This window comes from Streptomyces sp. NPDC110618, assembly GCF_055657065.1.
Genome location: NZ_JBVKBN010000013.1, coordinates 1 through 57033 on the forward strand (window position 1 = coordinate 1; position 57033 = coordinate 57033).

Sequence of the window (57033 nt, forward strand, 5' to 3'; positions counted from 1 at the left end):
GATCTTTCCGATCCGATTTCCTCGGTGCTTTCCAGGTTCCCGCTTTCGCGTTTCCCTTTCCGGCGGACCCGACTTTATCAGAAGTTCTGAGCCGGTCTGACCGGCTACTCATTTCCGATTCATCGGGAGAGGCTTCTGAGTAGTAATCGATTCGCTCGACTTCAAGAAGCAAGTAGATACGCACCGTCACCGACCGGATCAACTCCAGTCCAGGCAACTGTTCGAATCTACCTCCCCGGTCGATCCGTGTCAACGGCTCTTTCGGGGCGAAGAGGAGACTAGCAGCTCATCAGGTGTGTCCGCACATCAGGCGGCCGTCGGCACAGTGGCGCCGCGCTCGGCTTCCTCGATGTCGCCGGTCTCCCCGGCCTGCGCGGCACGTCGGCCAACGACGAAGACGTAGGCCAGGAAGGCCAGCTCGGCGATGACTCCAATGGTGATGCGGGCCCAGGTGGGCAGGCCCGACGGGGTGACGAAGCCTTCGATCGCACCGGAGATGAAGAGGACCACGGCCAGCCCTATGGCCATGCCTATGGCGGCTCGGCCTTCCTCGGCGAGGGCCGTGCGTCGGGTGCGCGGGCCAGGGTCGATGACAGTCCAGCCGAGGCGCAGGCCGGTGCCGGCGGCGACAAAGACCGCGGTCAGTTCGAGCAGGCCGTGGGGCAGGACGAGGCCCAGGAACGTGTCGAGGCGGCCTGCGGAGGACATCAGGCCGAAGCCAACGCCCAGGTTGAGCATGTTCTGGAAGAGGATCCAGAGGACCGGGAGCCCGAGGAAGACGCCGAGGACGAGGCAGAGGGCGGCGGCCTGGGCGTTGTTCGTCCACACCTGGGCCGCGAACGATGCCGCGGGATGGCTGGAGTAGTACGTCTCGTACTGACCGCCGGGGCGAGTGAGCTCGCGCAGTTCGTTCGGGGCCGCGATGGATGCCTGGACCTCGGGAGTGCTGCCGATCCACCAGCCGAGGACGACGGCGACAAGGGTCGACAGGAGTGCCGTGGGCACCCACCAACGGCGTGACTTGTAGACGGCGGCCGGGAAGCCGTGGGTGAAGAAGCGGGTCGCGTCGCGCCAGGTGGCCCGGCGGGTTCCTGTTACCGCGCTACGCGCGCGTGCCACCAGTTGGCTGAGCCGTCCGGTCAGCAGCGGGTCCGGGGCGCTGGACTGGATCAGGGAGAGGTGGGTGGCGGCGCGTTGGTAGAGGGCGACGAGTTCGTCCGCTTCCGCGCCGGTGAGGCGGCGCTGGCGCTGGAGCAGGGTGTCGAGACGGTCCCACTCGGCTCGGTGCGCGGTGACGAAGACGTCGAGGTCCATCGGTGTGCCTGCTCCTCGGCTGTTCGTCGGCGGCTCGTCGCGCTGTCAGCTTGTCGTACGGGGGTGCGATGTGTCCTCAGCTTGGCAGACTGGCCGTTCCAGGGGCAGATCAGGGAAGGGCGGGGCAGGCGTGAGTGAGCTGGTGACGGGTGAGGCGGTGGCGCTTGAGTTGCGCCCCGCGAGGCTGCCCAGCAGGGCTCTGGCCGTGCTGCTGGATCTGGTCGTGGCCGTCGCGGTCTACATCGCCGTGTCGATCGGCCTCTTCGCGGCCACCGCTTCCCTGGACGAGGCCGCTCAGATCGCGATGTCGATCGCTTCCTTCATCCTTGTGCTGGTCGGTGCGCCTATCGCGGTCGAGACACTCAGCCACGGCCGTTCTCTCGGAAAGATGGCCTGCGGGCTGCGGGTGGTGCGGGACGACGGCGGGCCGATCCGGTTCCGGCACGCTTTGGTGCGGGGGGCGATCGGGGTCATCGAGATCCTGCTGACCTTCGGGGTGGTCGCCTGTATCGCGTCGCTCGTCTCGGCGCGGGGGCGGCGGCTCGGGGATGTGTTCGCGGGGACGCTCGTCGTGCGGGAGCGGGTGCCGAACGCCCGGGGTGGATTCGTACCGCCTCCTCCGCCGTGGCTGGCCGGGCGGTTCTCGGGGCTGGATCTGTCGGCGGTTCCCGATGGTCTGTGGCTTGCCGTCCGGCAGTACCTGACGCGGATGCAGCAGTTGGATCCTCAGGTCAGCTGGAGCATGGCCGAGCGGCTCGCCGCCGATGTCGCGGCGCGTACGGGTGCCCCGGCACCGGAAGGTGTGCCCCCGGCCGCCTATCTGGCTGCGGTACTGCAGGAGCGACAGGCCCGGGAAGCCCGACGGGCCTTCTCGAACAACGGGGGCGCGGCCAACGGGGGCGCAAACGGGTCCGCTGCGGCTTTCTCCCCGGCCGGGCCGTATACCCACCCCGGTGGTCAGCCTCAACCCGTCCCGACGCCGGGTCCGTACGGGCCGCCTGCCCAGCAGCCCCCGGCGCCGACCGGCACTCCGCCCGCTCCCCCGGTCGCGCCGGGCCAGGAGCCCTCGGCCGATCGCCCCGGCACCGGCTTCGTGCCGCCCGCCTGATACCTGGCCGGGAGCCGAGCCGAGCCACGCCGCTCACGTGAATACGGACGGCGGTGATTCGAGGTCCTCCAGCTCGATCCCGGGCGCCGCCAGAACCACGTCCCCGGCGATGTGCACGGAGTGCTGCTCGCCCGTGTCCAGGGCTGTGACCTGGTACTCGTCCACGGTCAGGGGGCCGTTGTCAGTGGCGTGTGCTTCTCTTTTCAGCAGGGCCCAGGACTGGTCGACGGTGCGCGGGGCGAGCACTGGGTCCGTGAAGAAGACGAGGCGTACTCGGGTGGCGGAGCCGGAAGGGGTGAGGCGCAGGAGACGGGTGGTGGCGATCAGGAACGCGGGGGACGTGCCGGTGAAGGCGTGGGCGCGCACATTGCCTTCTGTGGCGTGGGCTCCGGTGGGGTCCGTACGGACCCAGGTGACGCCGTCGAGGGCGGCGCCGCGCACCTGCCAGCCGCCGGCGTGGAGTTCCAGGCGGATGGGGCGGCCCAGTTCGTCGAGGGCGAGGTCGACGGAGCCGCTGTGATCGCCTGCGGGGGTGGTCAGCTGGGAGACGTAGCGCCAGCCGGAGGGGCCGGGCGCGCAGTGGAAGTGTTCTTCTGCGAGGGGGGTGTGATCGTGCGGATCGTGGAGCGAATAACGGCCGCGGGGCATGGGGGTCCTGGGTCGTGAAGGGCTGGTCCGGCCAGTAGGGCCAGATGGGCAGGCCCCCGGCACGGGGGTGCGGGGGCCTGCCCGGAGGACCTGCGTGCGGGGTGAGCGCGTCAGTGCACGGGTGCGCTCACCCCGGTGTCCGGCGTCCGGAATCCCGGGCCCGGAGCTGGGTCCGGGCCGGGTCCGGTGTACGGATCAGTAGCGGTAGTGGTCCGGCTTGAACGGGCCGTCGACGTCGACGCCGATGTAGGCGGCCTGCTCGGGGCGGAGCTTGGTGAGCTTCACGCCGAGGGCGTCCAGGTGGAGGCGGGCGACCTTCTCGTCGAGGTGCTTGGGCAGCGTGTAGACCCCGATCGGGTACTCCGACTGCTTGGTGAACAGCTCGATCTGGGCCAGGGTCTGGTCCGCGAAGGAGTTGGACATCACGAAGGACGGGTGGCCGGTGGCGTTGCCCAGGTTCAGCAGGCGGCCCTCGGACAGGATGATGATCACCTTGCCGTCGGGGAAGGTCCAGGTGTGGACCTGCGGCTTGACCTCTTCCTTCACGATGCCCGGCACCTTGGCGAGGCCGGCCATGTCGATCTCGTTGTCGAAGTGGCCGATGTTGCCGACGATCGCCTGGTGCTTCATCTTGGCCATGTCCGAGGCCATGATGATGTCCTTGTTGCCGGTCGTGGTGATGAAGATGTCGGCCTTGTCGATGACCTCGTCGAGGGTCGTGACCTGGTAGCCGTCCATCGCCGCCTGGAGCGCGCAGATCGGGTCGATCTCGGTGACGATCACCCGGGCGCCCTGACCGCGCAGGGACTCCGCGCAGCCCTTGCCCACGTCGCCGTACCCGCAGACGACCGCGGTCTTGCCGCCGATGAGGACGTCGGTGGCGCGGTTGATGCCGTCGATCAGGGAGTGGCGGCAGCCGTACTTGTTGTCGAACTTCGACTTGGTGACGGCGTCGTTGACGTTGATCGCCGGGAACAGGAGGGTGCCGTCGCGCTGCATCTCGTACAGGCGGTGGACGCCGGTGGTGGTCTCCTCGGTGACGCCGCGGATCTCCGAGGCGAGCTGGGTCCACTTCTGCGAGCCGTCGCTGATGGTGCGGTGCAGGAGTTCGAGGATGACGCGGTGCTCGTCGCTCTCGGCGGTGTCGACGGAGGGGACCTCGCCGGCCTTCTCGTACTCGACGCCCTTGTGAACGAGGAGGGTGGCGTCACCGCCGTCGTCGAGGATCATGTTCGGGCCGCCGGTGGGGCTGTCCGGCCAGGTCAGCGCCTGCTCGGTGCACCACCAGTACTCCTCCAGGGTCTCGCCCTTCCAAGCGAAGACCGGGACGCCCTGCGGGTTCTCGGGCGTGCCGTTCGGGCCGACGGCGATGGCGGCGGCCGCGTGGTCCTGGGTGGAGAAGATGTTGCAGGAGGCCCAGCGGACCCGGGCGCCGAGGGCGACCAGGGTCTCGATGAGGACGGCGGTCTGCACGGTCATGTGCAGGGAGCCGGTGATGCGGGCGCCAGCGAGCGGCTGGGCCTCGGCGTACTCCTTGCGGATCGCCATGAGGCCGGGCATCTCGTGCTCGGCGAGGGTGATCTCCTTGCGGCCGAAGGCGGCCAGGGAGAGGTCGGCGACCTTGAAGTCCTGTCGGTTGTCGACAGTCGTCATTGCGAGCTGCTCCTCGGTGTTGGGTCGAGGTGGGTAGGGCTGGTCTGCGCGGCGGCGGACACAGCGGTGCCCGAAGAGGACACAGGCATGCCCGCGTGCGCGCAGCGCAGTCCGTCGGAGGCCCTCTCTCCCTCGGCCGGTCCGTGTCGGGACCGCCCGACCGCCATCAGCAGCGACGTCTGGCTCAGTCCCAAGCTACACCGGACGACCCGGCCGCCCCAGTCCGCCTCCGGACACTCGGGGCCGAAACGGGTGCTTGCCGAGGGCCGGTGGTACGGCGAAGGGGTCCGCCGGATGTGCTGGGCGGACCCCTTGGTCGTACGCGACGTCAGTGGCCGGCGCCCTCGGGGGTCGGGCCGCCGGGGGTGGCCTCGCGGTCGGCGCCACGGGCCGCCTCGGCCTCGCTGTAGACGTCGGGCTCCAGGTAGATGACGCGGGCGATCGGGACGGCCGCGCGGACACGGGCCTCGGCTGCGTCGATGGCGGTGGCGATCTCGGCGGCCGTGTCGTCGTGCTGGACGGCGATCTTGGCGGCGATGAGCAGCTCCTCGGGGCCGAGGTGCAGCGTGCGCATGTGGATGATGCCGGTGACTGCCTCGCCGTCGACCAGCGCGGCCTCGATCTTCTGGACGTCTTCGACGCCCGCGGCCTCGCCGAGCAGCAGCGACTTGGTCTCGATGGCCAGGACGACGGCGATCAGGATCAGCAGCACACCGATGCAGAGGGTGCCGATGCCGTCCCAGACTCCGTCGCCGGTGGCGAGGGCGAGGCCGACGCCGCCGAGGGCGAGGACCAGACCGACCAGCGCGCCGAGGTCCTCCAGGAGGACGACGGGCAGCTCGGGGGCCTTGGCGTGGCGGACGAACTCCTTCCAGGACTTCTGGCCGCGCAGGTCGTTGGATTCCTTGATGGCCGTCCGGAAGGAGAACGCCTCGGCGACGATCGCGAAGACGAGGACGCCCACCGGCCAGTACCAGTGCTCGATCTCGTGCGGGTGCTTGATCTTCTCGTAGCCCTCGTAGAGGGCGAACATGCCGCCGACCGAGAACAGGATGATCGAGACGAGGAAGGCGTAGATGTAGCGCTCGCGGCCGTAGCCGAAGGGGTGCTGCGGGGTCGCCTCGCGCTGGGCCTTCTTGCCGCCGATGAGCAGCAGTGCCTGGTTGCCGGAGTCGGCGAGCGAGTGCACCGATTCGGCGAGCATGGAGGACGAGCCGCTGAACAGGAACGCCACGAATTTCGATACCGCGATCGCGAGGTTGGCGCCGAGTGCCGCCACGATCGCCTTGGTCCCGCCTGACGCGCTCATGTGCCCGCGTTGTCCCTTCGTACGCAGTCCCGGGCACGGCCCCTTGTGGCTTTGCCCGTCCTTTGCCGGTGGGCCATTGTTGCAGCCTTGCCCGGGTGTGACGCGTCAGGTGTCCACAACGCCGGTCATACGATCACAGTGGCGCGGAAGACGGTGCCCACGCCGCCGACTTCGGCCTTCTCGCCTGCGGGAACGAAGACCGACTGACCGGGCGTCAGCTCCTGGTCGCCCGCCCGGACGGTGCCCGCCGTGCACAGCAGGATCTGCGGGGTCTCGCGGGTGAGGTCGTGCGGGGCGGTGCCCTCGGGGAGGACATATCGGGAGAGCCGGAACTCGTCGATCGGCGTCTCGTAGAGCTCCTCGCCGTCCGGGGAGGCCTCCGGGCGCAGCACTCCGGGGTCGGCGGCCTCGAAGCGGACGATGCGAAGGAGTTCGGGGACGTCGACGTGCTTGGGGGTGAGCCCGCAGCGCAGCACGTTGTCGGAGTTGGCCATGATCTCGACGCCGAGGCCGTTGAGGTAGGCGTGCGGGATGCCGGCGCCGAGGTACAGGGCCTCGCCGGGCTGGAGCCGGACGTGGTTGAGGAGCATGGCGGCGATGACGCCGGGGTCGCCCGGGTAGTGGTGGGCGATGTCGGCGTACGGCTTGTAGACGCCGCCGAGGTGGGTGCAGGCGGCCGCGGCCTCGGTGACCGTACGGCTCATCTCGTCCGGGTCGGCGGTGAGGATCGCGGTGAGGACCTCGCGGAGGGCGGCCTCCTCCGGGTGGGCGTGCAGCAGGTCGACGTACGGCTTGAGGGAGTCGACGCCGAGGCCGTCGAGGAAGTCGGCGGCCTGGACCGGGTCGCGGAAGCCGCACAGGCCGTCGAACTCGGTGAGCGCGCAGATCAGCTCGGGCTTGTGGTTGGCGTCCTTGTAGTTGCGGTGGGGCGCGTCGACGGGGATGCCCCGGCGTTCCTCGTCGGCGTAGCCCTCCTTCGCCTGTGCCAGGTCGGGGTGGACCTGGAGGGAGAGGGGGGCGCCGGCCGCGAGGAGCTTGAGCAGGAAGGGCAGCCGGGGGCCGAACTTGGCCACGCACGCGTGCCCGAGTTCGCGCTCCGGGTCCGCGTCGATGACGGCGGCGAGGGTGCCGCGGCCGGTGCGCGAGGGAGCGCCGGGGTGGGCGCCCATCCACATCTCCGCCTGCGGTTCGCCGGTCGGCTCCACGCCGAGCAGCTGCGGGATCGCGGTCGGGGAACCCCAGGCGTAGGGGCGGACGGTGTTGTCGAGGCGGTCCATGCGCTTCTCTCTGCGTCTTTTGTGTCTTCGCGACTTCGCGTCCGTGTGCCTGGTCCGTGTGCCTGGGCTCCGCGCGTCCGGTTCTGCCGGTGACGCGGGTGGTCAGGCTCCCGTGGCGAGGGCCAGGTACACGGCGGCGAAGTCCGTGGTGGCGATCAGTTCCGCGAGGTTGACCAGTTCGTCCCCGGGTTCCGGTTCCAGTTCGCTGATCGGCGTGTCGTGGCTCAGGGCCAGTTCACGGGCGGCGGGGGCGGCGGTGAGGCCGCCGCTGGGGCGGTCCCGGAGCAGCACCACGCGTGCGTGCAGCGCGGGCGGCTCCTCCACGCGGTCGCGGAAGAAGTCGTCCGGGTCGGCGCTGGCGGCGAGCGGGCCCGAGAGCAGGGTCTGGTGCGAGGCGAGCGCCTCGGGCAGCTCCGAGACGACCGCCGGGCGGCCGGCGAGTTCGGCGAGAGCGGCGGCGAAACGGCGGCCCGCGGGGCCCGCCGAGGTGCCCTCCGTCCAGATCACCGGGAGCGCGTCGGCGAGTTCGGCGGCCAGTGTCTTGGCGGGGTTGCTGTAGGTCGCGATGGCGGGGCCGCAGCGTTCGGCGATGTGGTCGAGGCGGTCGGCGACCTTCTCCAGGGCATCGGCCGGGGCCTCCAGCAGGCCGACGCGGTCCAGGAGGGCGAGCAGGGGTGTGAGCAGCGCCCACAGGACGCCGGGGGCGGAGGCGGCGAGGGGGGTGTCCTGCTCGTAGGGGGCCGTGGCCATCGGTACGAACAGGCCGTGCGCGGCTTCCAGGGCCTCGGCGAGCGGGGTGCCGGCGGGGGCGACCGCTACGACGGTGCAGCCGCGGCGGTACGCCTGCTCGGCGAGGAGGGACAGGCCCGGTTCGGTGCCGTCCGGGGTGGCGATCAGGAGCAGGTCCACGGAACCGGCCCAGCCGGGCAGCTCCCAGCGCAGGGCGCCCGCGGCGGGGGCGACGCCCGTGGGGGCCAGCCGGGTGACGGGGCTGCCCGCGCCGGCGAGGGTGCCGAGGAGGTCGGCTACGCAGATGGCGGCGGCGCCGGGGCCCGCGATGAGTACGGCGCGGGGGCGGCCGTCGGGCTTGAGTTCCGGGATGCCGGCCTCGGTGGCGTGGCGGGCGGCGGTGCGGACGCGGGCGCCGGCCTCGGCGGCGCCGCGCAGCAGGCCGCGGCGGTCGGCCTCGGAGAGTGCCTCCGGGGTGTCTAGCAGCGATTCGTCGAGCACGGTCGGCAGTCTCCGATCGCCGGGGTGTGGGTGGCCGGGGTGTCAGGCGGGGCGGCGGGCCTCGTCGACGAGGAGGACGGGGATGCCGTCGCGGACGGGGTAGGCCAGGCCGCAGTCCTGGCCGGTGCAGATCAGCTCCGCGTCCTGCTCCTTGAGGGGGGCGTGGCAGGCCGGGCAGGCGAGGATCTCCAGGAGACCGGCTTCGAGCGGCATGGGGGTCCCTTCGGGGCGGGGGTGTGGCGCGGGGGTCTTGATTCGCGCTATGTGCCTGGTCAGGTTACCGCCGGGGTGGGGTGGTTGGGGGGTGGAGGGGGTGTGGGGGTGCGCTTCGGGTGGTGGGGGATTTTTTTCTCGCCCCCGCCGCCCCTACCCGTCCCGTCCCCAGGGGCTTCGCCCCTTCGACCCCGACGGGGTGTGCTTCGAGTGCGGGTGGGTGGGGGCTGGGCGCGCAGTTCCCCGCGCCCCTCTTGCGGGGGCTTCGCCCCGCAATGCAGTGGAGGCGTCAGGCTCTGATGATCGCCAGTACCTCGTCCCGTACCTTCGCCATCGTCTTCTCGTCCCTCGCCTCCGCGTTCAGGCGGAGGAGGGGCTCCGTGTTGGACGGGCGGACGTTGAACCACCAGTCGGTGGAGGTGACCGTGAGGCCGTCCAGGTCGTCCAGGGTGACGTCCTCGCGGGAGCCGTACGCGGCGCGGATCGCGGTCAGGCGGGACTGTTGGTCCGCCACCGTGGAGTTGATCTCGCCGGAGCCGACGTAGCGGTCGTACTGGGCCACCAGGGCGGACAGGGGGCCGTCCTGGCCGCCCAGGGCAGCGAGGACGTGGAGCGCGGCCAGCATGCCCGTGTCGGCGTTCCAGAAGTCGGCGAAGTAGTAGTGCGCGGAGTGCTCGCCGCCGAAGATCGCGCCGGACTTCGCCATCTCGGCCTTGATGAAGGAGTGCCCGACGCGGGTGCGGACCGGGGTGCCGCCGTTCTCGCGGACCACCTCGGGGACCGACCAGGAGGTGATCAGGTTGTGGATGATCGTGCCCTTGCCGCCGTGCCGGGCCAGTTCACGCGAGGCGACCAGGGCCGTGACCGCGGACGGGGAGACCGGCTCGCCCTGGGCGTCGACCACGAAGCAGCGGTCGGCGTCGCCGTCGAAGGCGAGGCCGAGGTCGGCGTTCTCCTCGCGGACCCGCTTCTGGAGGTCGACGAGGTTGGCCGGGTCGAGCGGGTTGGCCTCGTGGTTGGGGAAGGTCCCGTCCAGTTCGAAGTACATCGGGACGAGGGTCAGGGGCAGGCCCTCGAACACCGTGGGAACCGTGTGGCCGCCCATGCCGTTGCCCGCGTCGACCACGACCTTCAGGGGGCGGATGGAGGTCAGGTCGACGAGCGAGCGCAGGTGGGCCGTGTAGTCCTCCAACGTGTCCCGCTGGGTGATCGTTCCCGTCGTGGCCGCCGGTTCCGGCGCGCCGGAGTCCAGCCAGCCCTCCACCAGCGCGCGGATCTCGGCCAGACCCGTGTCCTGGCCGACCGGGGCGGCCCCGGCGCGGCACATCTTGATGCCGTTGTACTGGGCCGGGTTGTGAGAGGCCGTGAACATGGCGCCCGGCAGGTCCAGCGCGCCGGAGGCGTAGTAGAGCTGATCGGTGGAGCACAGGCCGATCTCGGTCACGTCGGCGCCCTGCGCGGCGGCGCCGCGCGCGAAGGCGGACGACAGTCCGGGCGAGGAGGGGCGCATGTCGTGCCCGGTCACGATGGCACTGGCGCCGGTCACGCGGACGAATGCCGCTCCGAACAGCTCGGCGAGCGACTCGTCCCACTGGTCGGGAACGACCCCGCGCACGTCGTACGCCTTCACGAGCTGTGACAGATCAGCGGCCACGGCCAACCTTCCTGAAGAGATCCTCGGGACTGCACAAAGTACCCGTAGGGGATGTGCCGTGCTGTGCGATCCCCCAGTGGACCCTCAGCCGTAACCTCGGCGAGAAGCGTGGGAAGGGTGACGCGGACTCAGTTGTCAGGGGAGCGCAGCACCCTGAGGTGGCCTCGGCGCGCGACCTCGCGCGGGTCCGCCGTACGGGCGCCGCCGCCGGCCTCCGCGGCACGTTCCTGCGGGCGGGCCGCCTCGCGCACGGCGTTGGCGAGCGCTTCCAGGTCGTCGCCGCTGGGGCGGGCCGGGGCGGAGCCGTCGAGGAGTCGTACGACCTCCCACCCGCGCGGGGCGGTCAGGCGCTCGGAGTGCTCGGCGCACAGGTCGTAGCAGTGGGGTTCGGCGTAGGTGGCGAGCGGGCCGAGGACCGCGGTCGAGTCGGCGTAGACGTACGTCAGCGTCGCGACGGCGGGGCGGCCGCAAGCGGTGCGCGAACAGCGACGTACAAGGCTCACGACGTTGGACGGTACCGCACTCTTGAGCGGGCCGCGACGACTCTCCACCAGGTCACTCGACCGTGTCGGGCTGTGAGTCGCCCCACACACCCCTTCTGACACGCCTATGTGACCTGCGGGAACATCGACTTTCAGCCGATCGAGGGCGGCGAGATCCAGACATCACTTGGTACAAAAACCATCAAATCCCTAGAGATCGCCGGTCCGGGAGAGGTGCGGAATCGAGCCCAACCTTGGCCGGAATCGTCATCCGCCGACAGGGCGTGCGGGGCGCGGCGCGCGGCCCTGCCGGGGACTACGCTTCACCAGTGATGGACAAGCCCGTACCGCCCAGTGCCACCGGCCCCGGGCCCCGCCGCCGTGATCGTCACGGCAGGGGCATGCGGGGACCGATCGCGCCGCCGCAGGTGCCCCTCGCGGCCAGCCGCGCCGAGGCCTTCGCGGACCTCGTCCAGGACTCCGTGGAGCGCCTGGAGCGTCGGTGGCCGCAGCTCGCCGAGATCGACTTCCTGGTCCTTGAGGTACCCCCGCTCAACGGTGCCGCGCCGGTCTGGAACGACGAGGCGGTGCCGCTCGGCGGGACAATCTCCGCCCGCGAGGGCCGCCCCGCGCGGGTGGTCATCTACCGGCGGCCCGTGGAGATCCGCACCAAGGGCCGCGACGAGCGGGCGGCGCTGGTACACGAGGTCGTCGTCGAGCAGGTGGCCGAGCTGCTGGGGCTCACCCCCGAGACCGTCGATCCGCGCTACGGCGAGGACTGAGCCCTGACACGACCCGGCGGCTACTTCTGGAGCACCGACAGGTCCTGCTCCGCCTCCGGCACCTTCACCGTCCCCCGGTCGTCGGGGAGGGTCTGAACGGTGAACCACGAGGTCTCGCCCTCGGTCGCGGCGAGCGTCCGGGCGCCGTACACAGGGCCTCCCGAGACCGTCTCCACGGTGAGCGCGTAGCTGCCCTTCACCGACTTGGGGACCTCCAGGACGATGTTCTGCGTCGTGCCCTTCTTGATCGAGTACGTCTTGGTGGTCGCCTCTCCGCCCTCGGTGCCCGCGGAGGCCGTGACCTTCACCTGCGCGGTGGCGGTCGGCGCGGTCAGCGAGAGGGTCGTGCCCTTGCCGGAGTTCTCCGCCGACGTCGCGCGCGTGCCGACCGGTCTGGTGGCCGGGATGAAGGCGGTCTCCTGGTCGGCGCCCTTGCCGCGGATCACCCGGAGCGCGGCCACGACCGGCACCGAGCGGTCCGTCGGGGTCAGCACCACCGAGCCCGGCTCGCCGCGCGTCAGGTCACCGAGGTCGACCGCTGCCGTCATCTTCGACTTCACGTGCAGCGTCTCGTTGCCCGCGGGGCTGATCAGGCCGGACGGGGAGGCCAGCTGGACCTTCAGGTCGGCGTCGGAGCCGTCGGGGGTGAAGGCGACCAGGCGGACCGCCGTGGCGTCCTTGGGGATGCCGGGCAGCACCAGGCTGCCGCTGGGGTCGGTGGAGGCGGCCAGCCAGTCGCCGCCGACCTTGTCGTCCAGGGCCTGCACGGCGGCGCCGACCCGTCCGCTGCGGACGGTGACGTGCACGGTGAGGTTGGTCGCCTTCTCCGCGGTGAGTGTGGAGAGCAGGACCGGCTCGGTGGCGTGCGGCTGGACGGTGATGCCGTCCGGGACGGTCGTCTCCAGCTCTCCGTTCTTGTCGTACAGCTCGATGTCCACCACGGCCGCCGAGTCGTCGGGGTTGGTCAGGTGGACGTAGTCCGTGCGGTCGGCGTCCGTGCTGGCGCCCGGGAACCAGAACTCGGTGTCGGGCGCGGTGCAGTTGACGCCCTGCAGGCCGCGTCCGGTGCCCGCGGTGACCTCCGTGGTCTGCTGCACGGTCCAGCCGGGCGCGAGCCTGCCCTCGGCGATGCCGAAGAGGGCGGGGGCGGCGCCGCCGTTCGCTTCCGTGCCGACCGGCTTGCCCGGCTCCTTGGCCGCGAGGACGGCCTTGTCCTGGTCCTTCTTCTTCCCGGCGTCCTTCTTCCCGGACTCCTCGCCGTCCTTGCCGTCGGTGCCGTCGGTCTGCTCGGCCGCCGCGTGCAGTTCGGCCGTGCCCTTGCCGCTCGTGCCCTCGGTGACGGGCGTGAAGGAGGTGTACGTGGTCTCGGCGAGGTCGGAGGTGCTCGGTGCCGGGCAGAGCAGGCTGGTGCGCTCCACGGGCAGTACGGCGGCGGCCTTGCCGGTGTCCGCGCCGGATGCCCCCGGCTCGGTCAGGGTGGCGTACCCGGTGATCGCCGCGAGCGCGGTCGCCACGGCGAGCAGGGAGAGGGTGGTGCGGTTCACTGCTGGCTCCCGTCAGGACGCTCGACGCCGTGCTGCTGCTGTGCCGGGTCGTAACCGGTGTCGTAACCCTGCTGGTACGGCTGCTCGTACTGGCTCTGGTCGTACTGGCTCGGGTCGTACGAGCCCTGGCCGTCGTACGCGTACGGGTCGTACTGGCCGGCCTGGTAGGGCTGGTCGTAGCCGCCCTGCTGGTAGCCCTGGCCCTGCTGGTACTGCTCGCCGTAGCCGCCGTACTCGGGCGCGCCCGCGTAGCTGGGGGTGTCGTAGTCGCCGTAGGGCTGCTGCTGCGGGACCGCGGCGGGGGGTACCTCCTGGGGCGGGGGCGGGAAGTCGTCCGGGGCGGGCTGTTCCTCGGCCTCCGCCTCGGCCTGGGCGCGCAGGCGGCGGGCGCGGCGGCCCTCGCCGGAGACGGCCTGGACCGGGACGAGCTGCTCCTCGGGGAGGTCGTCGTCGATGTCGCGGCGGCGGCCGGGCAGGGCCATGACGACCAGGACGAGGGCGAGGAAGCCCTGGGCCCACAGCCAGGCGGTGTGGCTCAGCGGGTCCTCGAAGGTGACGTCCAGCTTGCCCCCGGAGGCGGGCAGTTCGAAGCCCTGGGCCCAGCCGTCGACCGTGGTGCGGGTGAGCGGCTTGCCGTCGAGGGTGGCCGTCCAGCCCGCGTCGGCGGTGTCGGCCAGGCGCAGGGTCCGGCCGTCGGCGCCCGAGGGGATCTCCGTGTGGATCTCCACGGGACCGGCGGCGACCGGCTGCGGGTCGCCGGAACCGCCGACGATCATGGCGCGCGCGACGTCCTGGTCGACCCGCCACAGGGCGCTGTCGTTCTGCTGGCTGAGCCGCTTCAGGCCGGGGGTGGCGTCCAGGACGCGGGTGACCTCGCGGGGCGCGCCCTGCTGGACGAGGACGTAGCCCACGGCGAACTTGCCGAGTTCGTCGGCCTGGTCGGCGCCGGAACCGGCGACCAGGTTGGCGACGACCTTGTCGAGCCGGGTGTTCTCCCCGGCGGCCGCGGCGACCTCGGCGTCGCCGAGGCGGGCGCCGGAGCCGCGGACCAGGGTGTAGGCGACGTGGGCGGCGGAGTCGCTGTCGAGGACCAGGGTGCGGGTCTGGTCGCGGTTGCCGCTCTCCTCGGCGACGAACGCGGGCACCTGCACCGGGTCGCGGCGCTCGACGGGGCCGTCGGCGCCGTCGATCATCCAGCCGGCGGCGGCCAGCAGCGGGCCGACGGCGGCGGCGAGGGCGATCAGCGCGGCGAGCGGCTGGCGCCAGCCGAAGCTCTGCTGGGCCACGCGCAGGCGTGCCCCGTCGGCGCCGAGCAGGGCGGCGGCCAGCAGGGCGATGCCGTGGACGAGGGTGGCGGGGCCCGCCCAGGCGGAGTCGTTGGACAGGACCGCGAAGACCAGGCCGACCAGGGCGACCGCCCAGGCCGTCAGGATGGCGGGGCGGCGCTCCGCGCGGAGCAGGGCGGCCAGCGCGGCCAGGACGACGCCGATCAGCATCAGTCCGCCGACCGTTCCGGGGCCGCCGGGGCTGGCGCCGAGCAGGTCGAGGGCGGAGGCGGCCGAGGCGCCGTACTCCAGGCCCGCCTCGCCGAAGAAGCCGAACGGCAGCAGGGTCAGCGACCAGGGCGCGAGCACCAGCAGGGGGGTGCCGAGCTGGGCCAGGAAGCGCAGTCCGTAGGCGGTGATGTCGGTGCGGCGGACGGCCAGCAGGGCGATGCCGAGGAGCAGCGCGATGGGCCACACGATCGGGGTGAACGCCGTGGTGACGGTCAGCAGCAGGGCGTACGCCCAGGTGGCACGCCAACTGCCGCGGGTCCCGGAGGGGTTCGCCAGGCCGCTGGCGGCGACGCCCGCGCGGGCGATCAGCGGCAGCAGGACGGCGAGGACGGCGGTGCCGATCCTGCCGCCCGCGAGGGCGCCGGTGGCGGCGGGCAGGAAGGCGTAGACGACGGCCGCCCACGCGCGCAGGAGCCGCGAGGGGACCAGCGGGCGGGAGGCGAAGTAGGCGGTGAGGCCGGCCAGCGGTACCGAGCAAACCAGCAGCAGGGTCATCGCCAGTCCGGTCGAGCCGAACAGCAAAGTGGCCAGCATCGCCACGATCGCCAGGTACGGGGGCGCGGAGGCGGTGCCGCCCGCGCCGACCGCGTGCCAGGAGTCCAGGTAGCGCGCCCACAGATCACCGGCGTCGGCCGGGGCGGGCAGCAGTGCGCCGCCCGCGAGGGCACCGGCGTCGAGCAGGGCGCGGCAGGCGGCCAGGGAGACGAGCAGCAGTACCAGGAAGAGCACCGGGCCGGGCTTGCGGGCGATGCGCTTGAGGCGGGCGAACTGCTCGATCTCCAGGAAGTCGGCGTCGTCGCCGCCGGGTCCGGACTCCAGGCCGCCGCCGTGCCGTCCGGCGCCGGAGGTGGCCTCGGGGTCGGAGCTGCCGAAGAGGCTGCCCGCAGCCTGTTCCACGGTGGCCCGCACGGTCGCGCCGGGCGGCGGGAACAGCGGGCGCAGCTCGCCCTTGTCGACGACCGGTCGGCCCCGGTCGCGCCGCCCGGCGATGATCCGCTCCGGCCGCAGCAGTACGCCCAGCAGGCCGCGGATCTCGTCGACGGCCTGTCCGGGCACCTTGCCGACGAGATAGGCGAGGGTGCGCAGCACGGTGCCGACGACCAGGCGCAGCAGCACCCAGGGCAGTGCGGCCGTGCGGGTGTTGACGAGCAGGGTGTAGACGGCGCCTGCCTTGTCCACCTTGTGCGGGGAGGCCGTGGTGCGGCCCGCGCAGTCGACCGTGCGGCGCTCGCGGGAGGCCGCCTCGGCGTGCCGCACGACGGCGTCGGGGGCGATGAGGACGCGGTGGCCGGCCGCCTGGGCGCGCCAGCACAGGTCGACGTCGTCGCGCATCAGGGGCAGGCGGCGGTCGAAGCCGCCGAGCTGTTCGAAGACATCGCGGCGGATCAGCATGCCGGCGGTGGACACCGACAGCACCTGGCGGACGTGGTCGTGCTGGCCCTGGTCCTGTTCGCGGCGGTCCAGGCCGGTCCAGCGGCGGCCGGAGTGGGCGATGGAGACGCCGACCTCCAGCAGCTGCCGCTTGTCGTACCAGCCGCGCAGCTTGGGTCCGACGACGGCGACGTCGTCGCGGCCGAGCTCCAGTTCGTTGTCGACGACCTTCAGCAGCTGGGCGAGGGCGTCGGGTTCGGGGGCGCTGTCGTCGTGCAGCAGCCACAGCCACTGGATGGGCTCGCCGTGGGGCAGCTCGGGCAGGTCGTAGGCGTCGTCGCGCCAGGTGCGCGTGACGGGGTCCCAGCCGCTCGGCCGCTTCAGGTACGGCAGCTCCTCCGGGGTGAGGACCGGGGCGGTGCGGGCGGCCTCCTCGACGGCCTGGCCGAAGCCGGTGCGCCGGGCGAGGTGCAGGACGCGGTCGGCGCCGAGGGCCTCGGTGACGAGCTGGGCGGAGTCGTCGGCGCTGCCGGTGTCGGCGGCCATGACGGACTGCACCGGGCGCTCCTGGCCGAGCAGGCCGGCGAGCGCGTCGGGGAGCCAGCGGGCGCCGTCGTGGGAGACGAGGACCGCGGTCACCACATGACGCGGGAACTCTGGGGTGGCGGACGCTTCTTGGTGCGCCGACGTGTGGCTGTGCACGGACATCGAGGTACGGGCCCCGGTTCGGTGGACTGCGGTGGACGTCTGTGCCGTATGGGGGCGGCGGGACGTCTCGGACGAGCGCCCACACTATCGGCTGGGCATGACGACGGCCCTCCGCCTGTGGATAACCCACGGGCGGAGGGCCGCTGGTCGTATGTGGACGGACGCCGTTCGAATCGGACGACGGCCTTATTCAGGTCAGACGACGGCCTTATTCAGGCGCGTCGGACGACGGCCTTCTTCAGGCGCGCATCAGACGGCGGCCTTCTTCAGGCGTCGGCGTTCCCGTTCGGACAGACCGCCCCAGATGCCGAAGCGTTCGTCATTGGCGAGGGCGTATTCGAGGCACTCGGAGCGGACCTCACAGGCGAGGCAGACCTTCTTGGCCTCGCGGGTGGAGCCGCCCTTCTCGGGGAAGAAGGACTCGGGGTCGGTCTGGGCGCACAGCGCGCGCTCCTGCCAGCCGAGTTCCTCGTCCGCGTCGTCGACCAGCAGTTGCTGCACCAGCTCGGTCATGTGCGCCCCTCGTCTGTCTTTCGCGTCCCCGTGATGCGGCCGTTACCGATTCCGGCTGAACGACACGAGTGAAATTACAAGTGTGCTGCTCCGGGCGAGTCAAGCCGAGATCTGCTATTGGACCCCTTATTCACTCTGCGGAACCAAGGTCTAGCGGAAAGTGTTCAAATCGGCATAAACCTTGACATGCAGACGGGACCCAGGAGGGCCTCCGGGCCGTACCTACCTAGTACGGACAAAGACGCCCGGCAGTTCGATCTCGTTCCGGGACAGGCGCCGAAGCGAACCGGATCACAGTCTGATCACGGGACGGCAACGCCGCTTGCGGGCCCGGTTGTGCGCCATGTGTCCCCCGTTTCCGGTGAACAAACCTTTCGGCACTCAGATGAACCGGATGGGGTGAACCCGGTCCCACATTCCGGGTCCGAGTTGACAGTGCAGGTGTGAACCGCTGTCCTAGTGGGCATGCTCGCGAACTCGGCACTCACCTCGACCCGCACCGCCGGGTCCCTCGGTGCTGTCCGCGCTCGCCGTAGCTGTTGTTGCTGTCCCAGCTGTTGAGCCATCCCCGCTCCAGCTGAAGGCCGGGCCCCCGTCCCCCGCTGCTCGGTCTTTCGTTCCCCTCTGACCTTCTTTCACTGAGGAACCACCCCACTCCATGAACAGCGACAGCGACCTCCAGATCGCCGGCGACATCCTCGAAGTACCCCACCTGCTGCAGCCCCCGCGCGAGCACCCGGCCACCGTCGCCGAGTTCGTCGGCCTGGCCCGCGCCATCGCCGCCGACCGCTCCCAGTGGGCGCACCTCGTCCAGTACGACGCCACCACCCGCTGGTACCACCGGCTGCGCACCGGCCCCGGCTACGAGGTGTGGCTGCTGTCCTGGGTGCCCGGACAGGGCAGCGGACTGCACGACCACGGCCCCTCCTCCGGTGTGCTGACGGTCCTGGAGGGCACCCTCACCGAGCGCACCGAGCGCGGCACGCGCGTGCTGGAGCCGGGCGCGCAGCGGGTGTTCGCGCCGGGTTACGTGCACGAGGTCGTCAACGACGCGCTGGAGCCCGCGGTCAGCCTGCACGTGTACTACCCCGGCCTGACCGAGATGCCGATGCACACCCGGTGCGCCGCGGAGGCCGTCCCGCTGGCGTGACCGGCCGACGCGTTGTCGGACCCGCCTGCCATGCTTGCTCCCATGCGCATTGTGGTTCTGGCAGGCGGCATCGGCGGTGCCCGGTTCCTGCGTGGTCTGAAGCAGGCCGCGCCCGACGCGGACATCACCGTCATCGGCAACACCGGCGACGACATCCACCTCTTCGGACTCAAGGTCTGCCCGGACCTCGACACGGTGATGTACACCCTCGGCGGCGGCATCAACGAGGAGCAGGGCTGGGGGCGCGCCGACGAGACCTTCCACCTCAAGGAGGAACTCGCGGCGTACGGCGTGGGGCCCGAGTGGTTCGGGCTCGGCGACCGGGACTTCGCCACGCACATCGTGCGGACCCAGATGATCAGCGCCGGATATCCGCTCAGCGCGGTCACCGAGGCGCTGTGCGACCGCTGGCAGCCCGGAGTGCGGCTCATCCCCATGACCGACGACCGTGTGGAGACCCACGTAGCCGTCGAACTGGACGGCGAGCGCAAGGCGATCCATTTCCAGGAGTACTGGGTACGGCTGCGCGCCTCCGTCCCCGCCGAGGCCGTCGTGCCCGTCGGCGCGGAGCAGGCCAAGCCCGCGCCGGGCGTGCTGGAGGCCATCGCCGAGGCGGACGTCGTCCTGTTCCCGCCGTCCAACCCGGTCGTCTCCATCGGCACGATCCTCGCCGTGCCCGGCATCCGCGAGGCCGTCGCCGAGGCGGGTGTGCCGGTGGTGGGCCTCTCCCCCATCGTCGGGGACGCGCCGGTGCGCGGGATGGCCGACAAGGTGCTCGCCGCGGTCGGCGTGGAGTCCACGGCCGCCGCGGTCGCCGAGCACTACGGCTCGGGGCTGCTGGACGGCTGGCTCGTCGACACCGTCGACGCCGGGTCCGTCGAACGGATCGAGGCGGCCGGGATCCGGTGCCGCGCGGTTCCGCTGATGATGACGGACCTCGACGCCACCGCGCGGATGGCGCGGGAGGCGCTGGCGCTGGCGGAGGAGGTGCGGGGGGCGTGAGCGGGGCCGCTTCTCCGGAGTACCGGGTCTGGGCCGTGGCGGGGATTCCCGAGGTCACCGCGGGGGACGACCTCGCCAAGCTGATCGCGGGCGCCGAGCCCGGTTTGGCCGACGGGGACGTACTGCTCGTCACCTCCAAGATCGTGTCCAAGGCCGAGGGGCGGGTCGTCCGGGCGGACGACCGGGAGGCCGCGATCGACGCCGAGACCGTACGGGTCGTGGCGCGGCGCGGCACCCTGCGCATCGTGGAGAACCGGCAGGGCCTGGTGATGGCCGCCGCCGGGGTCGACGCCTCCAACACCCCCGCCGGAACCGTGCTGTTGCTGCCCGAGGACCCCGACGCCTCCGCGCGGGCCATCCGGGACGGGCTGCGCGAGGCCCTCGGCGTCAACGTCGGGGTCGTCGTCACCGACACCTTCGGGCGACCCTGGCGCTCGGGGCTCACCGATGTCGCGATCGGCGCCGCCGGGGTGCGCGTACTGGACGATCTGCGCGGGGGCACGGACGCGTACGGCAATCCGCTCGCCGCGACCGTCGTGGCGACCGCGGACGAACTGGCCGCGGCCGGTGACCTGGTCAAGGGCAAGGCCGCCGGGCTGCCGGTCGCCGTGGTGCGCGGTCTTCCGCATGTCGTGGCCGACGAGCACGGGGAGGGGGCGCGGGCCATGGTGCGCGGCGGACGTGACGACATGTTCCGGCTGGGGACCTCGGAGGCGGTACGGCTCGCGGTCACCCAGCGCCGTACGATCCGGGCCTTCACCGACGAGCCGGTCGACCCGGGCGCGGTGCGGCGGGCCGTCGCCGCGGCCGTGACGGCGCCCGCGCCGCACCACACCACGCCGTGGCGGTTCGTGCTGCTGGAGTCGGAGGAGTCACGCGTGCGGCTGCTCGACGCGATGCGGGACGCGTGGATCGCGGATCTGCGACGGGACGGCAAGAGCGAGGAGTCCATCGCGAAGCGGGTGCGCCGGGGGGATGTGCTGCGCAACGCGCCGTATCTGGTGGTGCCCTGTCTCGTCATGGACGGGGCCCACCACTACGGCGATCCGCGGCGGGACGCCGCGGAGCGGGAGATGTTCGTGGTGGCCGCCGGGGCCGGCGTGCAGAACTTCCTTGTGGCGCTGGCCGGGGAACGGCTGGGGTCGGCGTGGGTCTCCTCGACCATGTTCTGCCGCGATGTCGTGCGGGAGGTGCTGGGGCTGCCGGGAACCTGGGATCCGATGGGGGCCGTGGCGGTCGGGCATCCGGCGGAGGAGCCGCGGGCTCGGGGGGAGCGGGACGCTTCGGCGTTTGTCGAGGTGCGGTGAGCTTCGGGGTGGTCTTCTTGTAGGGCCTCTTCTTCTTTGCCGTTCCTGTTCTTTCTGGGGTCTCATTCGTGGCTGGTCGGTTCTCTCCGCGGCCCACGCGTACGACTGTGCGCGGGGGGCATGTCGGTGTGCCTGCCGCTCGTGGGGGCTCCGGTGGGGGCGGTACGGCCGGTGGGAAGGAGCGGGTCTGGGCTCCTGGAGCGCCGCTTGATCTCGGGCTTGTGCTCGGGCCCTTGCGGCGGGGGCCCGGGGATCCCACGTTTCGTGCCATGCCGGACGGGTCCGTGTGGCGGGCCAGCCGGACTCCTTGCGGGCCCGGGACGCTGCGGGTTGCTCTGGAAGGGGCCGCTGTACGGGCTCAGGCGTGGGGGCCGGGGGCCGAGTGGCTGTTGGAGCGGGTGCCCTCGCTGCTCGGGGCGGACGACGACCCGGACGCCTTCGTGCCTCGGCATCGGGTCGTGGCGCTTGCCTGGCATCGGCGGCCGGGGTTGCGGCTGACGCGGACCGGGCTGGTGATGGAGTCGTTGATTCCGTCGATTCTGGAGCAGAAGGTCACGACCGATGAGGCATATCGGGCGTGGCGGTTGCTGGTGCGGAAGTTCGGGGAGCCGGCGCCTGGGCCTGTGCCCGGGGCTTCTGGGCGGATGTTCGTGATGCCGGATGCTCGGACTTGGGGATTGATTCCCTCGTGGGAGTGGCATCGGGCCGGGGTCGACAACAAGCGGGCGTCGACGATTCTGCGGTGTGTGCGGGTGGCTGCGCGGCTGGAGGAGGCCGTGTTCATGGCGCCTGCCGAGGCGCAGGCTCGGTTGGAGGTTGTGTCGGGGGTGGGGCCGTGGACCTCGGCGGAAGTGGTGCAGCGGAGTCATGGGGCCGCGGATGCGGTGACGGTGGGGGATCTGCATCTGCCGGGGATTGTGGGGTTTGCGCTGGCCGGGAATCGGGATGCGGATGATGCGGTGATGTTGTCGCTGCTGGAGCCGTATGCGGGGCAGCGGCATCGGGCGGCTCGGTTGATTTTGTTGAGTGGGCGGGTGGCGGGGCGGCGGGCGCCGCGGATGCCTCGGGGGGATATTGGGCGGTTGTGAGTGGGGTGGGGTGCGGGTTGGTTTTTCGCCCCCGCCGCCCCTACCCGTTCCCGTCCCCAGGGGCTGCCGCCCCTTCGACCCCGCCCAGGGGGCTCCGCCCCCTGGACCCCCATCGGCCTGAACGGCCTCGTCCTCAAACGCCGGACGGGCTGAAATACCGGGCCTGCGTGGCCACCTGCGGGTGGGTGGGGCTTGGGGACAGTGGCCCTCGTCCCCACATACCGGACGGGCTGAGATGCCGGGCCCGCGCGGCCACCTGCGGGTGGGTGGGGGCTGGGGACAGTGGCCCTCGTCCCCACATACCGGACGGGCTGATGCACCCGGCCGGCGTTCTCAAGTGCCGGACGGGCCGGGAAGCCGCCCGGCGGCTCTTAGGGTCGGGCGGGCTGGGAGTGCCGTCCCGGCTGTGTCGTCACCTGTGCGGGGTTGTTACTGGTCCGGGGAGAAGCGGAGGGATGCCGGGGGGATTTGGGCGTCGCACCAGACTCGGGCGCCTGAGGTCAGTTCGTTGTCGGGGCCCACTACCGCGCCGTCGCCGATGACCGTGCCGGTGAGGACCGAGCGTTCGCCTACTCGGGCTCGGGTGCCGATCAGGGAGTCGGTGATGACCGCGCCGGGTTCTATGACCGCGCCGGGGAGGATCGTGCTGCCGAAGACCCGGGCGCCCTCGGCTACGAAGGCGCCCTCGCCGACGACCGTGCCGCCTGCCAGTTTGGCGTCGGGGGCGACCCTGGCCGTGGGGAGGACCAGGCGGTCGCCGCAGCGGCCGGGGACCGCCGGGGACGGGGCGCGGCCCAGAACCAGGTCGGCGGAGCCTCGTACGAAGGCCGCCGGAGTGCCCAGGTCCAGCCAGTACGTGGAGTCCACCATGCCCTGGAGGTGGGCGCCGGCGGAGAGGAGGTCGGGGAAGGTCTCGCGTTCCACCGAGACCGGGCGGCCCGTCGGGATCGCGTCGATGACCGAGCGGCGGAAGACGTAGGCGCCCGCGTTGATCTGGTCGGTGACGATCTCCTCGGGGGTCTGCGGCTTCTCCAGGAACGCCGTCACCCTGCCCGTCTCGTCCGTCGGGACCAGGCCGTACGCCCTCGGGTCCGTCACCTTCGTCAGGTGCAGGGACACATCTGCTCGGGTGCGCTGGTGGGTGTCCACCAAGGCGCGGATGTCCAGTCCCGTGAGGATGTCGCCGTTGAAGATCAGGACCGGGTCGTCGGGGGCGGAGTGGAGGCGGGACGCCACGTTGCGGATGGCACCGCCGGTGCCGAGCGGCTCCTCCTCCGTCACGTACTCGATGTGCAGGCCCAGCGAGGCGCCGTCGCCGAAGTACGGCTCGAAGACCTCCGCCAGGTACGAGGTGGCCAGGACGATGTGGTCGACGCCCGCCGCTCTCGCTCTCGCGAGCTGGTGGGTCAGGAAGGGGACCCCGGCCGCCCGGACCATGGGCTTGGGAGTGTGCACGGTGAGCGGACGCAACCGTGTGCCCTTGCCGCCGACCAGAAGGATCGCTTCTGTCACCTGTTGTCTCCGCTTCCTGCCGGGACCGGCCGAACTGACTTTCGGCCGGTCAGTGTATGCAGACCGTTGTGTGCAGGCCGTGTACGGTGCGCCCTCGACGGCAGTGCGGAGTTCGTCATTGATCCGCCTTCCCCCCGATGGCGGTGAATGTGGTCCTCGGTGTCAGGGACGCCTGTCAGCGCCCCTGCAGTTCGGCCGCGGTCTCACGAGTTGTGCCGAGCTTGCGGTACATCTGCAGGCCCGGGCACTCCGTGGCGAAGCCGTCGCGGTGACCGGAGATCACATCCAGTCGTACCTTCCTACCTTTTGCGTAGAGATTGCCACCTCCGGACTTCAGGTATGTCTTTCCGCGCGGATTCGCGCCGAAGAGACCGAGTTTCCACGCGGTGAGACCGGCTACGGCGTTCACGGACGCCTTTGAGGGCTTCTTCGTGCCGTAACTGCCGAGGAGGGCGATCCCCATGCTGTTCGAGTTGAAACCAAGTGTGTGGGCACCCAGTACCGGCTTGGCGACGCCACCGGCACGGCCCTCGTAGATGGTTCCGCACTTGTCGACGACGAAGTTGTAGCCGATGTCCCGCCAGCCCATGCTCATCACGTGGTAGCGGTAGATACCGCGGATGACGGAGGGCGCCTGCGAGCACGTGTACCCGTTGCCCGACGCCGTGTGGTGGACGAAGGCCGCCTTCACCTTGCTCGTGTAGACGAACTTCCGTTCGCGCCATGACTCGTTGGCGCCCCAGCCGCGGCGGGTGACGATACGCGGGCGGGGGCCGATGTACGGCTTCGCCTGCTGTTCCTCCGTCAGGTCCGCCAGCTTCGTCTGGCCCAGGGTGAGCAGTTCGCGGCGGGTCTCCTCCGGGGTGAGGGGCGGGATCTCCAGGGCGCCCAGGGGAGCGAGTTCGGTGTTCACGGCGGAGGACGCGGCCGCTTCGGCGGTGAGGGTGGTGGCGACCGAAGCGGGGGGTGCGTCCTCGGGGGTGTCGGCGCGGGTGACGGAGGCCGTGCGCGGTGCGCGGCGCGCGGGTTCCTCGCCCGGGTCCACCAGCTCCAGGCGCAGGCCCGTCGGGAGCATGGGGGTGTCCGTCGTCTCGGACTGTTCCGCTCGTACGCGTACCTCCACTCCGTCCGAGTCGCCCACCCACAGCGGGGCGGTGGCGCCGTGGACGCGGCCCGAGGCGCGTTCGGAGGCATCCGGGTCGGGGGCGTGGTCGGCGTTGTGGGTCGCCACGTCCTGCCAGTCGGACCAGGTGCCGGTCCCGGTCGACCTCGTACGGACCTGGACCGTGCCGTGCAGTTCGGTCCGGGGGTCGTCCCAGATGACGCCGACCAGGGAGAAACGGCGTACGTCCTGGGCGCGCAGGCCCTGTTCGGGGGCGGCGGGGGTGGCGGTGGCCCTGGTGCTGTTCAGGGGCTTCAGGGGGAGGGACTCGGTGTGGCCTTCGGGGGTGGTCTCGGTCGTCGGCGCCTGCGCCCACGCTTGTTGGGCGGGGCTCGCACTCGCTATGGCGGTGGCGGGGGCGAGCGGGAGGGCCAGTGCGGCCGCGCAGGTTACGCCGATCGAGGAAGCGAGGATTCTATGCATGCCCCTGATGTTGGACATAGTCACACAAATCTGTCCATTGGGGAATTGACGGGCCGTCGGCTGGCGTTCCGCCGAATCGGTGGTGGGTACAGGGGGTGGGCGGGGCGTACGGGAGGTGTGGCGCGCGTACGCTGACTCGGGTGAATGCCACCGATCGCACCCCTGCCGACCTGCTGCGTTCCGCGCTCGCCGCGGATCCTGGGCGTCCCCTCGTGACCTTCTACGACGATGCCACCGGGGAACGTGTCGAATTGTCCGTGGCCACCTTCGCCAATTGGGTGGCCAAGACCGCGAATCTGCTGCAAGGAGATCTTGGGGCGGGGCCCGGGGATCGGGTCGCGCTGTTGCTGCCCGCGCACTGGCAGACGGCTGTGTGGTTGCTCGCGTGTTCGTCCGTGGGGGTGGTCGCCGACATGGACGGGGACGCGGCGGCCGCGGATGTGGTGGTGAGTGGGCCTGATGCGCTGGACGCGGCGCGGGTCTGTGGTGGGGAGCGGGTCGCTCTCGCGTTGCGGCCGCTGGGGGGACGGTTCCCTCAGGCGCCGGGCGGGTTCTTGGACTACGCCGTGGAGGTGCCGGGGCAGGGGGATCGGTTCGTGCCGTTCTCGCCGGTGGATCCGGAGGGGGCGGCGCTGATCGTGGCCGGGCGGGAGTTCTCGGCGGCGGAGGTTGTGGAGCGGGCGCGGGACGAGGCGTCGGGGTTGGGGCTGAATGGGCCGGGGTCTCGGATTCTGTCGGGGCTTGGGTTCGATACGTGGGAAGGGCTCAGCGCGGGGTTGTACGGGGCGTTGGCCACGGGAGGGTCTGTGGTGTTGTGCCGGAATCTCGGGGTGCTGGGCGAGGAGGCGTTGGCCAAGCGGATTGAGAGTGAGCGGGTTACTGCGGTGGCTCGGTGACGGCACCTCCGGGGGGTGGGGGTGTTTTTCGCCCCCGCCGCCCCTTCCCGTCCCGTCTCCAGGGGCTTCGCCCCTTCGACCCCACCAGGGGGCGTTGCCCCCTGGCCCCCCATCGGCCTGAACGGCCTCGTCCTCAAACGCCGGACGGGCCGGAAGTCGCCCGTTCGGGCTAACAGCATCCGGCGCTCGCTCCCCACCCACGGCATCGTCATAGAGAGACCAGGGAGACACACGCCCGTGCGCCGTTAGGGGTGGATGTGACGTGATCGGTTCTGTTGGTGGGGCTCGGGCCAGTGGGGTGGGGCTGATACGTCGGCGGCGCAGGCGGTGGGTTCGGGGGGTGGGTGCCGGGGTCGGAGTGGTCGTGCTGGGAGCCGTCGGTGCCGGGTGGGCCGTTTACGTGAAGCTCGACGGGAACATCACGCCCGACGAGGCCGCGGCCGCGGAACTCGCCCGGTACGAGAAGGAGCGGCCCACCTCACTGGTCAAGGGGGCCCGGAACATCCTCGTCATCGGGTCCGATTCGCGTGCCGGGGCCGGGAACCGGCGGTACGGGCGGGACTCGGGGACCGAGCGGTCCGACACCACGATCCTGTTGCATCTGGCCGCCGGGCGGCGCAGTGCCACCGCCGTTTCGATACCCCGGGATCTGATGGTGGACGTGCCCGGGTGCCGGCGGGCGGACGGGAAGCGGTCCGAGCCCATGTTCGCGATGTTCAACTACGCCTTCGAGATCGGCGGTACGGCGTGCACCGTGCGGACCGTGGAGAAGCTGACCGGGGTGCGGATCGACCACCACATGGTCGTCGACTTCCGGGGGTTCAAGGACATGGTCGACGCGGTGGGCGGGGTGGAGGTTTGCCTCAAGAAGCCCATTCGGGACAAAGATGCCCAGCTGCGGCTTCCTGCGGGACGGGTAACGCTCAACGGGGAGCAGGCCCTCGGGTACGTGCGGGCGCGGAAGTCGCTCGGGAACGGCAGTGACACCGACCGCATGGACCGGCAGCAGCGTTTCCTCGGGGCGCTCGTCAACAAGGTGCAGAGCAATGACGTACTGCTGAATCCGGTGCGGTTGTATCCGGTGCTGGATGCCGCCACCTCTTCGCTGACCACCGATCCGGGGCTGGCCAGTTTGCGGGGCTTGTACCAACTTGTGCGTGGCGTGCGCGACATCCCCACGGAACGTGTGCAATTCCTTACCGTCCCGCGGGAGTCGTACGTCTACAACGCCAATCGCGATCAGCTCATCGAGCCCGAGGCGGAAAGGCTTTTCGAGCGGCTGCGTACCGACACGCCCGTCGAAGTCAGCCAAAAGGGTCGCTCCGGGGCGCGCGCCGACTCCTCGCCCGCTCCCACCTTCCGGGGGAACACGGCCGCGCAGAACGACTGCGGGTAAAGCGCTCACCAAAGGACGGAACCCTTGTTCGGGGAATTGCTCCGTATTGCCCGTTTGTAGGGGCGTGGAGTTTGTCACCGGCGTCGCTCCGCGCGGAATCGGCCGGATAGTGTGAGCGCCCCGGTGCGCCCGGCTTCGATGTTCCGTCCGGGGATGTCGGGGCTCGCACCGGCCGACAGAGACCCGAGCGCCTTGGAGGGGGAAGGCGCCCGCGTGGCCCCGACGGAGGATTCGTACAACCGTGGACGCGCAAAGCCGTGGGCGGGCGGAGAACATCGACCCCGCAGACCAGTGGGTGCTCAATCCGAACACCGGTGAATACGAATTGCGACTGACCCCATCCGGAGCGCAGTCGGCCGTTCCCGGACCCCGCAGAGCAGCCTCCCGTACCGCCACCCCCGTACGCGCCCCGCAGCGTCCCGGACGCGATGTCCCGCCGCCGCGGCGACGGCGCGGGGTGCCCGAGGAGCCCGTGCCGACGCGGCGCGGGCGGCGGCCGGAGAAGAAGAAGTCCAAGGCCAAGAAGTTCCTGCTGTGGACCGGCGGCACCATGGCGTTCCTGCTGATCGCCGGCGCCGGGGCCGGGTACCTCTACCTGGAGCACCTCAACGACAACATCGACTCCGTGCCGGACGACGGCGCGAGCACCGGTGGCTTCAAGAAGGACGAGGCCATCAACATCCTGCTGATCGGCACCGACAAGCGCACCGGCTCGGGCAACGCCGGCTACGGCGACAAGAACAGCCCCGGTCATGCCGACACCACGATCCTGCTGCACGTCTCCAAGGACCGCTCCAACGCCACCGCGCTCAGCATCCCCCGGGACCTGATCGTGGACATCCCGGACTGTCCGACCACGCAGGAGGACGGGTCCAAGAAGGTCATCCCGGGCTCCCAGGGCGTGCGCTTCAACACCAGCCTCGGGCAGAGCGGCCGTACGCCGAGCTGCACGGTGCGGACCGTGACCGAGCTGACCGGGATCAAGGCGGACAACTTCATGGTCGCCGACTTCAACGCGGTCAAGACGCTGACCAGCGCGGTCGGCGGGGTCGAGGTGTGCCTGGCCAAGGACATCGACGACCCGGACTCGCATCTGAAGCTGTCCAAGGGCACCCACACCATCGAGGGCGAGCAGGCGCTGGCCTTCGTACGCACCCGGCACTCGGTGGGCTTCGGCGGCGACCTGAGCCGGATCGGGCTGCAGCAGCAGTTCCTGAGCGCGCTGATGCGCAAGCTGAAGTCCAATGACACGCTCACCAGCCCGACCAAGATGGTGAAGCTGGCGGAGGCGGGCACCGAGGCGCTCACCGTCGACTCCCAGCTCGACAGCATCGGCAAGCTGAAGGACCTGGGTCTGGAGCTGGGCAAGCTCAACACCAAGAACCTGACCTTCACCACGGTCCCGGTGATCGACAACCCGAACGAGACGGTGAAGGCGACCGTCGTCCTCAACGAGGCCACGGCACCCGAGGTGTTCGGCATGATCAAGAACGATGTGTCGTTCACCGAGGTCAAGAAGCAGAAGAAGAAGGAGAAGGCAGCCGTCGCCGCCCGGCTCAAGGGCACCAAGGCGGACGCCTCCGAAGTGCGCGTACGCATCCTCAACGGCGGCGCCGAGTCGGGCAGCGCCCAGAAGACGGTGACCTGGCTGCAGACCGAGGAGGGCGTCAGCAAGTCGGAGAACGCGGGCAACGCGGAGGCCGGGCAGAAGCGGACGACGCTGGAGTACGACCCCGAACAGGCCGACCAGGCACGGCGGTTGGCCGCGATCATGGGGCTCTCCGGGTCGGCCATGAAGCCCGGGGAGAGCGTCACCAACGCGCAGGGGCTGCCGACGATGACGCTGATTCTGGGGGAGGACTTCAAGGGGGCCGGTGTTCCGGTCAGCGGGGCCTCCTCGGGGAAGACCCCCGAGGGCGTGGAGAAGTCCACAGCCGATCAGGTCCAGTGCGCGAAGTGACCGCGGATGACCGGTCAGTTCAGGGAAATGGAACGAATTGACCGGATGTAGGGACACCTGAATCGGTTGTACGCACGTGGAATTTCTCACCGACGTCGCTCCGCGCCGAATCGTGCGGATAGTGTGAGCGATCCGGTGCATCGGGCCACGCGGCGAGTTCCGCGCGGCGCCTTCCCGACGGAGGATTCGGACAACCGTGGACGCAGGCCGTGGACGGTCGGAGAACATCGACCCCGCAGACCAATGGGTACTCAACCCGAACACCGGCGAATACGAATTGCGACTGAGTCCTTCCGCACCGCAATCGCCGGGACCGCGGCAGGCCCCCGTCCCCGGTCCACGCAGACGCCCCGACGCCACCACGGCCCCGCCCGCCGCCCCCGGCCGCGATGTGCCGCCGCCGCGCAGGCGCCGGGGCACGCCGGAGGAGCCGCCGCCGGGCCGGCGCGGGCGCAAGGCCGGCAAGCCCGCCGGGCGCTCCAAGGCCAAGAAGGCGCTGCTGTGGACCGGCGGCACGATGGCGTTCGTGCTCGTCGCCACCGCGGCGGGCGGCTATCTGTACCTGAAGCACCTTGAGGGCAACGTCGACACGATCGACGTCGGCGACGCGGGCGCGAGCAGCTTCCGCAAGAACGAGGCCTTCAACATCCTGATCATCGGTACGGACCGGCGCACCGGCGAGGGCAACTCCGGCTACGGCGACAAGAACAGCGTCGGGCACGCGGACACCACGATCCTGCTGCACGTCTCCAAGGACCGGTCGAACGCGACCGCGATGAGCATTCCGCGCGACCTGATCGTGGACATCCCGGAGTGCAGCACCAAGCTGGACGACGGCACCGAGAAGGTCATCCCCGGTCTGCAGCAGGTGCGCTTCAACCGCAGCCTCGGCGAGAGCGACCGGGACCCCGGCTGCACGATGCAGACGGTCAAGGAGTTCAGCGGCATCAAGCCCGACCACTTCATGATGGTCGACTTCAACGCCGTGAAGACCCTGACCTCCGCCGTGGACGGCGTCACGGTCTGCCTGAACCGCCCCATCAAGGACACCAAGTCCAAACTCGACCTGCCCAAGGGCGAGTCGAAGATCGAGGGCGAGCAGGCGCTTGCCTTCGTCCGTACCCGCAAGGCGTACCAGAACAGCAGCGACCTGGACCGCATCAAGGTGCAGCAGCAGTTCCTCGGCTCGCTGATGCGCAAGATGTCCTCCAGCGACACCCTGACCAACCCCAAGAAGCTGATCAAGCTGGCCGAGGCCGCCACCGACGCGCTGACCGTCGACAAGGCCATAGGCAAGGCCAGCACGCTCAAGGACGTGGCGCTGGAGCTGAAGAAGGTGCCGACGAAGAACATCACCTTCACCACGGTCCCGGTCAAGGACAACCCGGCCGAGGTGGTCAAGGCGACGGTGGTGGTCGCCGAGGCCGCGCCCCAGGTCTTCGACATGATCAAGAACGATGTGTCGTTCACCGAGGTGAAGAAGCAGAAGAAGAAGGAGAAGGCCGCCGTCGCCGCCCGTCTGAAGGGCACCAAGGCGGACGCCTCCGAGGTGCGCGTACGCATCCTCAACGGCGGCGCGGCCTCCGGCAGCGCCCAGGAGCAGCTGCTGTACCTCCAGAACCAGGAGGGCGTCACCAAGTCGGAGAACGCGGGCAACGCGGAGGCCGTACAGGCGAAGACGACCCTGGAGTACGCTCCCGACCAGGCGGATCAGGCCCGCCGGCTGGCGGCGATCATGGGGCTCTCCGGGTCCGCGATGAAGCCCGGCGAGAGCGTGACCAACTCCCAGGGTCTGCCGACGATGACGCTGATCCTGGGCAAGGACTTCAAGGGCGCGGGTATCAAGCTCGACTCCTCCTCGGCGAAGACGCCGGACGTGGAGAAGTCGACGGCTGACAAGGTTGAATGCGCCGGTTGAGCAACTGAGGCGACCTGAAGGGCCTGTCGAGCGTCTGACATGACGTACGACAGGCCCCTTCCGTGGCGTCGTGGGTGGGGCGGTCCGACCGGCAAGGGTGGGGAGGGACGGTAAGTGATGCAGAGCAGCGTGCGGGAGGCCGCTCCGGTCGCCGAGGGGGGCGGCGCGGGGACGGCCGACGGTCCGGAGGGCCTGGACGGGCGCGGCAGACGACGGCCGGGCCGCGGACGGCGGATCATGAAGTGGTCCGCGGCCGTGCTCGCCGTGCTGATAGTGGGGACGGCGGGGGCCGGTTACCTCTACTACCAGCACCTGAACGGCAACATCAGACACGACGACCTGAACCTGGGTGACAACAAGGTCGCCAAGCCGACCCCGAACGCGGCCGGTCAGGTCCCGCTGAACATCCTGCTCATCGGCTCGGACGCGCGGGACAGCAAGGAGAACCAGCGGCTCGGCGGCGCCCGGGAGACGTTCGGCACCCCGGCGCGGGCGGATGTGCAGATGCTGCTGCACCTGTCGGCCGACCGGTCCAACATGTCGGTCATCAGCATGCCGCGCGACACCCTCGTGCAGATCCCCAAGTGCACGGACCCGGACGACAACGAGGTGTACCCGGCGAGCAACGGGCGCGTGGCCACCAACCAGAGCCTGCAGCGCGGCGGTCCGGGCTGCACGGTGGCCACCTGGCAGGAGCTGACCGGCATCCACATCGACCACTTCATCATGGTCGACTTCGCGGGCGTGGTGTCGATGGCGGACGCCATCGGGGGCGTCCCGGTGTGCGTGGACGCCAACATCCACTCCCGGGACAGGCTGGGCCACGGCTCCGGTCTGAAGCTGGAGGAGGGCACCCACTCGATCAAGGGCGAGACGGCGCTGCAGTGGCTGCGCACCCGGTACGGCTTCGAGGACGGCAGCGACCTCGGCCGCGCCAAGGCGCAGCACATGTACATGACCTCGATGGTCCGTCAGCTGCGCGAGAACGCCACGCTCAGCAACCCGCTGAAGCTGCGCAGGCTCGCCGAGGAGGCCACCACAGCGCTCACCGTCGACCCCGGCCTGGACGACGTCAAGAAGCTCTACGACCTCAGCAACGAGCTGCGCAAGGTGAAGCCGGAGCGCATCACCATGACCACGATGCCCAACCGGTACGTGGGCGTGCAGGTGGAGCCCACCGAGGACGCCGAGCAGCTGTTCCGGCTGGTGCGCGAGGACATCGCGCTGGACGGCAAGGACGCCAAGAAGGCGAAGGCCGAGGAGAAGCTCTCCGACGATCCCGCGGCGCCCGACGACGAGATCACCGTCCAGGTGCAGAACGGCACCCGCACCGACACCCTCGCACCGGCGAGCGGGCGGGCGAACGCGGTCGCCGGACTGCTCCAGGAGGAGGGCTTCACCCGGGCGGTCGCGGACGCCTCGACCGCGCTGAGCGAGGACCGCACAGTGGTCCGCTTCCCGAGCGCGGAGCTGGAGGGCGACGCCCAGGCCGTCGCCAAGTCCCTGGGCATCCCGCTGAGTTCGGTGAAGCGGTCCACGGACGTCACCGGGGTGACCCTGGTCGTCGGCGCGGACTGGCGCGAGGGCACGGCGTACAAGGCGCCCGAGCGGGACGACAAGATGCCGGACGCCGACAAGGCCCTCAACGGCGCCGACGAGAACGCCTGCATGCATGTGAACCCGGACTTCACCTTCTAGGTCCTGGCTCGCGCGGCTCGCGTTACCGCGAACGGGGGACACCGATGCGCGCCGCCCGGGGCGGTGCCCCGGGCCGCAGATCGTATGGGCCTACGGTGCTCAAGATCCCATGTAAGGCCTTCGCGGAGGTGTCCCTCATGCCCACTGCGCCCCGCTCCCCCGCCAGACCTCCGCAGCGCCGCCCGCGGCCTCCCGTACGACGCAGGAGGCCGCGCTGGGCCATGCGCGTGGTCACCACGCTGTCGGTGGTGGTGCTGGCGTCCGCCGGGATCGGGCACTCGGTGCTGTCCAGTCTGGACGCGGACATCGCGCGGGTGGACGCGTTCAAGGACATGAAGAACCGCCCGCAGGCGGGGCACGGGATGAACGTGCTGCTGGTCGGCACGGACGGGCGGGACCGGATCTCCCCCGAGCAGCGGGAGCGGTACCGGCTGGGCGGGGCGCCCTGCAACTGCACCGACACGATCATGATCGTGCACATCTCGGAGGACCGGGAGCGGGCGAGCGTGGTGAGCCTGCCGCGGGACTCCTACGCGATGACGCCGGACCACGTCGACGCCACCACCGGTGAGCGGCATCACGGGCATCCGCTGAAGCTGAACGCGGCGTACGCGGAGGGCGGGCCGCAGTTGACGGTGCGGACGGTGGAGACGATGACGAAGGTGAAGATCGACCACTATCTGGAGGTCGACTTCACCAGCTTCATGAAGACGGTGGACGTGCTCGGCGGGGTGAAGATCTGTACGTCCGAGCCGCTGAAGGACGCGTACTCCGGCCTCGACCTGCCCGCGGGCACCCATGAGCTGAAGGGCGGCGAGGCCCTGCAGTACGTGCGGGCCCGACATGTCGACGGCGCCTCCGACCTCACCCGGATGCAGCGTCAGCAGCGGTTCCTGGCGGCGCTGGTGGAGCGGGCGACGTCCTCCGGGATCCTGCTGAATCCGCTGAGGTTCCGGGACGTGACCCGGGCGGTGCTGGGCTCGGTGCGGGCGGACAAGGGCTTCGGCACGGGCGAACTGCTGGACCTCGGGCGGGCGATGCGGAACTTCTCCCCGTCCTCGTCGGAGTTCACGACCGTGCCCATCGGTCAGATGGGCTACACCGTCAAGGGCGTGGGCTCCACGCTGAAGTGGGACCCGGAGAGGTCCGCCCTGCTCTTCGCCGCCCTGCGCGCCGACAAGCCCCTGGCGCCGTACCGCACCAGGAGCGAGGCCCTGAAGGTCGACGTCGCCCCGCAGCAGATCCGCGTGCAGGTGGAGAACGGCACCGCGACCGAGGGCCTGGGCCGCCGCGTGGACGCGGCGCTCGCGGCGACCGGCTTCCGCACCACCGGGATGCCGGTGAACGCCGCGGACCGCACCGTCAAGCGCACGGTGGTCGCCTACGACCCGCGCTGGGACCGCTCCGCGAAGTCCCTGTCGGCAGCCCTGCCGGGAAGCGAACTGCGGGCGGTGAAGGGCCTCGGCCCCACCCTGAAGGTGATCGCCGGCTCGGACTTCGAACGCGTACGCAAGGTGCGCGCCGTGAACCCCGGGCAGGGCGAGTCGGGAGTGGTGCGCGGCGACGAGGTCGTCTGCAAGTAGCTCCGGGCAGCCGGTGCCGGGAGGTCAGTCCTCGATGCCCTCCGCCGCGCGCTTCTCGCGGAGTTCCTTGATGGCCCGGCGGCGGGCCAGGCGGTGCGTGCGGCGGATCTGGGCCTCCTGGTAGCGGCGCTTGTCCCGCTCCGTCTCGGGGAGGACGGGGGGCACCACGCGGGGCTTGCCGTCGGCGTCGACCGCGGCGAAGACCAGGTAGGCCGAGCCGACCTGGCTGGGCGGGGTGGACTCGTTCCAGCGCTCCGCCAGGACGCGGACGCCGACCTCCATGGAGGTCCGGCCGGTCCAGTTGACCTGTGCCTTCACGTGGACCAGGTCACCGACGCGGACCGGCTCCAGGAACACCATCTCGTCCATGGACGCCGTGACCGCCGGCCCCCCGCTGTGCCGGCCGGCCACCGCGCCCGCGGCGTCGTCGACCAGCTTCATGATCACGCCGCCGTGCACCGTACCGAGGAGGTTGGTGTCGTTGTGGGTCATGATGTGGCTCAGCGTGGTGCGGGACGCGGACGTCGGCTTGCCCGGGATGTCCGAAGTAGCCGTTTCCGCAGTGGGGACCTGGTGCGTCATGGCGTCCACCTTATGCCGAGGGGACGAACCGGGGACTTTGTGTTGAGTTCGCAACAGCCGTGCCCCTATTTTCCGTCGACCCTTGTAAGACACACAGCGCTTGCCTGCACACTGGGGCGCATGAACAACTGGCCCCAGGGATGGTCCGACGACAACCGCGGTGGCGGCGGCTACGGACACGGCAGCGCTAGTGCCCAGCCGGAGAGCGCACGTGTCATGCGCCAGGTCCGCCGCGGTCCGGCGGCACCGCAGGGCGGTGGCCCGGCGGCACCGCCGTACGGCGTGCCGTCCCAGCCGTCGTACGTCGACGGCCAGGGTCACGACGGCTACGACAGCGGCTACAACACCGGGGAGGTCTACGGCTCTCCCCCCGGCGGCGGCCAGGGGCACGGCGGCGACGGCGGCGGGGCGCGGCCCGCGCCGGACTGGCGGCGCCGGATCAAGTGGACCGCCATCACCACCGTCACGGTGCTCGTGGTCACCACCGTCGCCACCTACTTCTGGGCCGACTCCAAGCTCAACCGCGAGGTCGACCTGTCCAAGGTCATCGAGCGGCCGGAGGCGGGCGAGGGCACGAACTACCTGATCGTCGGCTCCGACAGCCGTGAGGGCATGTCCGCCGAGGACAAGAAGAAGCTGCACACCGGGTCCGCCGAGGGCAAGCGCACGGACTCGATGATGATCCTGCACACCGGCGACAACGGCCCGACGCTGATCTCGCTGCCGCGCGACTCCGACGTGGAGATCCCCACCTTCGTGGGCTCGGAGTCCGGCAAGACCTACCCGGGCACCGGCCGGCGCGTGAAGCTGAACGCCGCCTACGCCGAGGACGGCCCCGAGCTGCTGGTGCGGACGGTGGAGCACAACACCGGGCTGCACATCGACCACTACGTCGAGATCGGCTTCGCGGGCTTCGCCAACATCGTGGACGCGGTCGGCGGCGTCGAGATCGAGATCCCCAAGGGCGGCATCAAGGACTCCAAGTCCGGCGCCGACCTGAAGGAGGGCAAGCAGACCCTGAACGGCGAGGAGGCGCTCGCCTTCGTCCGTACCCGCTACGCGCTCGCCGGGTCCGACCTGGACCGTACGAAGAACCAGCAGAAGTTCCTGGCGGCCCTGGCCGGCCAGACGGCCACGCCGGGCACCCTGCTGAACCCCTTCAAGCTGTACCCGACGATGAGCGCCGGCCTGGACACGCTCATCGTGGACAAGGACATGGGCCTGTTCGACCTGGCCTCGATGTTCTGGGCGATGAAGGGCGTCACCGGCGGCGACGGCACGTCGATGAACATGCCGATCTCGGGCTCCCGGGGCGGCAACCTGGTCTGGGACCAGGCGAAGGTGAAGCAGCTCGTGCAGCAGCTCAACAACGACGAGAAGGTCACGGTCAAGGGCAACTGAGCCAACGGGGACCACACAGATCCGCCGGGCCTCCCAGGGGCCCGGCGGATTTCTGTTGCCGCGCTCAGGCCTTGCGGCCCACACCCCCGAAGTGGGTGACCTCGACGATCTCGGCATCCGGGGTCTGCGGGCGCCAGCGGGAGCAGGACACGATGCCGGGCTCCAGCAGCTCCACGCCCTCGAAGAGGCGGACCAGGTCGTCGCGGCTGCGCAGGGTCATGGGGGCCGAGCCCTGGCTGTTCCAGTACTCCACCGCCGACTTCATCGCCTCGCCGTCGACCTCGGTGGTGGGGTGCGAGATGACCAGGTACGAGCCCGAGGGCACGGCGTCCAGGAGGCGGCGCACGATGGCGACGGCCTCGTCGGTGTCCAGCACGAAGTTGATGATGCCCAGCATGGTGATGGCGACCGGCCGGGACAGGTCCAGCGTGCGGGCGGCGCCCTCCAGGATCGTCTCCGGGTTGTGGACGTCGGCCTCGATGTAGTCGGTGGCGCCCTCCGGGGAGCTGGTCAGCAGGGCGTGCGCGTGGGTGAGGACGAGCGGGTCGTTGTCGACGTAGACGATCCGGGCGTCCGGCGCGACGCGCTGGGCGACCTCGTGGGTGTTGTCGGCGGTGGGAAGTCCGGTGCCGATGTCCAGGAACTGCCGGATCCCCGCCTCCCCGGCGAGGTGACGCACGGCGCGGGCGAGGAACTGGCGGTCGGCCACGGCGGAGCGGGGCAGGGCCGGGACGAACCCCAGGATCTGGTCGCCGACCTCCTCGTCCACCGGGTAGTGGTCCTTGCCGCCCAGCCAGTAGTTCCAGATCCGCGCCGAGTGCGAGACATCGGTGCGCAGGCGTGCGGTGCGTGCCACGCCCTCGTCGTCGGGCGCTGGCGTGGTGGAGTCGGACATGGGCGCGGTCTCCTTCGAACACGGGCGATCGGGGGTGCGCACCCAACGTAGGCACAACTCGGCCTCTTTGGCGGGAACTTGACCAAGGTCCAGCAAACGGCGAGGCCCCCGGCGGCTTTCGCGCACCGGGGGCCGTCGACTCGGGGTCCGACTTACGGCAGGTTGCGCGCCATGACGATGCGCTGGACCTGATTCGTGCCCTCGTAGACCTGCGTGCTTTACGGGCCATACGACGCTGACCTGCACGGACCCCCTTCTTGGCAGAGCGCTCCCCAGCGTTTCCCCATGATCGTCAGGAGTCTGCCCAGGTCGGCGCGGTACTGGTGGCAGCCTCCCCGACCGGTCGGAGGAGCGGCAGGCTCCGGGGAGGTTACGCGGTTTCCCGTTCCGTCAACCGTGATCGCTTGACCTGCGCGCCCTGGCCTCGGGAGCATCAACCCAGATGCGGGGTACTGGCAGCAGCGCGGGAGGGAACCCGGACCATGAAGGTCACCAAGCTGGTCAGCACGTGCGACATCACGGACTGCCCGACGATCTACGCGACGGATCGCGGCACACTCTTGGTCCAGGGGGAGACTCCGACCGATCACGGGCTTCAGATTCCCGCTCACGAAACCCTGGTCGAGATCCCGATGGAACTGATCCAGAAGGCCATCCGTGACAACCTCATCTAGGACCCTCGGGGATCTCTTCGACACGTTCCAGCGTGAGGCGTTCCGGCTGGAAATCCTCGATGACTACAGCAAGTCTGGGAACGTCGACGCCTATCACGCGTTCCTGGCCGGGGAGCCACAGCCGGACGGCTACAACGCGGGCTGGGTCGAAGAACTCCGCTCGCACACCAGAAAAGGGAAACGAGTATACCGGGTTCACATTCTGCGCCGCCCGCTCACGGACTATCTTAGGTTCGAACTCGGGTGGGGATACCAGAAGAACATGTCCGGGGGCGAGGAGTTCTTCATTCTCGACATCACCGACAGGCCGAGCCCTCTGCAGAACGTACCTGACTTCTGGCTCTTCGACTCCGAGACCGTGGCCGTAATGAACTACGACGGCGCCGGAAAGTACCTGGGCTCGGAAGTCCTGCCATCGGAACGAACGGCGGAATTCGTCGGGCACCGTGACGCGGCACTCGCCCACGCGGAGCCGTTCACTGAATGGTGGGCCAAGTACGGGGCGTGAACAGGGCACAGTTGGGGGCTGCGCTGCGGGCACTGCGTCAGGCATCCGGGAAGGAGGCCAAAGCAGTCGCCTGTGGTGCCCTCATGTCTCCGTCCAAGCTCTCCAAGATCGAGAATGCGAAGCTCGCGCCTAGCACGACGGACGTCGAGCGCATCCTGATCGCCATCGGGGTGTCCGAGGAGATCAAGGCCGAGTACACCGATGCCGCTCGGACGGCCGGCACGGAGACTACCGAGTGGCGGCTGTTGAAACGGGTTGGTGTCCACAAGGGCCAGCAGGAAGTCAAGGCTCTTGAAGCTCAGATGTCAGCGCTGCGGATGTTCCAACCGGCTCTGGTTCCGGGCCTGCTCCAGACTCCCGAGTACATTCGAGCCGTTCTGCAACGTCATAACCTAAGCGAAGACACCCTCAACCGCACTGTCAACTGCCGATTGGAACGCCAAGCAATTCTCTACGACAGCACGAAGTCGTTGCGGTTCATCATCACAGAACCCGTTCTGCGGTGGCGGCTTGTTCCGCCGTCGATGATGGCTGCCCAGCTGGACCGGATTGTTTCGATGTCACGTCTGTCTCATATCGACATCCGAGTAGTCCCGTTGAGCGTTCAGCAGAATGACGTCGCGAACCACTCGTTCGCGATCCGGGACAACCGCACGGTCACCGTCGAGACGGTCCATGCCGAAGTGCTCGTCACTGATCCCAGGGACGTAGAAATCTACGTAGAGAAATTCTACGGGTTCGAACGTGTGGCGCTGTCCGGCGACGACATGCGGGACCTCGTCGAAGGTATCCGCGACGAATTCTTGCGGGAACAGGAAACAGGCTAGAGCCGCATCCGTAGCCCGCCGAAGATGGCGCCATGGAGAGCGAAGAGAGAACTTCCGATCCTGGACCCCACACGACCGCACGGACGTGCCTGTCTGAGCCACCGCACGAGCCGTCACCCAAACCCGGCTGCGCTGACTGCCTGTCGATATCGGTAGCCCGCGAGAACGCCCGCTCCACGTTCGACTACAGCGCCGTATCCGACGCCAACGTACGGATGCGCCAGCACCACGCAGAGGCGCACGCGTCATGAGAAAGGGAGCGGACTCAAGGCTCCTCGCCGATCGCCCCCTGATGACCATGCGGGTCTCTCGCGATTCAGGGCAGACCTGGGGGCCGGAGCAAGCCGTGGCCACGACGGACGATCTTCCGCCGCTGCTCACAAGCGCTTGGCCGCCATGCGAGTGCTGGCGCTGCACGGAACGCGGCCAAGGTTCCGGACGCTGAAGTCTCTCCTTCTCGTCCCTTGAACTCCCGCCCGGGATGGGCGGCGGCGGTCAGCCATGGCCGCGATTAGTTGAGCAGGAAGGTGCAGTAGTGCTGAACGGAACCGACCTGTACGGGTTCGACATCGACGGGGCCTCGTTCGTGAAGGCGTGCGGCGGCCCCTGTACCGAGGGGTGCGTGACCCTGGCCCGGATCGGTGAGAACGCCTGGGCCCTGGGCGACAGCAAGCGGCCAGACGCACAGCCGCTCCGCTTCACCACGGAGGAATTGGACGCGGCCGGGATCGACCCGGCGCGGTTCGGCCTCAACGTCTGATCCTCCCTCTCCGTCAGCCGGGCCGGGTCCATCCCCCGTCCCTGGGCCCGTGCCCGGCTGGCACGTCTCGAAACGGGAACGACTCGTGCACCACCACGGCTATCTATGGACCGGCCCCAAAGAGCGCTTCGACAATGAGGCCCTACGGCGACCCCCGCATCCTGAGCCGCCCCCGGCTGGAGGTAAGCCGGAACTGATCCAGCGTTACCGGGAGGTGGCGGCGGAGTTCCCAACCGTTGACCTGCCACCGCTGGAAACGGCGTACTGGCTCATCAAGCCGCGCTCCTTGATTCGGGGCACCTGGGATGAGGCCAAGGATGCGGCGTCATGGCTCGGGGAGCAGTTGGCCGAGTACGCGCACCGGTTCGCCGCCGAGAGGGACCGCGACACCACCCGTCTGTCCATGCTGGTCAACTCCGTTGCTGAGCGGCTGGGCTCGGGGGCTGATGTGTCGTTCGGCTTCTACCTCGAACGCCCCTCGTACCTGTCTCTGGCTGTGGTGACGTGTTCCCCGAATCGCTCGAAGCCTGAACTGGCGTGTCCTGCCCAGTAATCTAAGCAACAAAGAAGCCCCGGCCAGTGGCCGGGGCTGTTCCTTTGGTTGGTTAGAGCAGGGACGAAGGCGAGCCAGGGCGTACCGTCCCCCTCACTCCGGCACTACTACGGGTCGTGGCTGTTGTACGCCGGAGTCCCGGAGAACGACGTGGCTGACTGGATGGGCCACAGCAGCACGGACGTGCTGAGGGAGCACTACCACTACATCTTCGAAGGGGCTGAGCAGCGCGGCAGGGCCGCCATCGCGACGATGCTGACGCCCGGCGCGGACGACCCCACGGAGGCGTCAGAGGTTGCCTGATCCACGTACGACAACAGCCCCCGGCATCACGCCGGGGGCTGTGTTGTTTGTGCTGGTCAGTGGCCCTTTTGAGCCTGCCAGTCGCCCAGGATTCCCCCAGCATGACGCCCATGAACGCCCCCGATCGGGGCCCAACGGGCGGGAAGCCGAGAGCCTTCCTCGGGGCCGTAAAGATAGCCCTGACCTGCAAAACGCAGCTAGGGAAGGTTCCTAGCCATCACGATCCGCTGAACCTGATTCGTGCCTTCGTAAATCTGCGTAATCTTCGCGTCGCGCATCATGCGCTCCACCGGGTAGTCGCGGGTGTAGCCGTAGCCGCCGAGCAGCTGGACGGCGTCCGTCGTGACCTCCATCGCCACGTCCGACGCGAAGCACTTGGCGGCGGCGCCGAGGTAGGTGAGGTCGGCGTCGCCGCGCTCGGAGGCGGCGGCGGCCTGGTAGGTCAGGGCGCGGGCGGCCGAGATCTTCATGGCCATGTCGGCGAGCATGAACTGGATGCCCTGGAAGTCGGCGATCGGCTTGCCGAACTGCTTGCGCTCCTGGACGTAGCCCTTGGCGTAGTCGAGGGCGCCCTGGGCGATGCCGAGGGCCTGGGCCGCGATGGTGATGCGGGTGTGGTCCAGGGTCTTCATCGCGGTCGCGAAGCCGGTGCCCTCCTCGCCGATCATGCGGTCGGCAGGGATGCGGACGTTGTCGAGGTAGACCTCGCGGGTCGGGGAGCCCTTGATGCCGAGCTTCTTCTCCGGGGCGCCGAAAGAGACGCCCTCGTCGCCCTTCTCGACCACGAAGGCGGAGATGCCCTTGGAACGCTTCGACGGGTCGGTCACGGCCATCACCGTGTAGAACTCGCTGACGCCCGCGTTGGTGATCCAGCGCTTGACGCCGTTGAGGACCCAGTGGTCGCCGTCGCGCACGGCCTTGGTCTTCATGCCGGCCGCGTCCGAGCCCGCGTCCGGCTCGGAGAGGCAGTACGAGAACATGCCCTCGCCCTTGGCGAGCGGGCCCATGTACTTCTTCTTCAGGTCCTCGGAGCCGGAGAGGATGACCGGCAGCGAGCCGAGCTTGTTCACCGCGGGGATCAGGGAGGAGGACGCGCAGACGCGGGCCACCTCCTCGATCACGATGACCGTGGCGAGCGCGTCGGCGCCGGCGCCGCCGTACTCCTCGGGGACGTGCACGGCGTGCAGGTCGTTGGCCACCAGGGCGTCGTGGGCCTCCTGCGGGAAACGCGCCTCCTCGTCCACCGCGGCGGCGTGCGGCGCGATCTTCGCCTCGGCCAGGGAGCGGACGGCGTCGCGGAGCATGTCGTGCTCCTCGGACGGGCGGTACAGGTCGAAGTCAGCCGATCCGGCCAAGGTCTCTCACGCTCCAAAGACGCTGTGATGCTGGCGCTAATTACCGTTAAGTAACTCAAATTTTAAAGGGCCGCTCACATTCGTGATACGTGAGCTTGGCGACAGCACAAAAGTGCCCGGTGAAGGGCGCTGCCGAGCCCCGACTATGCTCGGGCGGGCACCGCCGCCGCACCACCGCTGTACCGCTTGCCGTACCACTTGCTGTACCACTCAAGGGAGTCCCCCATGGCCCTCAAGATCACCGTGATCGGCACCGGCTATCTCGGCGCCACGCACGCCGCGGCCATGGCCGAGCTCGGTTTCGAGGTCCTGGCGCTCGACGTGGTGCCCGAGAAGATCGAGATGCTGCGGCGCGGTGAGGTCCCGATGTACGAGCCGGGCCTCGACGAGCTGCTGCGCAAGCACGTGGCCGGGTTCGAGGGCTCCAGCGGGCGGCTGCGGTTCACCATGGACTGGGCCGAGATCGGCGCCTTCGGCGATGTGCACTTCGTGTGCGTGAACACTCCGCAGCGGCACGGCGAGTACGCCTGCGACATGAGCTACGTCGACTCCGCCTTCGCCTCGCTCGCCCCGCATCTGGAGCAGGCCGCGCTGGTGGTCGGCAAGTCGACGGTGCCGGTCGGCTCCGCGGACCGGCTCGCCGCGTACCTGGCTGAGCACGCGCCGGCCGGGGCGGACGCGGAGCTGGCCTGGAACCCCGAGTTCCTGCGCGAGGGCTTCGCCGTGAACGACACCCTGCACCCCGACCGGATCGTGGTCGGCGTACGCAGTGAGCGGGCCGAGAAGCTGCTGCGCGAGGTGTACGCGACGCCGATCGCGGAGGGCTCGCCCTTCGTGGTCACCGACTTCCCGACCGCGGAGCTGGTGAAGACCTCGGCGAACTCCTTCCTCGCCACGAAGATCTCCTTCATCAACGCGATGGCCGAGGTCTGCGAGGCCGCGGGCGGCGATGTCGCCAAGCTCGCCGAGGCCATCGGCTACGACGACCGGATCGGCGCGAAGTTCCTGCGGGCCGGGATCGGCTTCGGCGGCGGCTGTCTGCCCAAGGACATCCGGGCGTTCATGGCCCGCGCCGGTGAGCTGGGCGCGGACCAGGCGCTGACCTTCCTGCGCGAGATCGACTCGATCAACATGCGCCAGCGCGGCCAGATGGTGGAGCTGACCCGGCAGGCGCTGGGCGGCGGGCCGTTCCTCGGCAAGCGGGTCGCGGTGCTGGGCGCCACCTTCAAGCCGGACTCGGACGACGTCCGTGACTCGCCCGCGCTGAACGTGGCGGGCCAGATCCACCTCCAGGGCGGCCAGGTCACGGTCTACGACCCCAAGGGCATGGACAACGCCCGCCGCATCTTCCCGACGCTCGGCTACGCCGACTCCGCGGTGGAGGCGGTGCGCGGCGCGGATGTCGTCCTGCACCTGACGGAGTGGCGCGAGTTCCGGGAGCTGGACCCGGCCGGGCTGGGCGAGGTCGCGGCGACCCGGCTGATCCTGGACGGCCGCAACGCCCTGGACCCGGCCGTGTGGCGGGCGGCGGGCTGGACGTACCGGGCGATGGGGCGTCCCACGGCGTAGCGGCACCGGCGTGAAAGGCGACGCCGCTTCGGCCGAGGCTCAGTCGGCCGAAACGGCGTCTTACCGCATTCTGCCGTACATCGCTGTGTGGTGGCCCTGGAGTCCCCAAGCGCCCCGTTCGTCCCGTTATTTGGCGCGGTACCGGCGCATCTTCGCCCGCGCCCCGCACACCTGCATGGAGCACCAGCGGCCCCGTCCGGCGGGGCTGCGGTCGTAGTACGCCCAGTGGCAGTCGGCCGCCTCGCACGCTTTGAGCCGGGTCCAGGTGCCCGCGACCAGTGACTCGGCGACCGCCGCGGCGATCCGGGAGGTCAGCGGGCGGGGGTCGGCGGCGGTGAGGGCCGCCGAGCCGTCGGCGGGGTCGACGGCCAGCCGCAGCGGGGCCGCGGCGAGCAGGTCGGTCAGCGGGGTCACCGCGCGGTGCGGGGGGTGCCCGGCGTGGGCCAGGAGCGCGGCGCGCAGGGACTCGCGCAGCTCCTTCGCGGCCGGCACCTCGTCCTCGCGCAGACCCAGGCCCGCCCGGCCCTCGGGCGTGTCCAGCGCGTCGGCGCCCGATTCCAGGTCCAGCGTGTTGACCAGGGACTCGACGAGTTCCAGCCCTCCGGGGGCGGGCGAGCGCGCATTCATGGTTGCGACGTTACCTCCAATGCGGGAGCATGCAGTAACGGCGTTACCGGATGCCCGCATCTGCCGGTAACGCGCCATCCCGAGTACGCGGAGGAAGTCATGGCTCTCGCCACCCTGGACGTCGTCGTCCTGGACTGTCCCGACCCGCACGCCCTCGCCGAGTTCTACGCAGGTGTCCTCGGCGGCACGATCAACGACCAGGGGGAGTGGGTGGAGCTCAAGCTGGCCGACGGCAAGCAGCTCGCCTTCCAGGAGGCGCCCAGGTTCGTACCGCCGAAGTGGCCCTCGGCCGAGCACTCCCAGCAGTTCCACCTCGACCTCCAGGTGGACGACCTGGACACGGCCGAGAAGGGTGTCCTGGACCTGGGCGCCAAGCCGCTGGACACGGAGGACCGCACCCGCACGTTCCGGGTGTACGCGGACCCGGCGGGCCACCCGTTCTGCCTCTGCGCGGGCTGAGCCGGACGGGGCCGCCGTGGCTGTCGCCCGTTTCCGTTCCGTCGTGATCGACTGCCCCGATCCGCTCGCCCTCGCCGAGTTCTACGCGGCCGTCCTGGGCGGCACGCCTCAGGTGCAGGCGGAGGACTGGGTGGTCCTGCGGGCGCCGGGCGTCCCCCGGCTCGCCTTCAACCGCGAGCCCGGCTTCCGGCCCCCGGCCTGGCCCCGCGAGGGCGGCGACGCCCAGCAGTTCCACCTCGACCTCGACGCCGGGCCCACCTGGGCGGAGGTGGACGCCGCCGAACGCAGGGTCCTGGCACTGGGCGCCCGCCCGCTGCGCCGGGAACAGGGCCCGGAGGGACTTCCGGGTCTACGCGGACCCGGCGGGCCACCCGTTCTGCCTGTGCCGGATCCCCGTGGACGCACCCTAGGGCGGGGGGCGCGCGGAGCCGCCCTAAGCGTCCAGTTCCGCGATCCGTGCCGTCGACGGCTCCCTGCGTTGCTGGGTCGCCTTCGCCGTGAAGTCCGCCGTGCGCAGGACCCGTTGGGCGTTGCCCCAGGTGAGGAGGGCGAGGTCGGATTCGGACCAGCCCCGGTGGAGGAGTTCGGCGATGAGGCGGGGGTAGCCGGAGGCGTCGGGGAGGTCCTGGGGGTGGGCGGCGCCGCAGTCGTAGGTGCCGGACAGGCCCACAGCGGCGGGGCCGGCGACGGCGCGGACGTGGTCGAGGTGGTCGGCGACGTCACGGACCGTCGGCCCGGTCTGCTCGGCGGTCAGCGGCACCATGCACAGGCCGCCGGCCGCGCCCAGCCCGGCGAGCAGGTCGTCGGGCAGGTTGGCGGGGTGGGGGCGCAGCGCGCGGGCGGCGGAGCGGGTGCACAGCACCGGTGCCTTGGAGGCGGCCAGCGCGCGGGCGACGGTCTGGTCGGAGGCGCCGGAGAGGTCGACGAGCACACCGAGCCGGTTCATCTCGCGGACCACCTCCTCCCCGAACCGGGTCAGCCCCGCCTCGCTCGCCCAGGAGGTCCCGGCCAGCGTGAGGATGCGCAGGCCCAGGCCGTGCAGGACGCGCAGGATGCCGAGCGAGTCGTCCAGCGCGGCGGCCGTGGCGGGGCCCAGCACCACGGCCGTGCGTCCGCAGTTGCGGGCGTCGAGGACCTGGCCGGCGGTGCGCGCGAGCCGCAGCCCCTCGGGGTGGGCGGCGATCACCGCGCGGACCAGGTCGAGCTGTTCGAGGGTGGCGGCGACGGCCCGGTCGGCGGCCAGCCCCTCGGGCAGATGCAGCGAGCAGAACAGGGCCCCGACATGGCCCCGCCGCAGCCTCGGCACATCGGTGTCGACGGCGCTCTCGCCCAGTTCCAGGTCGTACCAGGGCAGATGGCGCAGCGCCCAGGGCAGTCCGCTGTAGCCGTCGGCGACGGGGTGCGCGGCGAGCAGGGCGTGCGCGCGCTCCAGCGGGCCGCTCTCCACCGGCGCGGGCACGGGCGGTCCGGCCGCGGGCAGGTCGGCGCCCTCCACCAGTACGGCCTCGAAGGGCTCGGCGAGCGGCAGTTCGTCCAGTTCGTCGTGGAGGTCGGCCATGGCGGTCTCCGTACGTCGTGAGTACGGTCACCGTCGCACGGAGCGCCGGGGTTCTTCCTGGTGGGCGCGGCGTTCGGGGGTACGTCACCCGTCCCGGGCGGTCCGGATCACCTCGTCCAGGGTGTCCCGCGAGCGGATCAGATCGGCGATCTGCCGGTCGATGCGGTCCCGCTCCACGGTGAGGTCGGCGACCAGCCGGGGCGTGGCGGTCGCGGAGGGCCCGCCGTCCTCGTCACGCATACAGGGCAGGAGCTGCCGGATACGGTCGCTGTGCAGCCCGGCCGCGTACAGCTCCTGGATGCGGATCACCCGGTCCACTGCGGCTTCCGGGTACTCGCGGTGCCCGCCGGGGGTGCGGTCGCTGCGCAGCAGCCCCTGGGCCTCGTAGTAGCGCAGGGAGCGCACGCTCACGCCGGTGCGCCGGGCCAGTTCACCGATCCGCACGTCCGCCTCCGCTTCCGTCGTGGACCGTCGTCGGGCTTGAATCTGACATTGATGTCAGCTTCTACGGTACGGCCATGACGCGGACAGACCTCTTCGCACCGGCCGTTCTCGGCCACCTGGACCTCCCCCACCACCTGGTCATGGCCCCGCTCACCCGGAACCGGGCGGAGTCCGACGGCACGCCCACCGAGCTGATGGCCGAGTACTACGCACAGCGCGCCTCGGCCGGGCTGATCATCGCCGAGGCGTCGACGCCGAACGCGGTCGGGCAGACGTACCCGAACATCACCGCGATCCACACGCCCCGGCACGTGGACGGCTGGCGGCGGGTGACGGACGCCGTGCGCGCGGCGGGCGGGCGGATGTTCCTGCAGCTCCAGCACGGCGGCCGGGTCGGGCATCCGGCGACCAGCGGGCTCGCCCCGGTCGCACCCTCCCCGGTGGCCCTGCCCGAGACGATCTTCACCCCGGGCGGACACCAACCATCCGTCGTCCCGAGGCAGTTGACGGTCGCTCACATAGCGGGCACCGTCGCCGACTTCGCCTCCGCCGCCCGCAACGCCATCGACGCCGGTTTCGAGGGCGTCGAGGTGCACTCCGCCAACGGCCATCTGCTGCACCAGTTCCTGTCCCGCAACACCAACCTGCGCACCGACCGCTACGGCGGCACCGTCGAGAACCGCGTCCGGTTCGCCGCCGAGGTCACCGAGGCGGTGGCCGCGGAGATCGGCGCCGGGCGGACCGGACTGCGGATCTCCCCCGGCAACACGGTCAACGGCATCGACGAGGGAGAGACCGAGGAGCTGTACCCGGCGCTGCTGGAGCGGGTACGGGGGCTGGGCCTGGCGTATCTGCACATCGGGTACGCCGACCCGGACACCCGTCTCTTCAAGGAGCTGCGCGCCGCGTGGCCCGGCGCGCTGATCGGCAACCCGGTGCTCACCGCGCTGACCGCGGGCGCGGTACGGGAGAAGGCCGAGCGGATGCTGGCGGGCGGGGCGGATCTGGTCGCCCTGGGGCGGCCGTTCCTCGCCAACCCGGACCTGGTGGAGCGGCTGCGCCGGGGCGCGCCGCTCAACCCGGTGCGGGAGCGGTACTTCATGTACACGGGCGGGGCGGCCGGATACACCGACTACCCCGCCCTGCCGGATCAGGCGCCGGACGGGCCGTCCAGCGACTCGATCGTCGCGTTCGACGGGCCGCGCACCGACTGAAGGTGCCGGGCCACGTCCTCCGCCGCGCCCAGCACCCGTACGGCGTTCTGCCAGGTCAGCTTGGCGAGGTCGGCGCGGGACCAGCCGCGGTCGAGCAGTTCGGCGGTCAGGCGCGGGTAGCCGGAGACGTCGTTCAGGCCCTCCGGGGTGAACGCGGTGCCGTCGTAGTCGCCGCCGATGCCGAGGTGGTCGATGCCGGCCACCTCGCGCATGTGGTCCAGGTGGTCGGCGACCGTGGACACCGTGGCGACGGGGCGCGGGTGGGCCTCCTCGAAGGCGCGGTGCACCTTCATCGCCTCGGGGGTGGTGGCGAGGTGGTGGAAGCCGTGGGCGCGCATGTTGTCGTCGGCGGCGGCCGTCCAGTCGACGGCGGCCTGGAGGACGAACTTCGGCACGAACGTCACCATCGCGATGCCGCCGTTGGCGGGCAGCCGCTCCAGGACGTCGTCGGGGATGTTGCGCGGGTGGTCGCAGACGGCGCGGGAGGACGAGTGCGAGAAGATCACCGGCGCGGTGGAGGTGTCCAGCGCGTCCCGCATGGTCGTCGCCGCCACATGGGAGAGGTCGACGAGCATGCCGAGCCGGTTCATCTCCCTCACGACCTCGCGGCCGAACGCGGTGAGCCCGCCCGCCTTCGGCTCGTCGGTCGCGGAGTCCGCCCAGTCGACGTTGTCGTTGTGGGTGAGCGTCAGGTACCGGACGCCGAGCGCGTACAGGCCGCGCAGGGTGCCGAGGGAGTTGGCTATGGAATGCCCGCCCTCCGCGCCCATCAGCGAGGCGATACGGCCCTCCCGGCGCGCCTCCTCGACGTCGGCGGCGGTCAGCGCGGCGCGCAGGTCGGCCGGGTAGCGGTCGATCAACTGCCGTACGCAGTCGATCTGTTCCAGCGTCGCGGGGACCGGGTCGGGCAGGTCCGAGCGGACGTACACCGACCAGTACTGGGCGCCGACCCCGCCCGCGCGCAGGCGGGCCAGGTCGGTGTGCAGGTGGGCGGACTGGTCGGCGGCGATGTCACGCGCGTCGAGGTCGTAGCGGACCTGTTCGCGCAGCGCCCAGGGCAGGTCGTTGTGCCCGTCGACCACGGGGAACTCGCGCAGCAGCTCCCGGGCCTGCTCCGCCGACGCGGAGTGGGGGGCCGTCATTTGCCGAAGCCGAAGCCGTTGGACCCCTCGACCTTGGTGCGCAGCCTTCTGCCCTTCTCGGTGGCCTGGTCGTTGAGCTCCTGCTGGAACTCCCGCATCCGGCCGAGGAGTTCCTCGTCGTGCGCGGCGAGCATCCGCACCGCGAGCAGTCCGGCGTTGCGGGCGCCGGCGACCGAGACGGTGGCGACCGGGACACCGGCCGGCATCTGCACGATGGAGAGCAGGCTGTCCATGCCGTCGAGGTACTTCAGCGGCACCGGCACGCCGATGACCGGGAGCGGGGTGACGGAGGCGAGCATGCCGGGCAGGTGGGCGGCGCCGCCCGCGCCCGCGATGATCACCTTCAGTCCGCGCTCGGCGGCCTGCTCGCCGTAGGTGATCATCTCGCGCGGCATGCGGTGCGCGGAGACGACGTCGACCTCGTAGTCGATCTCGAACTCGTCCAGCGCCTGGGCGGCGGCCTCCATGACCGGCCAGTCGCTGTCCGACCCCATGACGATGCCTACAACCGGGCTCATTCGGTGATCGTGCCTCTCAGGTATCCGGCTGCGTGACGGGCGCGCTCCAGCACGTCGTCCAGCTCGTCGCCGTAGGTGTTGACGTGGCCGACCTTGCGGCCGGGCTTCACGTCCTTGCCGTACATGTGGATCTTCAGCCGGGGGTCGCGGGCCATGCAGTGCAGGTACGCGGAGTACATGTCCGGGTAGTCGCCGCCGAGCACGTTGACCATCACGGTCCACTTGGCGCGGGGGCGCGGGTCGCCGAGCGGGAGGTCGAGGACGGCCCGGACGTGGTTGGCGAACTGGCTGGTGATCGCGCCGTCCTGGGTCCAGTGGCCGGAGTTGTGCGGGCGCATCGCGAGTTCGTTGACCAGGACGCGGCCGTCGCGGGTCTGGAAGAGCTCCACGGCGAGGTGACCGACGACGCCGAGCTCCTTGGCGATGCTCAGGGCCATCTCCTCGGCCTTGAGGGCGAGCGCCTCGTCGAGGTCGGGAGCCGGGGCGATCACGGTGTCGCAGACGCCGTCGACCTGGCGGGACTCCACGACCGGATAGGCGACGGCCTGGCCGTGCGGGGAGCGCACGACGTTGGCGGCCAGCTCGCGGACGAAGTCGACCTTCTCCTCGGCGAGGACGGGGACGCCCGCCTTGAAGGGGGCCTCGGCCTCCTCCGCGGAGTCCACGACCCACACGCCCTTGCCGTCGTAGCCGCCGCGGACGGTCTTGAGGACGATGGGGAAGCCGTCGCCCTCGGCCGCGAAGCGGGCCACGTCCGCGGGGTCGGTGACGATGCGGTGGCGTGGGCACGGCACACCGATGGCGTCGAGCTTGGCCCGCATCACCCCCTTGTCCTGGGCGTGCTGAAGCGCCTCGGGGCCGGGGCGGACGGGGATGCCGTCGGCCTCCAGGGCCCTGAGGTGCTCGGTGGGCACGTGTTCGTGATCGAAGGTGATCACATCGCACCCGCGCGCGAAGTCGCGCAGCGTGTCCAGGTCGCGGTAGTCGCCGATGACGACATCGCTGACGACCTGCGCCGCGGAATCCTGAGGGGTGTCACTGAGGAGCTTGAACCTGATGCCCAGCGGGATGCCTGCCTCGTGTGTCATACGAGCGAGCTGGCCCCCGCCGACCATGCCGACTACCGGGAACGTCACGCCCCTAGGGTATCGGCCGTTCCGGAGCGCCCGGTTTCGCGGCGGCTAACAGGGCCTTTCGTCCGCATCAGCACGGCCCTGTGTGCTGGTCCACAGGCAATCGGGCACCCCGCTGGTTAGCATGGCTTGGTTGACCAAACCGACGGACGGGGGCTTTCACTCCATGGGACGTGGTTCCTCCGGGCTGCTGCGGCGATACGCGCACGAGGTCGCCAAGTTCGGCGCCGTGGGCGGGGCGGGACTGCTGGTCAACCTCGGCGTCTTCAATTTCGTGCGCCATTTCACCGACCTCCAGGTCGTCCGCGCCAGCGTCATCGCGACGGTGGTGGCGATCGCCTTCAACTACGTCGGGTTCCGGTACTTCACCTACCGTGACCGCGACAAGTCCGGCCGCACCCGGGAAATGGGCCTGTTCCTGCTGTTCAGCGGCGCGGGCCTGATCATCGAGAACGGCGTCCTGTACATCGCCACGTACGGGTTCCACTGGGACACCCCGCTGCAGAGCAACGTCTTCAAGTTCCTGGGCATCGCGGTGGCGACCCTGTTCCGCTTCTGGTCGTACCGCACCTGGGTCTTCCGCGCCCTCCCGGCCCCGGAACCGGCGGAAGAACCGTTCCTGAACCAGCCCCGCTCCCCGAAGGCCCAGCCGGCGGCGGCGACCCGACGCTAACGAACCGTCGGTGTCGCCGGGTCCGACGGCTTGGTAGGGGTGCGGGAGAGGAACAGGCCGAAGACCGGGGGTGCGGCCTGGAGCATCTCCAGGCGGCCGCCGTCCGCCTCCGCGAGGTCCCGGGCCACCGCCAGGCCGATGCCCGTGGAGTTGCGGCCGCTGATCGCGCGCTCGAAGATGCGGGCGCCCAGGTCGGCCGGGACGCCGGGGCCCTCGTCGGTCACCTCGATGACCGCCTGGTTGCCGGTGACCCGGGTGCGCAGCGCGACCGTGCCGCCGCCGTGCATGAGGCTGTTCTCGATCAGGGCCGCCAGCACCTGGGCCACCGCGCCGGGCGTGCCCACGGCCTGGAGGTGGCGTTTGCCGGAGCTGACGATGGCGCGGCCCGCGCTGCGGTACGCCGGACGCCACTCGGCGAGCTGCTGCTGGATGACCTCGTCGAGGTCGAAGGTGACCGCGGAGCCGGTGCGGGGGTCGCGGGAGTTGGTCAGCAGACGTTCCACCACGTCCGTGAGGCGTTCCACCTGGGTCAGCGCGATGGTGGCCTCCTCCTTCACGGTGTCCGGGTCGTCGGTGAGGGTGATCTCCTCCAGCCGCATCGACAGCGCCGTGAGCGGGGTGCGCAGCTGGTGGGAGGCGTCCGCGGCCAGCCGCCGTTCCGCCGTCAGCATCCGCGCGATCCGCTCCGCGCTGGCGTCCAGCACATCCGCCACCCGGTCCAGCTCCTGGACGCCGTACCGCTTGTGGCGCGGCCTGGGGTCCCCGGAGCCGAGGCGTTCCGCGGTCTCGGCGAGGTCGGTCAGCGGGGAGGCGAGCCGGTTGGCCTGGCGCAGCGCCAGCAGGACCGCCGCGATCACCGCGAGCAGCGCCACCGCCCCGATGATCAGCAGCGTCCGCCCGACCTCACGGGTCACCGCGGAGCGGGGTTCCATGACGGTGACCGTCTCGCCCTCCCGGCCCTCGCGGGTGGCGCTGATGGTGTCGCCGTCGGGCTTCTCCCCGATGGAGATGGGCCGCTCCCCGGGCACCCGGATGACCGCGTACCGGTCCTCGGGCACCTGGTCGCGCAGCATGTCGGCGGTGACCGCCCCGGTCGCGAGCAGCCTGCTGTCGACGATGGAGGCGAGCCGCACCGCCTCGGACTCCACCCGCTCCTGCGCGGTGCTGCTGATGGTGCGGGTCTCCACGATGACCAGGGAGACCCCGAACACGGCGATCACGACGAGGACCACGGCGAGCGTGGACTGGATCAGTCGGCGGCGCATGGACCCGTACTACTCACTCACTGCTCGTCGTTCCCGTGCTCTCAGCTTTTCTCGAACCGGAAGCCCACGCCTCGCACGGTGGCGATGTAGCGCGGGTTCGCCGCGTCGTCGCCGAGCTTCTTGCGCAGCCAGGAGATGTGCATGTCGAGGGTCTTGGTGGACGACCACCAGGTGGTGTCCCAGACCTCGCGCATCAGCTGGTCGCGGGTGACCACGCGGCCCGCGTCGCGCACCAGCACCCGCAGCAGGTCGAACTCCTTGGCGGTGAGCTGCAGCTCCTCGTCGCCCATCCAGGCCCGGTGCGACTCCACGTCGATCCGCACCCCGTGCGTGGCCGGCGGCTGCTGCGGTTCCGCGGCGCCGCGCCGCAGCAGGGCTCGTACCCGGGCGAGCAGCTCGGCGAGCCGGAAGGGCTTGGTGACGTAGTCGTCGGCGCCCGCGTCGAGCCCGACGACGGTGTCCACCTCGTCGGCGCGCGCGGTGAGGATGAGGATCGGCACGCTGTGCCCCTCGGCCCGCAGCCGCCGCGCCACTTCCAGGCCGTCCATGCCGGGCAGCCCGAGGTCCAGCACCACGAGGTCGACGCCGCCCTGCATTCCGGCGTCCAGCGCGGTGGGTCCGTCCTCACGCACCTCGACCTCGTAGCCCTCCCGGCGCAGTGCACGGGCCAGCGGCTCCGAGATGGACGCGTCGTCCTCGGCGAGCAGTACACGGGTCATGAGCTGATGGTAGTCCGCCCGTGACAGCGGCCGGAGGGTGATGGCCAGGAGTGATTCTCACCTCGCCCCTACCCGCCCCTTACCTTGGTATAGACCTATACCTCTAGGGTGAGACCGGGCCAGGACCTTCGAATGGGTGTGCGCAGGCGCAACGACACCTGTGATTACGGTCTCAAGTCCTTCCATTTCCGGCACTGTCCTGCCGTATGGTGATTGAACGCCTGTAGCACCACGGGGACCTTTGGCGACACACCTGACGCTGAAGGTCTCTTTTGTGTGCGGGCCGGTACGACCGGCCTCGAAAGGAATGACCTGTGGCCGGGCCCCTCACCGGGGGCGTGGATCCCGGTGGTCGGCGTCCTTCGCTCCGCGATCCGGAGCGGAACTCCCCTGGGCGTGGGGTGGGCGGCCGGCCCCGCCGGTGCCGGCCGCCCCCACCGGGCGCGCAACGCTCCACCCGCGCGTCCCGACCAGCAAGGAACGACCATGGCGTCCAGCCTGACGAAGGACTCGGTCACCCGGGGCACCCCCGGTTCCGAGAGGACCTTCTTCGGCCACCCCCGCGGACTGGCCACTCTCTTCATGACCGAGATGTGGGAGCGTTTCTCCTACTACGGCATGAGGGCTCTGCTCCCGCTCTACCTCGTGGCGCCGGGTGGTCTCCACCTCGACGCGGCCACCGCCACCGCGATCTACTCCGTGTACCTGTCGCTGGTGTACCTGCTCGCCATGCCCGGCGGCTGGTTCGGCGACCGGGTCTGGGGCCCGCGCAGGACCGTCGCGGTCGCCGGTGCGGTGATCATGCTCGGCCACCTCACCCTGGCCCTGCCCTCCTCGGGCACCTTCTACGCCGGCCTCGGCCTGGTCGCCATAGGCTCGGGCCTGCTGAAGGCCAACATCTCCACGATGGTCGGCCACCTCTACGACGGCCCGGACGACCCGCGCCGCGACGGTGGCTTCACCGTGTTCTACATGGGCATCAACCTCGGTGCCTTCGCCGCCCCGCTGATCATCGGCACCATCGGCGAGAACGTGAACTGGCACCTGGGCTTCGCGCTCGCCGCGCTCGGCATGGCGCTCGGCCTCGCCCAGTTCCTGATCGGCAGCCGCAACCTCTCCCCGCGCTCCAGCGTCGTCCCCAAGCCGCTGTCCGCGGAGGAGAAGACCTCCACCCTGCGCAAGGCCGCCGTCTGGGCCGGTGTCGCCGTGGTGTTCTACGCGATCGTCGGCTTCTCCGGCAGCTACACCCTGAACTGGATCCTGGTCCCGCTGACCCTGCTCGGCGTGATCATCCCGACGCTGGTCCTGGTCCGCATCAAGCGCGACAAGGAGCTGGACAGCCGCGAGCAGAAGTCGATGTCGGCGTACCTGTGGTTCTTCGTCGCCGCCGCCGTCTTCTGGATGATCTACGACCAGGGCGGCTCGACCCTGTCGATCTTCGCCGACTCCTCCGCCGAGAACAGCGTCCTCGGCTGGGACTTCCCGGTCTCCTGGTACCAGTCGGTCAACCCGGTCCTGATCATGGCCCTGGCCCCGGTCTTCGCCTGGGTCTGGCTCGCGCTGAACCGGCGCGGCAAGGAGCCGAGCACGATCGTGAAGTTCGCCTCGGGTCTGGTCCTGGTCGGCGCGTCCTTCTTCCTCTTCCTCGCCCCGCTGTCGATCGCCGAGGGCGGTCACAAGGCGGCCGCGATGTGGCTGGTGGCGATCTACTTCGTCCAGACCGTCGGTGAGCTGCTGGTGTCCCCGGTGGGTCTGTCGGTCACGACGAAGATGGCGCCCGCCAAGTACGCCTCCCAGATGATGGGTGTCTGGTTCCTCGCCGTCACCGCCGGTGACGCGACCACCGGTCTGCTCTCCATCGCGGGCGTGGACCTGAACAAGACGGGTGTCGTCGCCCTGGAGGCCACGCTCGCCGTGGCCGCGGGTGTCGCGGTCTGGATGTACCGCAAGCGCGTCAAGGAGCTCATGGGCAGCGTCAACTGACGTATCCCCACCGCGTTGTCGGGGCCGCCGTGATCCTTACGGGTCGCGGCGGCCCCGTCGCGTGCCAGCGGGGCCTCGGCCCGTCACGTCTCGGCGTGCCCTCGGCCCCGTCACGTCTCAGCGTGCCCTTCGGCCCGGCAGGAACGTGAGCACCGCCGTGCCCAGCAGCACCACCGTGCCCGCGACCAGCCCCAGCGCCTTGAGCGCGCCGTCGCCCGCGGCACCCGTCTCCGCCAGGCCGCCGTCCGGCGTCGTACCGCCGCTGCCACTGCCATTGCCGCTGCCGCCGCCCGACCCGGTGGACCCGCCGCCCGACGCGCCGCCCTCCTGCTCGGTCGTGTCCAGGGTCAGCGAGACCTCCGTGCGCTCCGGTGTGCAGGTCGTCGTGGTGCCCAGGGCCTCCACGGTCAGCACGCCCGGCGCGAGGGTGGACTCACCGCCGGCGCCCGGCTTGTAGGTGCCCTTGAGGTCCGGGATCTCGATCGGGTCGCCCGCCTTGATGGGCTCGGCGTTCACCGGGCCCTCGACATGAACCGTGCCCTTGTCGGCACCGCCGAGGACTACCTCCATCGACGGCTTGACCGAGCCCGCGGGGATCTCGGCGGGGCTGTCCATCACCGACTTCTCGAACCGCACCGTGAGGTCGAAGCTCCCGCCGTTCTTCCTCGCGTCGATCCGCACCGGCGAGACGGCGTTCCTGTCGCCGATGGGCGTCTTGCAGGCGTAGGGGACCTGGACCTCCTTGCCGGTGAAGTCGGTCGGGCCGGGGTCGTCGCCGGTCTCGGAGGGAGAAGGGCTCGGCTGCGACGGCGAGGGGGTGGGAGTCGGCGTGGGTGTCGGTGTCGGGGTCGGGGTGGGAGTCGGTGACTGGGACTCCCCCACCTTGATCGTCGCCGCCGCTCCCACCGCCTCCTCCGGCGTGCACTTGGTGTCCGTCGACAGCGCGTTGATGGCGTACGCGTCCGGCGTCAGCGTCACCTCGCCGGGTGCCGTCAGCTTCAGCGTCCCCTTCATGTCGGACAGCACCATCGCGCCGCCCCTGGGGATCGGCGGGTTCTCCCGCGGCCCGCGCAGGGTGATGTCCGCGCTCTGCGCGCCGGACGCCTTGAGCGTGCCGCTGGGCTGGACCGAGTTCGCGGGCAGGTCGATGAGGTCGGGGTTCTTGGAGGCGGCCTGGACGAACTTCCACACCACCTCGACCTCGTCGCCGACCTCGGCCGTGGCGGGCGCGTTGATCTCCACCTTCGTGGTGCCCTTGACCGGCGGCAGCCCCGAGATCGCGGGCGGGACGCACTCGGTGGCGTACGACACCTCCGCCGCGTGGGCCGGGCTCGCGGCCAGGCCCAGCAGCAGTGCGGCCGCGACGGCCGCGGCGGCTCTCCTTCGCTTGCTCACGGGGGTCCCTTCCTGGTGG

52 protein-coding genes and 1 pseudogene (1 of these 53 only partly in view) are annotated in these 57033 nt (G+C 70.5%); 25 read left to right on the forward strand and 28 right to left on the reverse strand.

Annotated features, from left to right (window positions below; translation table 11 throughout):
- On the reverse strand, window positions 1-217 hold a 217-nt coding region (locus ACZ7L7_RS22165; RefSeq protein WP_471432656.1), incomplete at its 3' end, for a hypothetical protein.
- Between the two features lie 89 nt (window positions 218-306).
- Complete coding sequence (locus tag ACZ7L7_RS22170) at window positions 307-1314, reverse strand: stage II sporulation protein M (RefSeq protein WP_285516753.1); 1008 nt, start codon at window positions 1312-1314, stop codon at window positions 307-309.
- 130 nt (window positions 1315-1444) lie between these two features.
- Here ACZ7L7_RS22170 and ACZ7L7_RS22175 point away from each other — a divergent pair, with 130 nt between their 5' ends.
- A complete protein-coding gene (locus ACZ7L7_RS22175) occupies window positions 1445-2422 on the forward strand; it encodes an RDD family protein (protein WP_285516754.1) in 978 nt (325 codons plus the stop codon).
- Between the two features lie 33 nt (window positions 2423-2455).
- Here ACZ7L7_RS22175 and ACZ7L7_RS22180 read toward each other — a convergent pair whose 3' ends face one another.
- The 8 genes from ACZ7L7_RS22180 to ACZ7L7_RS22215 form a co-directional block, all read right to left on the reverse strand.
- Window positions 2456-3070, reverse strand: a complete 615-nt coding sequence (locus ACZ7L7_RS22180; protein ID WP_285516755.1) for a hypothetical protein — start codon at window positions 3068-3070, stop codon at window positions 2456-2458.
- Window positions 3071-3265: 195 nt separating this feature from the next.
- A complete protein-coding gene (gene ahcY, locus ACZ7L7_RS22185; protein ID WP_285516756.1) occupies window positions 3266-4723 on the reverse strand; it encodes an adenosylhomocysteinase in 1458 nt (485 codons plus the stop codon).
- Between the two features lie 328 nt (window positions 4724-5051).
- Window positions 5052-6032 carry a cation diffusion facilitator family transporter gene (locus ACZ7L7_RS22190; RefSeq protein ID WP_472076884.1) on the reverse strand — a complete coding sequence of 327 codons (981 nt, stop codon included), beginning with the start codon at window positions 6030-6032 and terminating at the stop codon, window positions 5052-5054.
- Window positions 6033-6157: 125 nt separating this feature from the next.
- Complete coding sequence (manA, locus tag ACZ7L7_RS22195) at window positions 6158-7309, reverse strand: mannose-6-phosphate isomerase, class I (RefSeq protein WP_472076886.1); 1152 nt, start codon at window positions 7307-7309, stop codon at window positions 6158-6160.
- Between the two features lie 102 nt (window positions 7310-7411).
- Complete coding sequence (locus ACZ7L7_RS22200) at window positions 7412-8539, reverse strand: SIS domain-containing protein (protein ID WP_285516759.1); 1128 nt, start codon at window positions 8537-8539, stop codon at window positions 7412-7414.
- A 42-nt stretch (window positions 8540-8581) separates the two neighbouring features.
- Window positions 8582-8752 carry a Trm112 family protein gene (locus ACZ7L7_RS22205; protein WP_020940431.1) on the reverse strand — a complete coding sequence of 57 codons (171 nt, stop codon included), beginning with the start codon at window positions 8750-8752 and terminating at the stop codon, window positions 8582-8584.
- Window positions 8753-9041: 289 nt separating this feature from the next.
- Window positions 9042-10406: a phosphomannomutase/phosphoglucomutase gene (locus ACZ7L7_RS22210; RefSeq protein WP_285516760.1), complete on the reverse strand. Its 1365-nt coding sequence runs from the start codon at window positions 10404-10406 to the stop codon at window positions 9042-9044.
- Between the two features lie 128 nt (window positions 10407-10534).
- A complete protein-coding gene (locus tag ACZ7L7_RS22215) occupies window positions 10535-10957 on the reverse strand; it encodes a DUF3499 domain-containing protein (protein WP_285516761.1) in 423 nt (140 codons plus the stop codon).
- Between the two features lie 263 nt (window positions 10958-11220).
- Here ACZ7L7_RS22215 and ACZ7L7_RS22220 point away from each other — a divergent pair, with 263 nt between their 5' ends.
- On the forward strand, window positions 11221-11670 hold the full coding sequence (locus tag ACZ7L7_RS22220) for a metallopeptidase family protein (protein ID WP_285516780.1): 450 nt from the start codon (window positions 11221-11223) through the stop codon (window positions 11668-11670).
- 20 nt (window positions 11671-11690) lie between these two features.
- On the opposite strand, the gene ACZ7L7_RS22225 is transcribed toward ACZ7L7_RS22220, so the two are convergent.
- The 3 genes from ACZ7L7_RS22225 to ACZ7L7_RS22235 form a co-directional block, all read right to left on the reverse strand.
- Window positions 11691-13214, reverse strand: coding sequence for a DUF5719 family protein (locus ACZ7L7_RS22225; protein ID WP_453605271.1), 1524 nt, complete (start codon window positions 13212-13214; stop codon window positions 11691-11693).
- Window positions 13211-16849 (reverse strand): glycosyltransferase family 2 protein, encoded by a 3639-nt coding sequence (locus ACZ7L7_RS22230; protein ID WP_472076889.1) that lies wholly within the window; start codon window positions 16847-16849, stop codon window positions 13211-13213. Before ACZ7L7_RS22230 ends, ACZ7L7_RS22225 begins: the two co-directional genes overlap by 4 nt.
- Before the next feature lie 249 nt (window positions 16850-17098).
- The gene (locus ACZ7L7_RS22235) at window positions 17099-17362 is read right to left on the reverse strand and encodes a WhiB family transcriptional regulator (RefSeq protein ID WP_003975777.1); all 264 of its coding nucleotides are present in this window, start codon (window positions 17360-17362) and stop codon (window positions 17099-17101) included.
- A gap of 658 nt (window positions 17363-18020) precedes the next feature.
- Between ACZ7L7_RS22235 and ACZ7L7_RS22240 the strand changes: the two genes are divergently transcribed.
- The 4 genes from ACZ7L7_RS22240 (at window position 18021) to ACZ7L7_RS22255 (ending at window position 21909) form a co-directional block, all read left to right on the forward strand.
- Entirely contained in the window at window positions 18021-18512 is a 492-nt protein-coding gene (locus ACZ7L7_RS22240; protein WP_093723933.1) for a cysteine dioxygenase, read from the forward strand.
- 42 nt (window positions 18513-18554) lie between these two features.
- Complete coding sequence (gene cofD, locus ACZ7L7_RS22245) at window positions 18555-19514, forward strand: 2-phospho-L-lactate transferase (RefSeq protein ID WP_285516764.1); 960 nt, start codon at window positions 18555-18557, stop codon at window positions 19512-19514.
- A complete protein-coding gene (locus tag ACZ7L7_RS22250) occupies window positions 19511-20821 on the forward strand; it encodes a coenzyme F420-0:L-glutamate ligase (protein ID WP_453605277.1) in 1311 nt (436 codons plus the stop codon). The genes cofD and ACZ7L7_RS22250 overlap by 4 nt, the downstream gene beginning before the upstream one ends.
- Window positions 20822-20889: 68 nt before the next feature.
- Window positions 20890-21909 carry a DNA-3-methyladenine glycosylase family protein gene (locus ACZ7L7_RS22255; RefSeq protein WP_472076892.1) on the forward strand — a complete coding sequence of 340 codons (1020 nt, stop codon included), beginning with the start codon at window positions 20890-20892 and terminating at the stop codon, window positions 21907-21909.
- A gap of 429 nt (window positions 21910-22338) precedes the next feature.
- On the opposite strand, the gene manB is transcribed toward ACZ7L7_RS22255, so the two are convergent.
- Together manB and ACZ7L7_RS22265 are read right to left on the reverse strand one after the other, a co-directional pair.
- Window positions 22339-23421, reverse strand: a complete 1083-nt coding sequence (gene manB / locus ACZ7L7_RS22260; protein WP_285516767.1) for a mannose-1-phosphate guanylyltransferase — start codon at window positions 23419-23421, stop codon at window positions 22339-22341.
- A 175-nt stretch (window positions 23422-23596) separates the two neighbouring features.
- A complete protein-coding gene (locus tag ACZ7L7_RS22265; protein WP_453609307.1) occupies window positions 23597-25006 on the reverse strand; it encodes a peptidoglycan recognition protein family protein in 1410 nt (469 codons plus the stop codon).
- Between the two features lie 140 nt (window positions 25007-25146).
- On the opposite strand from ACZ7L7_RS22265, the gene ACZ7L7_RS22270 reads away from it, so the two are divergent.
- The 6 genes from ACZ7L7_RS22270 to ACZ7L7_RS22295 all read left to right on the forward strand — a co-directional run bounded on the left by ACZ7L7_RS22270 (window position 25147) and on the right by ACZ7L7_RS22295 (window position 34457).
- Complete coding sequence (locus ACZ7L7_RS22270) at window positions 25147-25902, forward strand: TIGR03089 family protein (RefSeq protein ID WP_472076894.1); 756 nt, start codon at window positions 25147-25149, stop codon at window positions 25900-25902.
- 262 nt (window positions 25903-26164) lie between these two features.
- Complete coding sequence (locus ACZ7L7_RS22275) at window positions 26165-27298, forward strand: LCP family protein (RefSeq protein WP_471432647.1); 1134 nt, start codon at window positions 26165-26167, stop codon at window positions 27296-27298.
- A 241-nt stretch (window positions 27299-27539) separates the two neighbouring features.
- A complete protein-coding gene (locus ACZ7L7_RS22280; RefSeq protein ID WP_285516771.1) occupies window positions 27540-29258 on the forward strand; it encodes an LCP family protein in 1719 nt (572 codons plus the stop codon).
- A 196-nt stretch (window positions 29259-29454) separates the two neighbouring features.
- A complete protein-coding gene (locus ACZ7L7_RS22285) occupies window positions 29455-31176 on the forward strand; it encodes an LCP family protein (protein ID WP_472076896.1) in 1722 nt (573 codons plus the stop codon).
- 117 nt (window positions 31177-31293) lie between these two features.
- On the forward strand, window positions 31294-32874 hold the full coding sequence (locus ACZ7L7_RS22290) for an LCP family protein (RefSeq protein WP_472076898.1): 1581 nt from the start codon (window positions 31294-31296) through the stop codon (window positions 32872-32874).
- Between the two features lie 137 nt (window positions 32875-33011).
- A complete protein-coding gene (locus ACZ7L7_RS22295; RefSeq protein ID WP_285516774.1) occupies window positions 33012-34457 on the forward strand; it encodes an LCP family protein in 1446 nt (481 codons plus the stop codon).
- Between the two features lie 24 nt (window positions 34458-34481).
- Here ACZ7L7_RS22295 and ACZ7L7_RS22300 read toward each other — a convergent pair whose 3' ends face one another.
- A complete protein-coding gene (locus tag ACZ7L7_RS22300; RefSeq protein WP_285516775.1) occupies window positions 34482-35039 on the reverse strand; it encodes an acyl-CoA thioesterase in 558 nt (185 codons plus the stop codon).
- Between the two features lie 120 nt (window positions 35040-35159).
- Between ACZ7L7_RS22300 and ACZ7L7_RS22305 the strand changes: the two genes are divergently transcribed.
- Window positions 35160-36440 (forward strand): LCP family protein, encoded by a 1281-nt coding sequence (locus tag ACZ7L7_RS22305; RefSeq protein ID WP_285516776.1) that lies wholly within the window; start codon window positions 35160-35162, stop codon window positions 36438-36440.
- Window positions 36441-36504: 64 nt separating this feature from the next.
- On the opposite strand, the gene ACZ7L7_RS22310 is transcribed toward ACZ7L7_RS22305, so the two are convergent.
- Window positions 36505-37335, reverse strand: coding sequence for an SAM-dependent methyltransferase (locus ACZ7L7_RS22310; RefSeq protein ID WP_285516777.1), 831 nt, complete (start codon window positions 37333-37335; stop codon window positions 36505-36507).
- Between the two features lie 482 nt (window positions 37336-37817).
- On the opposite strand from ACZ7L7_RS22310, the gene ACZ7L7_RS22315 reads away from it, so the two are divergent.
- The 6 genes from ACZ7L7_RS22315 to ACZ7L7_RS22340 all read left to right on the forward strand — a co-directional run bounded on the left by ACZ7L7_RS22315 (window position 37818) and on the right by ACZ7L7_RS22340 (window position 40960).
- Window positions 37818-38009 carry a hypothetical protein gene (locus ACZ7L7_RS22315; RefSeq protein ID WP_093723946.1) on the forward strand — a complete coding sequence of 64 codons (192 nt, stop codon included), beginning with the start codon at window positions 37818-37820 and terminating at the stop codon, window positions 38007-38009.
- Window positions 37993-38517, forward strand: a complete 525-nt coding sequence (locus ACZ7L7_RS22320; RefSeq protein WP_285516778.1) for a DUF6879 family protein — start codon at window positions 37993-37995, stop codon at window positions 38515-38517. Before ACZ7L7_RS22315 ends, ACZ7L7_RS22320 begins: the two co-directional genes overlap by 17 nt.
- On the forward strand, window positions 38514-39344 hold the full coding sequence (locus tag ACZ7L7_RS22325) for a helix-turn-helix domain-containing protein (protein ID WP_472076901.1): 831 nt from the start codon (window positions 38514-38516) through the stop codon (window positions 39342-39344). The genes ACZ7L7_RS22320 and ACZ7L7_RS22325 overlap by 4 nt, the downstream gene beginning before the upstream one ends.
- A gap of 535 nt (window positions 39345-39879) precedes the next feature.
- Window positions 39880-40104 (forward strand): DUF397 domain-containing protein, encoded by a 225-nt coding sequence (locus ACZ7L7_RS22330; protein WP_453603421.1) that lies wholly within the window; start codon window positions 39880-39882, stop codon window positions 40102-40104.
- An 85-nt stretch (window positions 40105-40189) separates the two neighbouring features.
- Window positions 40190-40657 (forward strand): hypothetical protein, encoded by a 468-nt coding sequence (locus tag ACZ7L7_RS22335; RefSeq protein WP_285516678.1) that lies wholly within the window; start codon window positions 40190-40192, stop codon window positions 40655-40657.
- Window positions 40658-40807: 150 nt separating this feature from the next.
- Window positions 40808-40960 carry a hypothetical protein gene (locus ACZ7L7_RS22340; RefSeq protein ID WP_351206629.1) on the forward strand — a complete coding sequence of 51 codons (153 nt, stop codon included), beginning with the start codon at window positions 40808-40810 and terminating at the stop codon, window positions 40958-40960.
- Between the two features lie 197 nt (window positions 40961-41157).
- Here ACZ7L7_RS22340 and ACZ7L7_RS22345 read toward each other — a convergent pair whose 3' ends face one another.
- Window positions 41158-42315 carry an acyl-CoA dehydrogenase gene (locus ACZ7L7_RS22345; RefSeq protein WP_285516676.1) on the reverse strand — a complete coding sequence of 386 codons (1158 nt, stop codon included), beginning with the start codon at window positions 42313-42315 and terminating at the stop codon, window positions 41158-41160.
- 225 nt (window positions 42316-42540) lie between these two features.
- On the opposite strand from ACZ7L7_RS22345, the gene ACZ7L7_RS22350 reads away from it, so the two are divergent.
- Window positions 42541-43884 (forward strand): UDP-glucose dehydrogenase family protein, encoded by a 1344-nt coding sequence (locus ACZ7L7_RS22350; protein ID WP_453603425.1) that lies wholly within the window; start codon window positions 42541-42543, stop codon window positions 43882-43884.
- A 126-nt stretch (window positions 43885-44010) separates the two neighbouring features.
- Here ACZ7L7_RS22350 and ACZ7L7_RS22355 read toward each other — a convergent pair whose 3' ends face one another.
- Window positions 44011-44511, reverse strand: a complete 501-nt coding sequence (locus tag ACZ7L7_RS22355; RefSeq protein WP_453603427.1) for a CGNR zinc finger domain-containing protein — start codon at window positions 44509-44511, stop codon at window positions 44011-44013.
- A 99-nt stretch (window positions 44512-44610) separates the two neighbouring features.
- On the opposite strand from ACZ7L7_RS22355, the gene ACZ7L7_RS22360 reads away from it, so the two are divergent.
- Both ACZ7L7_RS22360 and ACZ7L7_RS22365 read left to right on the forward strand, forming a co-directional pair.
- Window positions 44611-44970 (forward strand): VOC family protein, encoded by a 360-nt coding sequence (locus ACZ7L7_RS22360; RefSeq protein ID WP_453603429.1) that lies wholly within the window; start codon window positions 44611-44613, stop codon window positions 44968-44970.
- 16 nt (window positions 44971-44986) lie between these two features.
- Window positions 44987-45380, forward strand: a pseudogene (locus ACZ7L7_RS22365) (VOC family protein).
- A gap of 23 nt (window positions 45381-45403) precedes the next feature.
- Here the strand turns inward: ACZ7L7_RS22365 and ACZ7L7_RS22370 are convergent.
- Together ACZ7L7_RS22370 and ACZ7L7_RS22375 are read right to left on the reverse strand one after the other, a co-directional pair.
- Complete coding sequence (locus ACZ7L7_RS22370; protein ID WP_453603431.1) at window positions 45404-46528, reverse strand: dipeptidase; 1125 nt, start codon at window positions 46526-46528, stop codon at window positions 45404-45406.
- Between the two features lie 84 nt (window positions 46529-46612).
- The gene (locus ACZ7L7_RS22375; protein WP_285516670.1) at window positions 46613-46972 is read right to left on the reverse strand and encodes a MerR family transcriptional regulator; all 360 of its coding nucleotides are present in this window, start codon (window positions 46970-46972) and stop codon (window positions 46613-46615) included.
- Window positions 46973-47046: 74 nt separating this feature from the next.
- Here ACZ7L7_RS22375 and ACZ7L7_RS22380 point away from each other — a divergent pair, with 74 nt between their 5' ends.
- A complete protein-coding gene (locus ACZ7L7_RS22380) occupies window positions 47047-48186 on the forward strand; it encodes an alkene reductase (protein ID WP_472076904.1) in 1140 nt (379 codons plus the stop codon).
- Here the strand turns inward: ACZ7L7_RS22380 and ACZ7L7_RS22385 are convergent.
- Genes ACZ7L7_RS22385 through ACZ7L7_RS22395 form a run of 3 tightly spaced genes read right to left on the reverse strand, consistent with a single transcriptional unit; the run spans window position 48123 to window position 50982 of the window.
- Complete coding sequence (locus ACZ7L7_RS22385; protein ID WP_471592400.1) at window positions 48123-49328, reverse strand: dipeptidase; 1206 nt, start codon at window positions 49326-49328, stop codon at window positions 48123-48125. The two genes, ACZ7L7_RS22380 and ACZ7L7_RS22385, sit on opposite strands and share 64 nt — an antisense overlap.
- Window positions 49325-49822 carry a 5-(carboxyamino)imidazole ribonucleotide mutase gene (gene purE / locus ACZ7L7_RS22390; RefSeq protein ID WP_352230240.1) on the reverse strand — a complete coding sequence of 166 codons (498 nt, stop codon included), beginning with the start codon at window positions 49820-49822 and terminating at the stop codon, window positions 49325-49327. The genes ACZ7L7_RS22385 and purE overlap by 4 nt, the downstream gene beginning before the upstream one ends.
- A gap of 20 nt (window positions 49823-49842) precedes the next feature.
- On the reverse strand, window positions 49843-50982 hold the full coding sequence (locus ACZ7L7_RS22395) for a 5-(carboxyamino)imidazole ribonucleotide synthase (protein WP_472076906.1): 1140 nt from the start codon (window positions 50980-50982) through the stop codon (window positions 49843-49845).
- A gap of 163 nt (window positions 50983-51145) precedes the next feature.
- On the opposite strand from ACZ7L7_RS22395, the gene ACZ7L7_RS22400 reads away from it, so the two are divergent.
- A complete protein-coding gene (locus ACZ7L7_RS22400; protein ID WP_285516665.1) occupies window positions 51146-51652 on the forward strand; it encodes a GtrA family protein in 507 nt (168 codons plus the stop codon).
- Here the strand turns inward: ACZ7L7_RS22400 and ACZ7L7_RS22405 are convergent.
- Entirely contained in the window at window positions 51649-52917 is a 1269-nt protein-coding gene (locus tag ACZ7L7_RS22405) for an ATP-binding protein (protein WP_285516664.1), read from the reverse strand. The genes ACZ7L7_RS22400 and ACZ7L7_RS22405 overlap by 4 nt on opposite strands.
- Window positions 52918-52958: 41 nt before the next feature.
- Window positions 52959-53636, reverse strand: coding sequence for a response regulator transcription factor (locus ACZ7L7_RS22410; RefSeq protein WP_093720955.1), 678 nt, complete (start codon window positions 53634-53636; stop codon window positions 52959-52961).
- 486 nt (window positions 53637-54122) lie between these two features.
- On the opposite strand from ACZ7L7_RS22410, the gene ACZ7L7_RS22415 reads away from it, so the two are divergent.
- Window positions 54123-55619, forward strand: a complete 1497-nt coding sequence (locus ACZ7L7_RS22415) for an oligopeptide:H+ symporter (protein WP_285516663.1) — start codon at window positions 54123-54125, stop codon at window positions 55617-55619.
- Window positions 55620-55736: 117 nt separating this feature from the next.
- Here ACZ7L7_RS22415 and ACZ7L7_RS22420 read toward each other — a convergent pair whose 3' ends face one another.
- Together ACZ7L7_RS22420 and ACZ7L7_RS22425 are read right to left on the reverse strand one after the other, a co-directional pair.
- Window positions 55737-57014 carry a hypothetical protein gene (locus ACZ7L7_RS22420; protein WP_471592399.1) on the reverse strand — a complete coding sequence of 426 codons (1278 nt, stop codon included), beginning with the start codon at window positions 57012-57014 and terminating at the stop codon, window positions 55737-55739.
- Window positions 57011-57033 carry the final stretch of a hypothetical protein gene (locus ACZ7L7_RS22425; protein WP_285516661.1) on the reverse strand. The gene runs 1048 nt beyond the window's last position, so 23 of the gene's 1071 nt are visible here — the last part of the coding sequence; its start codon lies off the right edge, out of view; it ends in the stop codon at window positions 57011-57013. The genes ACZ7L7_RS22420 and ACZ7L7_RS22425 overlap by 4 nt, the downstream gene beginning before the upstream one ends.

Coding starts and splice junctions, on each gene's coding strand:
- ACZ7L7_RS22205 (WP_020940431.1), bottom strand. CDS start 8,752: ATGCCGCTCGAAGCCGGTCTCCTGGAGATCCTCGCCTGCCCGGCCTGC.
- ACZ7L7_RS22410 (WP_093720955.1), bottom strand. CDS start 53,636: ATGACCCGTGTACTGCTCGCCGAGGACGACGCGTCCATCTCGGAGCCG.
- cofD (WP_285516764.1), top strand. CDS start 18,555: ATGCGCATTGTGGTTCTGGCAGGCGGCATCGGCGGTGCCCGGTTCCTG.
- ACZ7L7_RS22305 (WP_285516776.1), top strand. CDS start 35,160: ATGAACAACTGGCCCCAGGGATGGTCCGACGACAACCGCGGTGGCGGC.
- ACZ7L7_RS22315 (WP_093723946.1), top strand. CDS start 37,818: ATGAAGGTCACCAAGCTGGTCAGCACGTGCGACATCACGGACTGCCCG.
- ACZ7L7_RS22350 (WP_453603425.1), top strand. CDS start 42,541: ATGGCCCTCAAGATCACCGTGATCGGCACCGGCTATCTCGGCGCCACG.
- ACZ7L7_RS22170 (WP_285516753.1), bottom strand. CDS start 1,314: ATGGACCTCGACGTCTTCGTCACCGCGCACCGAGCCGAGTGGGACCGT.
- ACZ7L7_RS22385 (WP_471592400.1), bottom strand. CDS start 49,328: ATGACGGCCCCCCACTCCGCGTCGGCGGAGCAGGCCCGGGAGCTGCTG.
- ACZ7L7_RS22190 (WP_472076884.1), bottom strand. CDS start 6,032: ATGAGCGCGTCAGGCGGGACCAAGGCGATCGTGGCGGCACTCGGCGCC.
- ACZ7L7_RS22220 (WP_285516780.1), top strand. CDS start 11,221: ATGGACAAGCCCGTACCGCCCAGTGCCACCGGCCCCGGGCCCCGCCGC.
- ACZ7L7_RS22360 (WP_453603429.1), top strand. CDS start 44,611: ATGGCTCTCGCCACCCTGGACGTCGTCGTCCTGGACTGTCCCGACCCG.
- ACZ7L7_RS22370 (WP_453603431.1), bottom strand. CDS start 46,528: ATGGCCGACCTCCACGACGAACTGGACGAACTGCCGCTCGCCGAGCCC.
- ACZ7L7_RS22300 (WP_285516775.1), bottom strand. CDS start 35,039: ATGACGCACCAGGTCCCCACTGCGGAAACGGCTACTTCGGACATCCCG.
- ahcY (WP_285516756.1), bottom strand. CDS start 4,723: ATGACGACTGTCGACAACCGACAGGACTTCAAGGTCGCCGACCTCTCC.
- ACZ7L7_RS22400 (WP_285516665.1), top strand. CDS start 51,146: ATGGGACGTGGTTCCTCCGGGCTGCTGCGGCGATACGCGCACGAGGTC.
- ACZ7L7_RS22240 (WP_093723933.1), top strand. CDS start 18,021: ATGAACAGCGACAGCGACCTCCAGATCGCCGGCGACATCCTCGAAGTA.
- ACZ7L7_RS22295 (WP_285516774.1), top strand. CDS start 33,012: ATGCCCACTGCGCCCCGCTCCCCCGCCAGACCTCCGCAGCGCCGCCCG.
- ACZ7L7_RS22310 (WP_285516777.1), bottom strand. CDS start 37,335: ATGTCCGACTCCACCACGCCAGCGCCCGACGACGAGGGCGTGGCACGC.
- ACZ7L7_RS22265 (WP_453609307.1), bottom strand. CDS start 25,006: ATGCATAGAATCCTCGCTTCCTCGATCGGCGTAACCTGCGCGGCCGCA.
- ACZ7L7_RS22290 (WP_472076898.1), top strand. CDS start 31,294: ATGCAGAGCAGCGTGCGGGAGGCCGCTCCGGTCGCCGAGGGGGGCGGC.
- ACZ7L7_RS22380 (WP_472076904.1), top strand. CDS start 47,047: ATGACGCGGACAGACCTCTTCGCACCGGCCGTTCTCGGCCACCTGGAC.
- ACZ7L7_RS22415 (WP_285516663.1), top strand. CDS start 54,123: ATGGCGTCCAGCCTGACGAAGGACTCGGTCACCCGGGGCACCCCCGGT.
- ACZ7L7_RS22230 (WP_472076889.1), bottom strand. CDS start 16,849: ATGTCCGTGCACAGCCACACGTCGGCGCACCAAGAAGCGTCCGCCACC.
- ACZ7L7_RS22355 (WP_453603427.1), bottom strand. CDS start 44,511: ATGAATGCGCGCTCGCCCGCCCCCGGAGGGCTGGAACTCGTCGAGTCC.
- ACZ7L7_RS22235 (WP_003975777.1), bottom strand. CDS start 17,362: ATGACCGAGCTGGTGCAGCAACTGCTGGTCGACGACGCGGACGAGGAA.
- purE (WP_352230240.1), bottom strand. CDS start 49,822: ATGGGGTCGGACAGCGACTGGCCGGTCATGGAGGCCGCCGCCCAGGCG.
- manA (WP_472076886.1), bottom strand. CDS start 7,309: ATGGACCGCCTCGACAACACCGTCCGCCCCTACGCCTGGGGTTCCCCG.
- ACZ7L7_RS22180 (WP_285516755.1), bottom strand. CDS start 3,070: ATGCCCCGCGGCCGTTATTCGCTCCACGATCCGCACGATCACACCCCC.
- ACZ7L7_RS22405 (WP_285516664.1), bottom strand. CDS start 52,917: ATGCGCCGCCGACTGATCCAGTCCACGCTCGCCGTGGTCCTCGTCGTG.